This is a genomic window from Paenibacillus sp. J31R34 (genome assembly GCF_059383715.1).
The window spans coordinates 115,344-173,014 of record NZ_JBXENU010000011.1 but is presented as its reverse complement, the minus strand read 5'-3'; the positions used below and the strand labels follow the sequence as shown (position 1 = coordinate 173,014).

The window sequence follows — 57,671 nt, the reverse complement described above, 5'->3', positions numbered from 1 at the left end:
GGCTGGACGTTTGTAGGTGAGGAGGAAGCGATGGCTGGTGTTGAAAAAGGCACCTATTATGCAAGCCTGCTTATACCAGCCGACTTCTCTGCCAAAATAACCGGCATTATCGAAGGCAAAATCGAGCGGCCGGAAGTCATTTATACGGTCAATGAAAAGGTGAATGCCATTGCGCCGAAAATAACCGGCTCCGGCGTTTCCGCAATCACGAAGCAAATTAACGAAGGCTTCACAGAAGCTGTCAGCGAAGCAGTGCTGACGAAATTGAAAGAGGCGGGCGTAGAAATTGAAGCAGAGCTGCCGACCATTCGCAAAGTCGAGAACGGTATTTTCAGTCTGGAAAGCCATTTGCCTGAAATCGAAGCGGCTGGACAGAAGGTGCTGGATATCGAAAGCAAGCTGCCGGAAATTAACGAGAAGGCGCAAAAAATAATCGAGCTTCAGCAGAAGCTACCGGAAATCAATGAAGCCGCGCAATATGTGCTAAAGCTGCAGCAATATTGGCCGAAAATCAGCGATGCTGCTTCCGAGGTTCTTATCATTCAGGAGAAGCTGCCTGAAATTCAGAAGGCGGCGCAGCGCATTCAGGAGGTCGATGCCAATTTCGACCGCGTGAGCGAGGTGGTCGACACGGCGCTGGATAAAACGAATACAGCGCTTGGCATTGTGACGACGGCTGAGGAGCAGCTGCCGAAGCTTGAGGCGCTGGGGGGAGACGCGATCGCTTTCGCGGACGGGCTGAACGATTTTTTAGCGTCGAGCCAGGAGGCCTTTCAGACGATTAGCCCGACTTTGCAGCAAAATTTGCTGCTGGTCAAGCAAATCGCTGATGCTGCCGAACTGCTGACAGCAAGGCTGCAGGAAGCGGATCTTAGCAAGCTGCCGACTGCAGCGGAAGTGCAGGCGCTCTCGAATCGGCTCCGTACAGCGGCAGGCGTAATCGGCAGCATGACGAATGTGCTGCAGACGATTAACAGCCATTTGCCGGATGGGCAGCTAAGCGGGCCCATTCAGCGGCTGAGCGGTCTCGTCGAAAAGCTGAATACGCAAATTCAGCTGCTCGGCATCATTAAGGATGCGATGGACCGGGGAACCGCGCCCCCAGAGGAGATTGTAGCGCGTCTGCATGCGGTAACCGAGCAGGTGAGCAGCGATCTTGGCTATGTGCTGGAGCATTACGACAGCGATATTGTGCCTGCAATTACCGAAGGCTTGAGCAAATTGCAGCAGCTTGGAGCGGCATCGTCCGATGTGCTGCAAACGGCCAAGAGCAAGCTGCCGGATATCGCCGAGCTGCTCAAGGCCGCGCGTGAAGGGCTGACGTTTGGGCAGCAGGAGCTGACCCGCATTCAGGCTGAGCTGCCGGAAATCCGCACGAAGGTGCATGAAATAGCAACGACTTTGCAAAGCAAGACGGACGCCTTCGTGAACGCGATTAACACGGCAGCGCCGTTTATCCGCAATGACTTGCCAGCCATTGGCAAAAAAATCGACGCAGCCGCAGCTTTTGTCCAGAACGATTTGCCCGAGGCGGAAAAAGAGCTGGCAAAGCTGGCCGATTTCGTCAAATACCAGCTCCCGGAGCTTACGGACAGCGTGAAGCGCGTTGCCGGACTTGTTCGCGACGACTTGCCGCAGCTGGAGGAAGCGATTCGCAAAGCGGCAGATAAACTGCGCGAAGTGAAGGCTGATAACAGCTTTGCCGAACTTGCGAAGCTGCTGCGCGGTGATATTGAGAAGGAAAGCGAGTTTTTGGCGAGCCCCGTGCTTATTAAGGAAAATCAGCTGTATGCGATTCCTAACTATGGCTCGGCGATGTCGCCATTTTACGGGGTGCTGTCGCTTTGGGTTGGAGCCACGCTGCTCATCTCGATGCTGCGCTCGGAGGCAGATAATCCGAATGGAGGCTATCGCGGCTACCAGTTGTATTTGGGTCGCCTCGGCACCTTTTTAACGATTGGACTATTGCAGGCATTATGCGTAACGCTGGGAGACTTTTTTATTTTAGGCGCATACGTCGCAGATAAGCTGTGGTTTGTTTTATTCGCGATGCTCGTCAGCATCGTATTTGTCACCATTACGTACACGCTGCTGTCTGTGTTCGGCAATGCGGGCAAGGGAATTGCAATAATTTTCATGGTGTTTCAATTTTCCAGCTCAGGCGGTACCTTTCCGATCAGCATGACGTCGCCTTTTTTCCAGGCGCTGAATCCGTTTATGCCATTTACGTATGCGATTAGCTTGCTGCGCGAAGCGGTTGGCGGCATTTTATGGGAAACGGTGCTGAAGGATATGCTGTTTCTGCTCGGCTTTATTGCCATTAGCCTTTTCATTGCCCTCGTGCTCAAACGCCCGCTTAGCGGCATCATTAAGCGCTCGTCCGACAATGCGAAGAAGACCAAAATTATAGCATAGAGATTAAGGGGAAACGTATGAAAACGTATGAACAGTTCGTGGGAGAAATTATTGCGGCGGCGCAGGCTGCGGGGCTGCATATTTATCAAAATAAAAACCGGCTGGAAACAAGGTCGCTGGATCGCGAGTTTTCGTTTTTTTGTACGCCAAGGGCACACCAGCAGCCATATCAAACGAGTGCCTATATGTATTTTGAATGGAGCAGCGTGCTGACGGCGGAATCGCTGCGTGAGCGGGAGGAGGAGCCACTGTCTCCGGTGCTCAGCATATCTCGTAACGCTGATGAGGCCGCTGAGGATGAGCCTTGTACACAGCTGCATATTCAGTACGAGTTCGAGGTAGCGGAAAATTTTCAAACGATGACGGATGAAATCAATCAGCAGCTGTTGACGATTTTTCGCAAGTCTATGGGCCACACCAACGTTCCGGTTATAAAATGGGAGCTGATTATTCAAGCCAGCGGCGAAAATCATATTTCTAAAATATCGGCGCAGCAGCACTGGAGCATTCCCCTGCTGTCGGATTCGGGTATTGGCCCGATTATGACTGAGGTTAATGATGTTTTGATCGCGATAAGCGAGCTGCCGTTTATCAAAAAGGATACGCAGTAGCGTGGGGTGAATTTTTAAAAAAGCGGGCGGCAACGGTCACAGGCTTCATGTCTTTGCCTGCCCTAAAGCTCTCCATGGCCTTGAACCATCCAACCCTTTAGGGAGTGCTATTTTTCAAAAATGGTTCTCGGGTCAAGTTCAAAAAGGCTTCAATCGCTGGCGAAATCCACTTTTCTTCATGCCAAAACATTTGGATTGCAAACGATGTGGCGGTCAAATCCCAAGGTAATGGAACCAGTTCACCACGATTCACTTCTGCGATCACGGCCATTTCAGGCAATATGGCGATGCCCATTCCTATTTTTGCACATTGTTTAATGGCCTCAGCGCTGTTGAACTCCAATTCGGTAATTCCACCCATGCCCTTCTGTGAAAGACTTCGCTCAAAAAAAGTGCGATAGGAGCAGCTCTTCTCCGTCAACAAAAAGGTTTCGCCATGAAAATCTTCAATGGATAGTGCTGTATATGCAGCCAAAGGGTGATCAGGTGCTGCCAGTAAATAAAAGGGCTCGTCCAGCATTTTCTCTCCGCAAAACCCAGCCGATTCCTTGTTCTCATCCAGCATAAAAATAATGTCCGCGTCCCCTTCCCGCAAGCTCTGTTTGAGGTTCGAATTAGTCAGCGGTCTAAATATCAGCCGAATTCCTGGGTAATTTAAGCGAAACCGGCGCAGTATAGCCGGTAGCCAGTATGTACACAACGTTTCATCGGCACTTATGACCACCGTACCCGTCACCTCGCCCGATTGCTTAAGGGCATGCTGCGCTTCTTCAAGTGTACTCAATATGTTATCTACATAACGTAAAAAATTTCTCCCCGCATCGGTCAGAGTCACTCTTTTATTCAATCGATCGACGAGCTTGACCCCCAGTTCATCCTCCAAGGACTTGATCTGCATCGTAACCGTTGAAGGAACATAGTTTTGCACTTCTGCAGTCCGACTAAAGTTGAGCGTGGAAGCAAGCATATGAAAGGTTTTCAGTTGGCGCAATTCCATAGTTTCACCCCTTGATTCAAAAAAAATGAACGTTCTATTCGAAAACGTTTCTTTGACTTAACAATAGCATCGTCGTAGAGTGATGACAAGAAAGACAGTCGAGCTTGGCTAAGAAAAGGAGAGTTTTATATGAGAGATTATGAAGTGTATGAACTGGGGGATATTCTGCTGCAATCCGGTGACACTTTGCCAAATGCCATTCTTGCCTACAAAACCTACGGCACGCTAAATGCGGAGAAAAATAATGTAATTGTATATCCCACCTGGTTTGCAGGTCTACATACCGATAATGAATGGCTTATTGGACTTGGTAAGGCACTCGATCCAGAAAAGTATTTTATCATCGTCCCGAATATGTTGGGTAATGGACTATCCTCCTCGCCAAGCAATACGCCACCGCCTTACCATCAAGCTAATTTTCCGCTGATTTCGATTTATGATAATGTGCGACTGCAGCATCAGCTGGTTACTCAACATTTTGGCATTACAAAAATTGCTCTCGTTGTAGGCTGGTCACTAGGAGCTGTGCAGACGTTTCAGTGGGGAGCAAGCTATCCCGATATGGTGGAACGAATTGCTCCATTCGGAGGTACTGCCATGACCCGGCCGCATGCAAAGGTTGTATTTGAAGGAATGATTGCTGGACTTCAGGCTGATTCTGCTTGGAACAATGGCTTTTATACGCAGGAACCCACAAAGGGATTGGCAGCTATGGGTCGAATCTATGCAGCCTGGGGCTTCTCTCAGGCTTATTATCTAGAACAGCTCTATCAGCAAGAGGGCTATCACACACTGGAGGAATATCTTGTAGATTACTGGGATCAAGTGTTTTTGGCCTTTGACGCTAATGACCTGATCACCATGCTACGTACCGGAATCACCGGTGACATTAGTGCTAATCCGACGTATGACGGCGACTTTAAATTTGCATTAAGCGGAATTACAGCACGGGCACTGGTTATGCCGGGAAGTACGGATCTTTTTTTCCCTCCCCAGGATAACAAATATGAGGCACAGCATATGCCGAATGCGCTCTTCCTACCGATTGAATCGAAGTGGGGGCATTGTGCAGGCATTGGACAACATGAACCAGATTCCGAATTTATAGATAAAAATCTAAAACATTTTTTGCTTCAATAAAAAAAGATTCGCAGCTGACAGAAATACAAATTGCGATTATACATAAATAACTGGATGAGGAGCGGATTGAATTGAAAAATAAACGGATGATCTATGTTCTGGCCCTTGCTATTTTTCTAATAGGAACCATTGAATATATCATTACAGGAGTCATTGAAATGATGGCTATGGACTTGGGAGTGTCTACTTCCCAGGCTGGGTTATTGGTGACGGTATTTGCTCTCTCAGCGGCCATTGTCGCTCCGATTCTGATTGCATTAACGATAAATGTAGATCGCAGGAAGCTGTTGATGGCTGCCCTCAGTGTGTTTATTGCCAGCAACGGACTAATGGTTATAAACCTTTCTTATGATGCAATGCTAGGGGTGCGAATGATTCAAGGAGCTAGCGGAGGAATCGCTACCGTAGTAGCCATGGCTGTAGCGACACGACTCGTTGAACAGGAAAGAAGGGGGAATGCCATCGGTATCATTTTAATGGGGCTCAGCAGTTCGCTAGTGCTGGGTGTCCCAATCGGCACATTTTTTAGTGAGATGTTTGGATGGAGGGTTTTATTTATTTTGATCGGTTTATTAAGCGTTCTCCCATTGATCATCATCTATAAAAAGGTTCCGGTAATCAAAGAAGAAGAAAAGATTACGCTTTGGATGCAGCTTTCCATTTTAAGAAATTTAAAAGTTCTGACGGCCTTGGTTATTACTTTATTTTATATCGGGGGCTATGCTACACTGTTCACTTATATTGCGCCTTTCTTGCAGGCCACATCCTCACTCTCCATAACCGAAATAAGCGGTGTTCTATTCCTGGCGGGAATTTGCAGCTTCGTCGGATCAAAAGTGGGCGGACAATTGGCAGATGCAAAGGGAACGAAATTTACCATTTATATCGGACTCTTGTTACAAGGAGCAGCTCTTCTTTTATTTGCTCTAGCTGGTGTCAATCTCGTTGTACTAATCTTGGTATTGATGATTTTCATGTTAGCCACCTGGAGTATTTCCCCTGCACAGCAGCTATATCTGGTTACTCTAGCGCCTCGAAATCCGGACATTGCTCTAAGCGTAAATACGTCGTTCATCCAATTTGGTTTTGCACTGGGATCTGGATTAGGCGGGCTTGTCATCAGCCGTACATCCGTTCTATATTTAAATTGGCTGGGGCTTGCCGCTGTATGCATAGCTATACTTCTTGCGATCTTGTTATTTAAAAAAAGGAACGCTGGGGTTGGAAGCCCTATGGTTACGAAATAAAAAAGGCAGTGGACTGAAGCTCACAAATTAGCTCTTTGTCTTTTATGATTTCAATAGAACAAACGCCACCTTTACGAAGGTGGCGTTTGGCGTTATCTCTTCGCCTTATAAAACTCATGATACAGCTTCATCAGCGCCCGTTTCTCAATCCTCGACACATAACTGCGGCTAATTCCTAATTCCTTCGCAATTTCTCGCTGCGTCCGTTCTTCGCCGCCATGCTCCAAGCCGAACCGGCCCATAATGACTTCCTTTTCACGTTCATCAAGTATGACTAAATTTTTATAGATTTTACTTTTTTCCATTTTAAGCTGGACGGTTTCGACTATTTCATTCGGATCGCTACCAAGAATATCGACCAGCGTGATTTCGTTGCCTTCTTTGTCAGTACCGATCGGATCATGCAGCGATACGTCCTTGCGCGTTTTCTTTAGGGATCGCAAATGCATAAGTATTTCGTTTTCGATACAACGAGCAGCGAATGTCGCCAGCTTCGTGCCTTTGCCCGTTTGAAAGCTTTCGATGGCCTTGATCAAGCCGATCGTGCCGATGGAGATTAAATCCTCCAAATCTTCGCCGGTATTGTCGAATTTTTTGACGATATGTGCGACCAAGCGCAAATTATGCTCGATAAGTAGATTGCGGGAATGCGTATTGCCTTCCGCCATTAGCGCAAGATGCTTCGCTTCCTCTTCTTCACGCAGCGGCTGCGGAAAAGCGTTATTTTTTACGTACGACACGAGCAGCGTTAGCTGTTTAATAAACAAAGCAATTGCAGCAAATAATCCCATCGTCAGGACACCCCCATGAAGTATTGCCGGGCCTCTTAATCAGCCTCAGCGTGCACGAACATCAATTTTACATTGTATGTAGGCGGGGGCCTATACGTGCATGTACATTCGAAAAGACGTTAGTAGACGAAAATGAGTAAGTCTATCATATGCTTTAGCTTGTTAATGAATGAAGAAAGAAAATATCCCTATATTCGGTCGGCAATCTCCATTTTTAAAACATGCTCAAAAAAGTGCAATTGCAGGAAAAAAGAGATTAACCTATGGTGGAATTATCCCATTGAAAAGAGGCGATCTAATTGGAAGCTGTAAACATCTCTCATATCCTTCCGCTTCGCAAGCCGATCATTGAGGTCAATTCATACCACGCCTTTTCCCAAGCCATTGTGCTGACGAATGAAGCATTATCTCTGCCGTGGCTGTTTAGCCACTATATCCATCTGTTTGGCGTTCCCGAATTTGATAAGGGCAACTTTATTCATTTCGCGTCCTCATCTTTTTTTCATGAACTGCCCTATACCTTTGTGTCAAAGCTGCATACGGATCAATTGAGGTCGTGGTTTGATGACCCATTAACCTTCTTCATCGATTGCTTGCACAAAAATCAATATTTAGCTATCGCGCTAGACGAATATTATATTCCCGGCACTTCCTCTTACCAAACCAAGCAGCAGGTGCATCATTTGCTTATTCACGGCGTCGATGTTTCGCAGCAGCTGTTCTATGTTGCAGGCTACTTTTCGAATCCGCCGGTCTATGACTCGGGTAGACCGGTCAGCTTCGATCTGCTGCGAGAATCGCTTCGGCATGCTGGGCCCATCAGGCAGCGTATCAGCCAGACATTGGAGATTATCGAGTATCCATACCGGGATTTAAGTACGCAAGCTTTTGAGCTGGACATTCGTTTTATCGCAAGGTCATTGGAGGAGTATTTGCTGTCCAAGCCGTTGACTGAAAAAAATCCGCAAAGGATTCATTTCTGGTTTGGCCTGCGCGTGTATGATCTGCTCGAGCAATTCCTTGAAAGGGAGCTGGAATCAGACCAGCCACTCCTTCATATGAAAGCGCTCCAGACGCTCGTCAATCATAAGCAATGGATGATGAAAAGAGTCGAGTACTTACACGCTCACAAGCTGATATCCGACAATGGCCTGCTTGCGATGTTGCAGGATGTGCTTAAGCAAACCGTAATTGTTCATCAATGGTGTGTGAAGCAACGGGTCAGAAGGGACCCAAGCAACCTTGTAAATGCCATTCGCTGCACGCAGCAATTGAAACGTAGTGAAGCGTTGTTTTTGGAAAAATGCTTGAATCAATTGGCTATTCCTTAACCATTTCTAGAAAGTGCAAATGTTTTAAAAAAGTGCAATAGAAGGAAATGAGGATTTTTCAAATAAAAAAACCGCTCATCAAAAAAGTCTTATTGCACGGCGAACACCACTGTCTATAAAGTTGAATTAGGCCATTGACTCACAGGCTACATCACCCATGTTGTAGATGAGAGGAGTTGTTCACTCGCTTGGCAATGAAAACAATGCTAACAACCTCACCGATTCAGCATCAGGTCAGTCGACACACAAGTCCGTTTGGCGTTATGCTGCTGCGATTGATTTACCTCATGTATTACGTCTTGTTGTATCCGCCTTATTATTTCTGGAATAAACGCGATTTTAAAAAGCAAACGAAAAAAAATCCCTTCTACGTCAGTAAGCTCGTGCGTTTGGTAGAAAAGCATCCCCGGCTATATGAGCTGTCGATGTTTGTGCTTAACTTTCCAAAACCGACAGCGGTTTATCGTTTTTTGCCTGAATTACAAGGAAGCGTGCTGCAGGTTGGCTGTGGAACGGGGCTTCTGAACAAGCATGCGAAGCGTTGGAGGGATGTAGAGTTTCTCAATCTGGATATTAATGAAAAATACCTTCAATTCGGCATGAAGAAGGGCCGGCTGCACAATTGCCTCCATTCTGGTATTTATCAGGTGGAGAAGGCGGACGAAAGCTTTGACAAGATCGTCTTCGCCAGGTGCTTTCATCACATTCGGCATCATAAAAAAGCGTTTAAGGAATGTGCAAGGCTACTAAATAAAGGAGGGGAATTGTGGATTCTGGATCCTGTTATTTTGGAGGAGCAGGGCTCAGGCAAACAAATGAGCGCGGGTTATATGGCGAATTCGTCTATTGACGGCGTCATTTGGCGTTTTACGAAGCAAGCGTTCATCGAACATGTGCTAAATTCACTGCCTGGAGAATTGGAGCTCATTTCAATCACGGAAAATCGGCAGCCGCATTTAACCAATTATAATTTGAAATACCCGCAAACCGATATTTTGGCGGTTATTCGAAAACGAAATGAAGGGGAGAACAAGTAATGCTGCAGACGCAAATTATTACGATTATATCCGAAATCAAGAATGAGCCTGATCTGGCGGCTACGCTGACGGGAGCCTCCGATATGGTGAATGATGCGGGGCTGGACTCGCTGCAGCTGATTAATTTCATACTCCGAATCGAAGACGAATTCGAAATCGAAATCGATTTTGACCAATTTGATTTGGAGCATCTGCAGTCCATTGATATATTCTGCGACTTTATTCAAGCAAAAAGCGCATGAGACGGGCTGGGGGCGTAACGAAGATCCATTGCGGCGCCTTCGATGCGGAGACGCTGTGGCGGGATGAAACGCTGGCGAAGCTACCTTCCCTGCCTGATCCGCAGGCAAAGGCAATAGTTGGCGCCATGGACGAGCTGTTATTTTTATTTTGCGAAAGCTCGGATGTGCTGCTTACCCGAAATCCCGTGGCACCGGCGCAGCTTCGCTATTTGAGCAGCATTGGCTTGACGTTTAGGACGAGCGACGAGCCACTTGAGGCTAACAGCGGAGCGCGGGAGGAAAATCCCTTCCAGCAAATGCTGAATAAGGGGGAAGTGCACAAGTATAAGGAACTGCTTCCGCCGGGCGGCTTTGTAGAGCCGTTTGCCGTACTGGACGGCTTGCAGGAGCTATCTTCGCTTTATCGGCTAGGTGGGCGTTATCCGGATATGGATACAATTAGGCACGTGAATTCCAAGCTGTATTCGACAGAGCTCAGAGAAAGTCTGGGCTATGGCCCGCCAACGAGAATTGTGAGGAATCATATGGAGCTGAGGCGCACCGCCGAAGCGATGCTGGGTGCCGGTCCCGTGCTTATTAAGGATACGTTTGGCGTATCCGGTAAAGGGAATTTGCTGATCCAAAGCATGGCGATGCTGGAGCGTATAGCCGGTTATGTTGCGGCCCAGGAGCAGAGGGGGAAGTCAGCTTTATTTCTGCTCGAGCCACTGCTGGACAAGGAAACCGATTTTTCATGCCAATTCCATATTGATGCGGACGGCGGCTATGAGCTGATTTCCGTACAGCAGGTCATGAACGCCGAATTTGCCTATCAAGGCACGTTCAGTGCAAGCGAGGAGCTCATAGAAAAGCTGGAGCGTGAAGACTATTTTAAGCTCATGCAGAACACGGCCGATCTGCTTTATGAAAGCGGTTACTACGGCCACGTCTGTGTCGATTCGATGCTGCTGGCGGACGGTGGTCTCGTGCCGATCGTTGAAATTAACGCACGCAAGTCGATGAGCCTGATCAAAAAACGGCTGGACGATTATTTGGCCGAATTTTCGCTTCAGGGGAACCTTACCTATTTGTCCGTCATCTGCCATGGAATCGTGGAGTACGCAGATTTGCTTGCGGCTATGGAGCGCGAAGGGCTGCTCTTCCGGCCTGATCGGGGAGAGGGAATTCTACCGCTTAGTGCGGGTACGTTCACGATCAATCAGGCGGACGGATTAAAGCGCAAGGGAAGGCTTTATTTGTCCGCTGCAGCGGGGCAGATAGAACGCTGCAGCGAGCTGCTTGCCCGCATGCGCATCCTCCTGAAGACAAGCGGTATTGCCGTAACCAATTAAAGCCTATAGGGAAGGAGTAGAAAAATAAGATGGGCAATGGGGCTAATCGGGACAATCGCTTCACCACAATTCTTTGCTCAGGCTTCGGGCTCGGCTTCTATAACCCAGGTTTAATCGTGAACTATCAATTAAGACAGCGCGGCATACCGACCGAGGTGCTGGTATTCGAAGGGTTCATGCAAAAGGAAAAGCAAGCAAAAATCGTAGACAGCAGAAAGGCTTATCATGATCATTTTGCGCTTGCGAAAATCGCCACGAAGCTGCCCAAGGATATTCGGGACAGCTTCGATCCGGAACAAATCGTTGACCTGCTAAACAGCTGGGCGGCGGAGGGAAGAAGGAGGTTTATTTCCTTGTCTGGGCATTGGGTGTACATCCTGGAACTGTACAGAGAGAAGCTCGGTGCCGATGCCGCCGAGCTGGAGGTCGATCTGCTTTATGTGGATTCGGATTTGTCGCCCTCTTGGAAAAGCCTCAAAAAATATAGGCCCGATTACCCTGCTCGTTACCGTGAGGTTTGGCTGTATGCGTCGTCAACGTTGTCTATTCATCTTCAGATTCTTGTCGGCGACGGAGAACCGCTGCCTTTCGCAGACAGAGCGCCTCGGTATGTCATTCATGGCGGAGGCTGGGGGATGGGGACGTATCAAGGGAAAATACCGGAGCTTGCGCAGCTGGGCGTTGCCCTTGATGTCGTTGCTTATGAGCCAGCGGAGGCCGAGCGGCAGAAGCCGGGCAATCGTTATTACATGAACGATCCCGGGTGGATGGCATGGATTAAAGGGGAGTCTGGGGAGCATGAATTTCCAAGGTTCGGCGAGATTAGGCCGGATACTGCACCGTCATTTTCCAATCTGCCATCCCATCATGGTCTCTATGATGTCATTCGACAGGCTAAGGGCATCATTAGCAAGCCCGGGGCGGGGACGCTGATGGATTCGCTGGCCTCGGCCACACCGGTCATTATGCTTGAGCCGTTCGGCGAGCATGAGAGGAGAAACTTGGAAGTATGGCTGGAGCATGGACTTGGAATTACCTATGAGGATTGGGAGCGCGCGGGGTTTGCAGAGGAGGCGCTAGAGACGATTCATGAACGGTTGCTCGCGAAACGAGCAGCGACGAGATCGTATACGGACGACTATTTGGAACGAATGGGTTGAGTTGAAGGACTGTATCCTTAGGGAGGAGGGCGAGATGATGGCGATTAAAACGGAGTCCGCGCCTATCGCGGCGCAAGCGCTAGACCTGCACAGTCCCAAGTGGATTTTTCTGCAGCTGATCGAATCGTGCAATTTACGCTGCAAAATGTGCTTCGAGTGGGGAGATAATGGCTCTTACAAGGAGAAGCCAGAGCTAAAGAAGCTCGATATCGGCGTGGTGAAGCAAATTATTGAGGATTGCAAGGATACACGTCCCTATTATGAGCTTTATGGGGGAGAGCCGCTGCTTTACCCATGGATCGACGAAGTATTTGAGCTCATTCATACCACAGGGAGCAAAGCACATTTTCCCACTAACGGTACCTTGCTGGAGCGGCATGCGGAGATGATTATGGCTTTCCCGCCAGAGCGAATTTGGGTGTCGCTTGATGGTCCTGAGGAAATTAATGATGCACAGCGGGGAGCAGGCGTCTTCCGCAAGGCAATGAAAGGCATCCGCAAGCTTTATGAGCTTCGGGAAGCAATGGGCAGCGAATATCCGAAAATTGGCATCAGTACAACCGTCACGCCGACGAATTACAAACATTTGGAGCGGTTCTACTTTGAAAGCTTAGACCTTGCAATGCTGGATTGTATTAGCGTCGAGCTGCAGCAGTATGTCACCCGGGAGCGTTACGATCACTACGCAGGCGTACTGCGGGAGCATTTCGATATTGCCGCCGCGCCGATTGCGAGAGGCTTCATCGCTGATCCTGCGCAGTTCGCGGAAGTCGATGCAGCGGAGCTGTGCCGGCAGTTGAAGCGGATTGAGCGCCACTGTGCGGAGCACGGCATGTACTTTAATGCGTATCCGAAGGTAATCAGCGAGGAAAATATCCGCCATTATTTTAATGCGGAATGGTCCAAGGTTACCAATATGAAGAAGCGCTGCGTTTTTCCATGGATCAGCACGGAGGTGAGTGCTAGAGGCGAGGTAACCTCCTGCCACAATTTCTACGATCTATCACTCGGGAACGTCAATGAGCTTAGCTTAAAGGAGATTTGGAACGGCACGAAATACAAGCAGTACAGGGACTATTTGCGCAAGCAGCTGTTTTCCATTTGCCCGGGCTGCTGCTTGTATTATAACGAGAAGCCGCGCTGAGCGGCCTTGCCAAAGCCTGAGGCGGCAGAGCCTCGCGTCACTTAAGAATCTATGCTGAGCTTAAGGGGAGGGAAGTAAGCGTGCAGCCTAAAACAAATATCCGAATGGATGAGAAGTCGTTTGAGATTCTGAAGCGAACGATCCGAAACGCAGCGATCCCAATGAGGCAGAAGCGGGAAAACCCGAAGTACAAGACGGAGCTTCCCGAGGTGGTCGCCATTAAGCTGACCAACCGCTGCAATTTGCGCTGCAAGCATTGCTACCAATGGAACGAGGATGGCTACCATCATCAGATGGAGGTGGCTGAACAAAATTTGGATATCGACGTAGCCATTGTGAAACGCTTGTTCGAGGATACGAAGCAGGCGAAATCGCGCTTGTATTTGTGGGGCGGCGAGCCGATGTTCCACCGGCGATTCGGCGAGATTTTGACGATGCTGGAGGAGGATCCTCGTGAGGTCACGATTTGCTCCAACGGATTGCTCTTCGATCAATATATGGAGCAAATGCTGCGTATTTCTGAGCAGCTGGAGCTGCTTATCGCCGTGGAAGGGTTTGAGAAGGACCACGATCTCATCCGGGGAAAGGGCTCTTACAGCAAGGTGATGAAGGGCATCGACCAGCTGCTGGCGCTTCGATCAGAGGGGCGGTTTCATGGACGGATTTCGGTCCATTGCGTCATCAATAACGCAAACATCTATTATTTATACGATCTGATGGAGAGCTTCGAGCAGCGGGGAATTGATCTCGTGCTGCTGACGTTCCCTTGGTATATCGCTCAGGATACGTCGCTTGCGATGGACGATTATTTTCTCGAGCACTTCGACTGGCTTCGCCATATTGAGGAGGGAGAGAAGAGCAGCTGGCACGCCTTCAAGTACCGGATTGAGCCGCAGCATCTTCCCTCCCTGCTGGAGCAGCTTCGCAAAATGAACGAACGTGTCTGGGACACCCGTCTGCGCTACCAGCCGGGGCTCGAATTTGACGAAATCGAGCGTTTCGTCACAGGCGAGGTCATGACCAGTCGCTGTGCGACCGATTGTTTGGCGCTGGCTACGCGCATTGACGTAACGCCGACAGGAAACATTTCGGCCTGTAAATTTTTCTCCGAGTTCACGGTAGGCAATCTAAAAGAAAAAAGCCTCGAGGAAATATGGAATTCCGCGGAATACGATCGTCTTCGGGAGACCATCAATAACGGCTTGACCCCGGCATGCTCCAAGTGCAATGTGCTGTATCTGCATGGCGTCTCGGCGCTAAAGCACATATAGGAGCTGATGCTGACATGAGAACTTTAGCTCTAGGCATCATCGGCTGTGCGTCCATCGTTCGCAGGGCAGTATTTCAGCCGCTTCCGTTCGTCGAAGGCATTAGGGTGGTGGGCATTGCTAACCGTACAAGATCGCGGGCGGAGGCGCTGGCTGCGGAATTCGGTGTACCGCACGTATTTGAGCGGCTTGAGGATGTATTGGCAAGTCCGGATGTGGACGCCGTGTATATCGCGCTGAGTAATGACCTCCATGCGGAATGGGTGCTGCGCGCCGTCCGGGCGGGCAAGCATGTGTTGGTGGAGAAGCCGATTGCGATGAATGCGGTGGAGTGTGCGAAGCTTGCGGAGCGGCTTGCAGGCGAGCCAGTGGTCGTGCTGGAAGGGCTGATGATCCAGCATCACCCGTGGCAGAGCGCCTTGCGGGAGCTCATTCAAGAACAGCGTTATGGCAAGCTGCTGCAGATGCGGACGGAGCTGCATATATCGATGCGTGATCTGCCAATGACGAGCTACCGCTGCGATCCAGGCAGAGGAGGAGGCGTCTTCGCCGACCTTGGCTGTTACTGGCTGCAAATGCTGCAGCAGCTGCCGGGCATTGAGGCAAACAAGCCCTCGAAGCTGAAGGCGGAATCAGCGTTCGACGGTCCGAGGGGCTGCGACTGGACGTTCGACGCCTCGCTCGCCTATGCCAGCGGGTTCGTTGCGGAACTGTCGGCTTCCTTCGAACGCCCTTATCGCACGCGGCATGTATTGAGGCTGGAGCATGCCACCCTGGTAGTAAACGATTTTTTTCGCGCCAACGTTGGGAGATATAAAATCACGATCAAGATCGAGGAGCCGGGAACCGGCCGCCCGCTTGGCAGCAAAAGCTTTGAGCCGATGCATTATTACGAAAATCAGCTGGCGTATTTCCGCGACAGCGTCTTGACTGGCAATGGCAATGGTCAAGGAAGCCGCGAGCTTCTTCATGAATCGCTGGAGCGGGTCAGGCTCCAAGAGCGGATTCTTGCGGACGCTGTATACCACAAGCGCCATGTCGATGAACGTATGAAGTAAAGGAGACAACAGGCATGATCATTGAGGTTGACGGCTTATCCAAATCCTTCACTTACCATAAGAAAGAGCTGGGACTTAAAAGTTCGATCCAAAATTTGTTCCGCCGCGAGCAGCAAACCAAACATGCGGTTTCGGATATTTCCTTCAGCATCGAGGAGGGAGAGGTCGTCGGATTCCTCGGGCCGAATGGTGCTGGCAAGACGACGACGCTCAAGATGCTGTCGGGCATTTTGCATCCGACGAGCGGCAGCGCCAAAGTGTTCGGCTACACGCCATGGGAGCGGAAAAACGAATTTAAACGGCAATTTTCCATCGTCATGGGACAGAAAAATCAGCTGTGGTGGGACTTGCCTGCGAATGAGTCGCTATACCTGAACAAATGCATCTACGAAGTGGACGATGCGGAGTATGCGCGGACGCTGGGAGAGCTGACCGAGCTGCTGGACGTGAAGGAGCTGCTTAAGGTGCAGGTGCGCAGATTGTCGCTAGGCGAACGGATGAAGATGGAGCTGATTGCCGCTCTCATTCATAAGCCGAGAATCCTCCTCCTTGATGAGCCGACCATCGGTCTCGATATTATTTCGCAGCGCAAAATAAGGGAGTTTTTCAAATATTACAATCGCGACAAAAAAACGACAATCGTCCTGACCAGCCATTACATGAACGATATTGAGGAGCTGTGCGATCGGTCTATTATCATCAACCACGGAAGGATCGTATTTGACGGTGGGCTGAGTGAGGTCAATGAAAGGCTCGGGCATAAAAAGGTGATGAAGCTTGTGCTTTCCGAGCCCGTTGAAGAATGGGTGCTGCATCAGGTCGGAGAAGTCAAGGAATTCAAGGATACGCATGTGAAGTTCGTGTTCGAGCAGTCGGAAATTAAAAAAATGTCGCGCTGGGTGCTTGATCACTTGCCCGTAATCGATTTCACCATCGAGGATATTCCGATTGAGGAGGGCATCGCCCTGCTGTACCAAAGTGGCGGTGAGAAGCATGAGACTGCATAGCATGTACTTGAAAACCTTCTCACTCGGCGTGCAAAATTCGCTGGAATACCGGACGAACTTCTTTCTGAACCTATTTGGCGCGGTATTTCCGATTTTAATTCAGTACTTCTACTGGAGAGCGGTGTTTACCAGCTCGGGCCAACAAATGGTGTTCGGATTTTCGTATAACCAGATGATCGCCTATTCCATTCTGGCCGTCTTGATGTCCAAGCTGATCGGCACCACGTTTCAATACGAAATTGCCCGGGACATCAAGGACGGCGGATTGAATAAGTACCTTGTCAAGCCGATCGGGTATTTATCATACCGGATTTTCTGCTTTCTTGGGGAAAAAGGCGTGCAAATGCTCGTTGTGCTCGCCCTTTCAGTGATTGTCATGCTGCTGCTGGACGCGTGGCTCGATTTTCCGGTCAACCTGCCCTATATTTTGCTGTTTCTATGCGTTGTGCCCAGCGCTTTAATGCTGAACTTCTTCATCTATTACAGCTTAAGTGCTGTCGCCTTCTGGTTCACGGAAGCGAATGGCGCATTTCGGACGTTTGTGCTGCTTGCCAATATTGCGGGCGGAGGGTTGTTTCCGCTGGATATTTACGGCCCGGTTACCAAGGCTATTCTATTGGCGCTTCCATTCAATTACGTGATTTATTTCCCTATCCGTCTGCTCGGCGGCATGCTGACCGGCCCGGAAATTGCTACTGGGGCAATGATGCAGCTGATCTGGATCGGAGTGTTCGCCGCGCTCTCAACCTTGCTGTGGAGGCAGGGTCTCACGAAATATATTGCGGTGGGAGGGTAGCTGCCTTGTTAAAGACATTAAAAAGATATGCGTTGATCTACAAGGTTATCGTCAAAAACTGCTTCATCGCCCAGATGGAATACCGGATCAATTTTTTGTTCGCTAACACGATTGAAATCGCTTATTTATTCATCAAGCTGCTTTATGTAATGGTTGCGTTCCGCGTCGGGGTCGTCATTAACGGCTATACACCGGATATGATGATGATGTTTGTCGGGTCCTTTACAATGATGACGGGCTTTTATTGTCTTTTCTTTTATTCGAACTTCATGAATTTGAGCAATCACGTTCGAAACGGAACGCTTGATTTGCTCATCACTAAGCCGGTTTCGTTGCAGTTTATTGCGACGCTGCGCAATGTGGACTTCGGTTTTTCGTTTACAAACATAGTGGCTGGAGCAGGGATGATTATTATTGCCTGGGCTCGCATGGGCATTCCGGTCACACCTTCGCGGGTATTGGTGTTCATGCTGTTCATCTTCCTTGGCATCGTGCTCAAATATGCGATTTTCCTGATGCCATCCTTGATCTCGTTTTGGACGGTGCAGACGGCGGCGGTCAATCAAATGTCTACCGCGATATGGGATATGAACCATGTGCCAATGCATATATACGGCCGCTCGGTTAGGCATGTAGGCACGTTTTTGTTCCCGGTGCTTGTCATTACTAATTTTCCGCCGCTGTTCGTGCTCGATCGACTGACCTGGACGCATATGGTCTGGTTCCTGATCGCCCCGCTGCTGTTCTTATTCCTCTCGCGGAAGCTGTGGAATGTGGCCATCCGCAATTATTCCAGCGCAAGCAGCTAGGGGGCGATTCGGAGCTTAGTCGAGACTAGTCTAGTTCAGCCGGGGATGCCCATTTACGGGCTGCGCATGATCGAAAAGCACCATAGTGCGGACGCCAAGCACATGACGATTGAAAATAGAAGTTCTTAGCAGAGGAGCGTCGGGGATGGGGAAAACAAAGGTTGTCTTATTGTCCGGCGGCTTCGGTACCCGTCTGGGTGAAGAAACGATGCTGCGGCCGAAGCCGATGGTAGAGATCGGAGGCATGCCGATTTTATGCCATATTATGAATATTTACGATGCTTGCGGCTTTAATGAGTTTATTATCGCTCTAGGTTACAAGAAGGAAATGATCAAGCAATATTTTCTCAATTATATGTATTTACAAAACGATTTCTGCATCCAGATGAGCCAAGCCACCGTCGATATTGTCAGGCACAGGCAGCCGGATTGGACGGTGCATTTGCTCGATACGGGATTGAGCACCATGACGGGCGGGCGACTGCACAGGCTTCGGGATCAGCTCTGCGGCGATACATTCATGACGACCTATGGGGATGGAGTGGGGGACATCGACGTCAAGAGCTTGCTCGATTATCACAAATCCCATGGCAAATTGGCCACGGTCACGCTCGTCAAGCCTCGTGCCCGCTTCGGCACGGTGGACCTAATGGGCGATCAGGTCGTCTGCTTCAAGGAAAAGGCTGATACCGGAGGCTGGATTAACGGCGGTTTTTTTGTCTTTGAGCCAGGCGTGCTTGATTATATCGCTCACGATACGGATGTGCTTGAGAGCGATGTCCTTCCTCGGCTGGCTGAGGAGGGACAGCTGATGGCTTACAGACACGATGGGTTCTGGGACTGCATGGATACGATGCGCGATAAGCAGTATCTTGAAAGCCTTTGGGCTTCCGGGGAAGCCCCCTGGAAGCGCTGGCGCGAGGATTAAGGGAGGTGCTGAAATACCTATGGATGTGATGAATAATCCGATCGTACAGGAAGATATGGCATATATCCAAGAAAAAATGGCCAACCCCGCCTGCTTCGTCGGGATGAACATTTTGATTACCGGCTGCGGCGGCTTTATCGGGTTTTATCTGACTCACTTGTTCGTTCATCTGAAGCGGCAGGGCTATGCCTATAACAAGCTGCTGCTGCTCGATACCTTCCGTTCCGGTATCCCGGAGTGGCTTTCCCGCCTAACCCATGAACATCAGGATATCGAGGCGCACACGTTCGATATTGCCAGAGACAGCCTTGAGCTTGTGCAGGGCGCCGAGTCTGCTGATTACGTCTTTCATATGGCTTCCATCGCCTCGCCCACATTTTATCGGCAGTTCCCAGTCGAAACGATCGAAGCGAATGTTATGGGGCTGCAGCGGCTGCTCGACTTTTATAAGCATCGCCCGCTGAAGGGGCTTCTGTTCTTTTCCAGCAGCGAAATATACGGCGATCCGGACCCGGATTTCATACCGACCCCTGAGTCGTACTGGGGACATGTGGCGAGCATCGGCCCGCGCGCATGCTACGATGAGTCGAAACGAATGGGCGAGACGCTGTGCTACGTCTATCATCAGACATTCGGCATGCCAGTCCGTGTTGTGCGGCCGTTCAACAATTTCGGTCCCGGTATGTCGCTCACGGATCGAAGGCTGCCCGCCGACTTCGCGCTAGCCGTGCTCCGGAATGAACCGATTGTCATTCACTCGGACGGCAAGCCGACTCGGACGTATTGCTACATTGCCGACGCGATTGACGGCTACCTCCGCGTCCTTCTGCATGACGAATTCGACTTTTTTAATATCGGCATGGACGGCGGCGAGCTGTCCGTTGAACAGTTAGCTGGCATATATCGTGAGGCTGCCGCTGAGCTGCAAGGCTACACGGGCGACATCCACTACACTGCATCCTCGGAAAAGGATTACTTGCTGCATAACCCGTCTAGGCGCTGTCCGGACCTTTCAAAAGCCCGAGGTGTGCTCGATTACCGGCCCGAGATTGAAGTGTCCGAAGGAGTCAGACGTTATTTAACGTTTCTGCAGAAGGAGTTGATCTCCGTATGATCGCGGTAATCGGACTAGGCTTCGTCGGTCTGACGACCGGGCTTGGACTTGCCCATCGTCTCGGCTGTACCGTATTTGCATACGATTGCGATCCGGAAAAAAGGGAGCTGTACCAAAACGGAAGGATACCATTTCACGAGCCAGAGCTGCAAGAGCAGCTTGGGCGCTATCTGGGCAGCAGATTCGTGGTTTGTGATACGCTCGAAGAAGCCTTGCGTAGTGCGGAATATATCTTTTACTGCGTAGGCACTCCCGCTCTTGCCGATGGCAGCGCAGATTTGAACGCCCTGCTGGATGGGGTGAAGGAAAGCAGCGAGGTGTTGCTCGACGGCCGATTCCGCGTGCTGGTCATAAAGTCCACCGTACCGCCGGGTACGACTTCGCGCGTAATTGCTCCTCTGCTCGAACAGCTGGGATTACGTCTTGGAGAGCATGTCGGCCTGGCAGCAAACCCGGAGTTTCTAAGGGAAGGCTCGGCGTGGCGCGATGTGATGGAGCCGGATCGAATCGTCATTGGGGAGGCTGAGCCTGTCGGCGGACGGATGCTTGCCGAGCTGTATGCCTTGGGCTTTGATGCTCCCGTCCACCGCGTATCGGCCACAACCGCCGAATTTGTAAAATATATGTCCAATTCGCTGCTCGCCACGCTAATCAGCTTCGCGAATGAGATGGCACTGATTGCGGAGCAGACTGGCGACATTGAGATTCCTCAGGCGTTTCGCTTGCTTCACGAGGACAAGCGCTGGCACGGCACGCCAGCCAAGATGACCGATTACGTATATCCAGGCTGCGGTTTCGGCGGATATTGCTTGCCTAAGGACATCGCGTCTATGATTCATCACGCTTCTGTCATTGGCGAGCATGCCGACCTACTGCAGGCTGCGGCCCTCGTGAACCAAAAGGCGCAGCTGCGAATGGCGGAGCGGATTGCCGCTGCTGCCGGAGACCAGAAGAGCCGTAAGATTGGCATTCTTGGGCTTTCATTTAAGCCGGGCAGCGACGATGTACGCGGCGCCGTTTCCTTTGAAATCATTCGTCAATTGCTCGGGATGGGCTATCTAAGCATTGCTGCCTATGACCCGCTAGCGATGAAAGCGTTCGATCTAGCTTACGGAATGCCTATTTCATACGTACAAACGATGGAGGAGCTGGCTTCGGGGAGCGAAGTTATCGCGCAGATTACCAGCTGGGAGGAATTTGCAGAGAAAAGGCATTTGCTCTCAGGCAAGCTCGTCATCGACGGCAGGTATACGGAAGCGCAAAGCGGGGTGATTGTTCATGCTGGAAAATAAGGAAAGCATCGTGAATATATTGGGGAAGCTGTTGAACCTAGAGCCGGAGCTGCTTGTGGGGCTTGGAGAGGATGCGGATTTAACGGAGCAGTATTTAAGCTCCGTTCTTGTGGTGGAGCTTGTAGTTGAGCTGGAGCAATATTTTGGCCTGATGATCGATGATGAAGATTTATTGACGGAAAATGTCTCCACGATGCGGAAAATCGGGGAGCTGATCTCGAAATATAAGGAGATGCAGCCATCGAAGGAGTGAGCGAAATGGATTTTTGCTGGATGCTTCCGCAGGGCGATCTTCAGCAGATAATGGAGCAGACTATAGCCGCCGAAGGGTACGGCTTCCATTCTGTGCTGTTGATCAATGCGAATGATTACATGGACCCGTGGCTTGCTGCCTCATATTTGGCCGAGCGAACCGAGAAGCTGCGATTTCTGATCGCGCAAAATACGAGCTATATTCTGCCAACGGCAGCGGCGAAAGCGCTAAGCACATTAAACCTGCTGACTAACGGCCGAGCAGATATAAATATAGTAACTGGCAGCTCGGCCATTGAGATGGGGCGCATGACGAAAGCGGTTGGCCACGAGCAGCGCTACGAGCGGACGAAGGAATTTGTAGAACTGTTTCACCGCCTGCAAGAAGGCGGGAGCGTTCACTTTAGAGGCTCCTGGTTCGAGGTGAATCAAGGAGAGTTGTATCCGAAGCCGTCTTCCTATAGCAGCGTGTTTATATCCGGCAGCTCCCCCGAGGCGATGCAAATCGCGGCTGCTGGCGCGCACCATTATTTAACGTATGGGCATGATTACCCGGTTGTCAGCCAGCGGCTTAAAACGTTTCGTGGATATATCCCGAAGACAAGTCTGGATCGTGCCAAGTGCGGCATTATGATCGATATTATCGCCAGAGAGACGACTGAGGCGGCTTGGGCCGCAGCGGAGCGTTTTCTTGGCGAAGCGAGCGCTATAGAGAAGCGCACGAACCGGCTGTTCCGCAATAATTGCGATGCTGCTGGTATTCAGAGCTACAAGGCGCATTATGCAGACCCGATGGCAAAAGTATCCGAGCACTTATGGGCAGGACTCGTGCAGCTGAATACATCAAACGGCTTTTCCATCGTCGGCTCGTACGAGGAGGTACGGCAGTCGATCCGGAAGTTCCAGCAGCTAGGCGTAGACTATTTTATTCTGAGCGGGCTCGCGGGGCGCGATGAACAGCTGCGCATCGGTGAGTACATTCTCCCCTATGTAAGAGGAAATAAGGAATCCGAAGGATTTTCGTCGGCGGTAAAGGAGACCTCATCCCATGGAAATGGACATTATGCCTAAGAAACCTTTTGCCATACGCGCAGGCCTGCACTGCTTGTTCTCCGGTTTGTACCACATCCTTGAGCAAGAGCGGCCGGAGGCGGCAGCGGAGAGCGATGAAGCGGATATATATTTCGAGACGAACGGACTGAATTTGGAGTACTACGGAGATCTGAACAGGGTTTGGCTTGCGTCTCAGGAGGACATTGTAGAACGATTCGCCCGAACTTACGGACTCCAGCTGCATGCCTCATTCGAGGTGGAGCTTGATCCGGGTTCCGCGCTGTTGCGATTGCGGGAGGCTGTGCTTCAAGGCCGTATGCCGCTGGTGTTTATACGTACGACATCGCTCGACTATCATGAAGTATTCAGAGATGGAGAAGAACGAAATCACCTTGTGCTTCTGCTTGGCTGGGACGATGGCGACGATTCGCTTCTGATCGGTGACAGCTCTTTTCTCGATCAGGCGGGGCACGTCACTACCTATGAAGGAGTGCTAACGGTTGATGCGCTGCGAAGGGGATTATGGGGCTACGCGTGGTTCAAGGCAGATGCGGAGCAGAAGCCGTCTACAGCAATAGGACGATTTAATGCGGTTCTCCAAAACATCCGCACATTTAATCAAGGCTTAGAGCTGCCTGAGCAAAGGTACCAAGGCAGTTTTGCCTACCGTATGTATGTGAGGGATTACAATAAGCTGCTTGCGTTAGACGCTCCGGCTTTCTCGGCTGTGTGCCGGAATGTATATTATTGCTTCCGGGTCGGGGGAATGCTTCATCAGCTTGAATACCTTGCTGCATATATAGGGCGCTATAAAGGGCGGTGGCCGCAAGAAGGTCAAGAGCTTCTACACTGCGTGGAAGGATTGCGGGAGCAATGGCGCAAAGCGCTGATGCAGTTGTACAAGGTCGGTCTATCCGTCCAGCGCGGTAAGATCAGCCTTGTGCAGGACCGATTCACTCTGCTGCTTGATGAGCACGACAAATTGCTGCGTACGCTGCTGAGTGCGGTGGACGAGGAACAAGGAACCGCCAGCCGATGAAAGCTAACCTACATGTACAAGACGACAATGGACTCGTTCAAGAAGCCATCGGACGCTTCGCTCTAGAACGAGTAGCATTCGTTCCGCTGGAGAGCTTTGAGAGTGGAGTGTACGCATGGGAAATGGAAGGGCGCAAATTTATTCTAAAACTGACCCGGAAGAGTCGTCGGACCCGGGAACAGCTGCTGGGAGAAATCGATTTTGTTCAATTTGTCTCTTCTAATGGCGTTTCCGTGGCTAGGCCCATCGCTTCAAGGAGCGGTCAATACGTAGAAAATATCGTCGGCAGCATGGATGGTATGGAGGGCATGGTGGACGGCGAGGGGAGTGGAGGCAGCGCGGGCTACTGGGCGTATGCTTTCGAGTGGGCGGAGGGCGAGCGAGCCGGCCCCGCCCACTATGGGCCCCAACTTTACAAAGTATGGGGGACCGCCATGGGACGGCTGCATAGCCTTTCCGAGCGGTATGCTCCGAAGCTGCCCGAATGGATTCGTCCTAGATGGGAGGAATCTGAGCTGCTGCCAACGTTAGACGTATGTGCCCGCAGCTCGTTTCCAGAGCTTCGGTCTGCGGCTGACACCTGGATGACCAAAGTAAGGCGAATTCCTGAGCATACGGGGGAATTTGGTTTAATCCACAACGATATGCATCCTCGCAATTTTCATTGGACCGGGGAAGGCATTGTCATGTTCGATTTCGACGGATTGACTCATCATCATTATGCGAGCGACATTGCGGTCGCATTGTATTACGGTTTGGCGGAACATAGCCGGGCAAGTGAGAGCAGTTGGTCTCCTGAGCAATTCCTGCATTGTTTTTTGGAAGGATATTCGGTTTGCCGAACCGTCTCAGCAGAGCTGCAGCGCCATATTCCCGATTGGATGATGTTTCGTCATATCCAGCTTTATATGTTGTATTTCCGGTCTTGGGGGGAGCGGCCCGCTGGTGTCACGGAGAGATGGATCTTGAGCCGTTACAGGAAAGATATTATAGGAGGAATGCTGTTCGGCAGGAAACCTGAGGATTTGGCATGAACAAGCTAATCACATTCTAAGCCTGGAAAGGAGCTCCATCATGAATCGTACGGAATGGACCAAGGAACATATCGCGGGTTATGTGCTGTCGCTGATCAAGGAACAGCTTCAACTGGAGGAGGATGTCGCGCCAGATGATGAGCTGGCAAGCTATGGTATGGACTCATTTGCTTCAATGAGTCTTGTTGTAGCGTTCGAAACGAACTTCAATATCGTCTTTGAAGACGAGGAGCTGCTTTTCGAAAATTTTGCCACCTTGCAGGATATGGTCGAAGCCATTTACGGAAAGCTGCAGCCATGAATCTGGAGTGGGTTGATTGCTCGATCGACAAGCTGCTAACCCTCTTCCCAGGCATTCATCCTTATGCGGCAATGATAGACCGCTGGGCGTTCAAGCCGGTATGGGACGAGGAAGGCGAGGAGGTGGATTTGAGCCGGGTACTGGCTACGGAGGAACAGCTTCTTACACACTATGGCATTGAGCGGAGTTATGAAAACGACTGGATCGATGAGACACTGCGAAGTGGGCATCTGGTACTGCTCCCTTGCGATCTGTTCTACATGCCGCATGCCAAGGTGTTTTACGGTAAAGAGCATGCAGGGCATTTCATTATTGTGCGTGAGCTTCTGCGAGATGGGAGTTATTTGATCTTCGACGATCATCCCGCGTTTTGCGGGGTGATGGATCGGAGAGGACTAAAGACGGCCCATGATGCGCTCAGCTTGCCGTATCAGAGGTTTTTTCCAGGCATGCTTCAGGTGACGGACGCTTGCGCAATTGGCTATGTGTCCCGCATGCTCAAGGCGGATTCCTTTTACTTAAGCGACTTTGCACGGCGATTGCTGGTCTCGGAGGAGACGATGCTGCGCAAATGTCAGATCCTGATGGGAACGCGCCATTTTTATCATCGGTTGTATGGCTTCATCCGAATGATAGACGCTGCGCCGCTACCTTCAGGAGAAGGAGCGGCCGTGTCGGAGCTGCGAAGAAGCATTATTCAGTATGTGGACAGCTGGAGAGTTACGGTTAATCTGGCCACGAGGGTGCTGCTTCAGCCGGAGCAGCCGATGTGGGATCGAGTTCAGAAGCGGCTTGAGCACCATCTGGAAAGTGAGGCGCTGCTTCCAAATGCAGCCGCTCGTTTTCTTGAGCTGCTGCATTCGGAAGCTCAGCAACGAAGTAGATTAAGCTGATAAAACCTTCTATAAGGGAGGGGCAAATGTCGATGACGCTCACTACTAGGTATGATCGTGTACGATTAACGAGTTTACGGCTGGCTTGGGGGCTCTTGCTGACGAAATACCATGAGCCCGGGCAGCTTCAGCTGCACATGAATGAGCAAGGTAATCCGCCAGTGTGGAGCTGCAAGCGAACTGGCGAGGCTCCCGGCTCCGGCAAATGGACTAATTTGAATCTAGGCTGCTCTGTGGAGGAAACCATTGAAAGCTGGCTGCAGCGGCTTCAGACGGTGCTTGCCATTCCTTCAATGAACGAGGTTATCGGAGCTTCTCCTCAGCAATGTTCCTCGGAATGGCGGGATGAGCTTGAGCAAATCGTGTATGACGATGTTAGATGGAATGGGCATTTGCACAAAAATATTTCTATAGAACGCTTCAAATTCCATCTGGCCAGCTTGGAGGAGGCGCTGCTTCACAAGCGGAATCAGCTGCTTAGGGATGTGCCCATGCTGCTAGCCGATGAATATACTCAGCTCGTAAGGGACTTCAACCAGACAACACTTGCGTTTCCACGGGAGAAGACGATACACGGACTATTCTCGGAGCGCGCGGCGTCGCATTCGGGACGTATAGCGATCGTTTCGAACTCTGGCAATTTGTCCTACGGGGAGCTGGAGAGAGAATCCAGCAGACTGGCTGCCTCGCTGCGCAAGAGAGGGGTAGGCAAGGGACAAATGGTTGCCATTACGGCTGACCGCACGCCGGAAATGCTGATCGGTTTATTGGCGATTTTGAAAGCGGGCGCCGCATACATCCCCATCGATCACCGCTCCCCGGAGGCGCATAACCGTATCATTTTGGAGGACTGCGGAGCTCGAATCGCGATTTCCCGCACGCGGATGCCGGGACTTCAGACGCTTAATCCCTATGAGGCCTCGTCTTACTCGGAGCAGTCCGAGTTTGAGAAGAGCGCTCTCATGTCGAACGATTCAGAACTGCTGGCGTATGTCATCTATACATCGGGAACGACGGGAGCCCCTAAGGGAGTTATGATTCGGCATCGGAGCGTCATCAATTATGCAGCTTGGTTTAACGCTCAATACGGAACCGAGGAGCCGCTTCGTGTGCTTCTATCCGCCAATTTGACGTTTGACGCATCGGTAGAGTCGATCTTTTGCACCTTGCTGGGGGGTGGCAGCGTCGTCATGATTCAAACCGAGCTGTTGACGCATCAGCGTGCATTTCGTCAATTCATTGACAAGCATCAGGTACAGGTCATTCATCTCGTCCCTACGCTGCTGAATCGTCTGCTGTCAGAAGGAGAGCAGCTTGCTAGCGTGCAAATTGTGATTTCTGGAGGAGAAGCCCTTGAGCACGGGCTGAAGGAACGGCTTCTGCACAAGGGATATCGGGTTTTTAATCACTATGGTCCGACGGAGGCGACGGTTGTGTCCGTAACCGCCGAGCTGAAAGAAGGCTTGCCCGTAACGATTGGCAAACCGATTGGAAATTCAAGCCTTTACATCGTTAATTCACACATGCAGCCATGCCCGATTGGTGTGATTGGGGAAATCTGCATCGCCGGAGAAGGCTTGGCTATGGGGTATCTGCAACGCGAGGAGCTGTCGAAGCAAAGGTTTGTTCCAAACCCATTCGAACCAGGAGCTTTGCTATACCGCACTGGCGACTTTGGAAAATGGCTGCCGGAGGGGCTTGTCGAGTATGTGGGCAGAGTCGACGATCAATTGAAAATAAATGGCATACTTGTTCATCCTGAAACGATTCGTAAAGCGGTTGAGGCTCATCCAGCGATTCAAGCTGCCGTTGTCATTTTTTCACCGGACGCTGAAGGAGGTAAGCTGATTGTTTATTATCGCCTGGAGCAGACGGGTGCGATAACGGTCTCGGTATCGGTAACGGAACTGCGAAGTTTTTTGCTTCAGCTGCTGCCGCCCTCGATCATCCCTAAGCAGCTCGTGGAGATGCAGGAATTTCCGCTTAATTTAAATGGGAAGGTGGATAAAAAACGACTGCTTGCTGAGCAGGAGAGCGTATAAGCACAATAATGGGATGTGTCGAGAATTGAGCTAAGGGCTCTAATTGAGCTTTATCATGGTGTCTGGAAGCAAATCGCCCCCGCATCCCTTTTCGGAAGCGGGTAGGGCGGCATAGCTTCCCCAGGCAAACCCCGTCCTAACATTCGTCTACATTCTTGACTATTCGAATATATTCGTAGAGAGAACGCGGATGTAGATTGAAGGAGGAATTAGGCAAATGGAGGATTTTTCAACCGCTACCACTAGTCATAAAGACAGCACACTGAGCATTCAAAAGGTAGATGGCTTTATCGATTTTATCCGTGAAATAAATGAATTTCTTCAAAAAGAAGAAGATCTTTCTCCAGCTAATCGACGGGTGACGAATAGGATTGGACGCCTTTCACAGCAATTACGTGCCTACTACTCGCCTGAGGAAGTCAAGGCCGTTCTAAGCCATGAATATATGGTATTGAACCAGCGAATGCTGCAGGATAAGTTGTCACAAGCTGAATTTTTAGCAGAGCTGGCTGATTCTCAGCATATTGTTAGAGCGGAGGATTCCGCTTTGGATATCGTCACACGGTTGCCTTACTGGACGATATACATAGCCTTGGTTAGCGAGGAGCTGTCCACGCTTCGCCAGTTTATTCGACAAGACGATCAGATGGAAAATTCGCCGATTGTGTTTGTTGGCAGCGGGCCGATACCGCTAAGTCCAATTATTCTTCATTTATTTTCTAACGTGGAGGTCATCTGCCTTGATATCGACCCGGCGGCCTATGAGGCATCCTGCTCTGTCCTCGAAAAAATGGGATTAAGGACTAAAGTGAGTGTCATTATGAAAAACGGAGCGGAGTTCGATTACAGCCCGTACAACCGGATTTTTGTGGCTAGCCTCGTTCAAAATAAGCTGGCGGTGCTTGGACAAATAAGTCGTACATCCCAGAATCCTCTTGTAGCTGTTCGGACGGCTGAGGGCATGAGGCAAATCATGTATGAAGCGATTGATGAATCGCAGCTGAACATGCAGGGCTGGCGGGTTGCCGCGCGAACTTGGCCTGACGCTAATCTGGTCATCAACTCCACTTTGTTTTTGGAGCGTGTGGACAATTTTGCCGCAAAGGATTGATATCCTAGGTACGGAAGCCTCATTATGAGCTTTAAAAAGGGAAGCGGCAGCTTCAGTAAACAAGCTGATATGCGGGCAATAGCCTGAATTCAGCTTGTTTTTGTGAGGATTGCCGACGCTCTACAGGGTGGGCATTAAAATGAGAAAAGCATAGGTGGCGTCAACCTGCAAAAGCAGATTAATGCCGCCCATGCTTCTTATTCATCCGAGTATGCAATGTTAATCATATAACCGTTGGAGACTACTTCTCCATTATGCTGAATGCCGTTCAGTTCATAGGTGTATAGGGCTGTGATAATCCCGCTCAGAACAGGATTCATGACCAGAGGGCTTACCTGAACCTGATAGGAAATTTGGACAGTGCTTCCAGGCGATACATTACCTATAAAAAGGGAGCTAGAGGCATCCGGAGCTGCTGCGGGTACCCCATTTATGCGGATGGACCCGCGTACTAAAGAGGTTTGCGTAATCGTGAGGCGGCTCAGTGTAACATCAGCAGCCCAGTTCCCGTTATTGGTCAGCAGGCAAGTATAATCAACAACATCTTCTGGCTCTACGATGGGAGGGGTCGCGCTGACCCCAAGCTCAAACAGTGGATAGCAGACCTCCGTTGCAGCAGTGCCCGACACCGAAGGCTCTAGTCCTATAATGGTACCGTCGGCGTTTCTGTAAGTGCCTTCCGTGCTGGCTTCGTTGATTAAAAGCTGTCCCGGTGACACAATATTGCTGCCTGTAATCATCACCTCAAAGGTTACGAAAGACTGCTTTCTGGGTTCAATCATTCCTAGCGCGATTCCTGTAGTCAAAAATTCCCCGCTTTGCATAACGCCGTTTAAGGTGATGCTGTTGCGTACGAAGAGCGTGCCGCTAGGGATGGCTGATAGCAGAAGCACATCCGCGGCGACGTCCCCCATGTTGGCTATGCGTGCAGTGTAGCGAAGGATTTCCCCCGGACTGGCGCGATTTTTGTTTACCGTAAAGGAAATCATGATATCCGGCTTGCCGATACGAATAACTGGAAGGGAGACGGTGTTGGAAAAAACGTGCTCCTCAATCAGTCGTCCACTGTCCGTCTGGAACGTATAATCTGCCCGCACTTGGTTGCTGAGTTGTTTGCTGGCAATCTGCATGGCGGTTACAAGCTGAAAGGTCAATCGCACGGTCTGATGCAGGCCGAGCCTGCCAAGGTGCAGACCAGACACGGGATTGGCACCTGGAAGAGGGACGCCATCCCGGTGTACGCTGTTAGGGACAAATTCTGTTCCTTCTTGCAGCAAGTCATAGATGGTGATATCGGCGTCCCGGTTGCCCGAATTGGTAATGGATATAGCGAAAATGACCGGGAGGCCGGGAAATGCCTGAGATGATTCCGAGCTTTTGATCAGGGTGATAACAGGACCAACGATGGGTGTGTTCACCGTATTGGAATAGGTAACGAACTCATTTCCACCTGCGCTAAAGAGGATGCGGGATTGGTTCAGCAGGTTTTCTTTCTTGGCCGTGCCGGGCGTCATGATACAGTCACCTGAAAGGTAACGGTAGACGTGACACCTGCTGCTATTGAACCGACGGCTATGCCGACAGAAGGATTTGCCGCCGGCAACGATATGTTGTCCACGGTGACGCTGCCTGCAACAAAGGTACTGCCGACGGGAATCGGGTCAATAACGACGACATTGTTGACGGTAGAAATGCCGTTGTTCGTCACAAGAATGATATAAATGATGGTATCTCCAGAAACGGCATCAATGGCAGCCGTACTCTTAACCACACTGACATCTGGAGAGGAAACTGGAATGATCACCGTATTGGATGGAGCTGAGCCGGTACCGGTCCTTCCGTCGGGAAGCAAGAAGGAGAAGTTCGCTACGGCGGAGTTGACCAGTTGTTGCGGCGATGGCAGCGATCCAATAGTCACTTGCAGGGTTACCGTAACGGTAATCGTACCTCCTGGCGGAACGGTTCCGACCACGATGCCCTGATCAGGATCAACTCCGGGCTGGGGCGTCCCATTGATAATGACACTGTTGGGGACAAATTCGGCGCCTGCGGGCACCGGGTCTGTGAGTGTAACCGTTGCAGTCGTATTTCCCGTGTTGGTGATGTTCAAATAGTAGATAACGGTATCGCCTACCGTAGCGACAGTCACATTGGAACCTTTTAGAACGCCAATAATCGCCTGAGCTACAGGCAGTGTGACCATATTGGACAAGGATGTGCCTGAGAACGCACCGGAGGTGAAGCTGATGGTAGCCTGATTGCTGAAGGAGCCAGACGATGGCAAGGCTGTGACGGTGACACTGAATGTAACCACAACACTGCCGGCAGGAGCTATCGTTCCAAGCTGGATCCCGGATGCCGGATTGCTGCTAGGGCGAGGAACGCCGTCGACGCTAACACTGCCCGGTACAAAGGAGGTATTGGCAGGAATGGAGTCGACCAGAATGGCGTCCGTAACATTTTGAATCCCGGCGTTGGTTACCGTAATCGTAAAAGGTACAATGTCGCCAATTGTCGTGGCGGTAAAGGTTGTGCTTTTCACTGCAGTCACATTAGGTGAGGACACCATTGAGGTGACTGTGTTTGACAGGGCAGATCCTGAGAAGCTGCGACCATCTGGCAAGGTGTAGCTGAAAGCTGAAGTAGATTGGTTCACCAGCTGCTGGGTTGGTGGCAGTGAAGTGATTACAACCGAGAAAGTTAATGTTGCAGGGCTGCCAGGGTCAATCACGCCCAGCGGAATGCCGACAGAAGGGTCAGCGCCTGCCAAGCCAGAACCGTTGAGCAATACGCTATTCGGTACCAGAGTCGTTCCTGCCGGAATCGGGTCAGTCAGAATCGTTGTTGCGCCGATATTTCCAGAGTTCGTAATCGTGGACGTATACACGATGGTATCTCCAACCGTAGCGGTCGTGCTGCTGACGGTTTTGACTACGGACAAAGCAGGCTGAAACACAGGCGTGGCTACATTGTCTGAGAAGGCCGTAGCCGAGAGAGAGCCGGAAGTAAAGCTTACAAAAGACTGATTGTTGACGAAAGCTGGATTCGGTATCGAAACAACCGACACGCTGAAGGTGACCGGTACTGATGCTCCCGGGGCAATATCGCCAAGCGGTATGCCGGCAGCCGGAATTGCTGCAGGCTGCGTTACTCCGTTTACAGTCACACTTCCCGGAACCAAAGCCGTACCTACAGGAATCGGGTCGGTCAGCAGCGTATTGCTGATAGCTGCAATTCCGTTATTCGTCACATTGATGCTGTACGTAATCGTATCCCCAATTGTGGAAGCGGTAGTAGTCGTGGTTTTGACTATAGCAACGTTAGGAGCCGTTACGCTTACTAAAACCGTGTTGGAGGCTACCGATCCACTGAACGGACGCCCATCAGGAAGCGTAAAGCTGAAGCTGGCTGTGGCTTGATTTAGAAGCTGCTGCGGCGTTGGAAGGAAATCGATCAGGACAGAGAAAGTGACCTGAACGGTAGCTCCCGGTGCAACGACGCCGATAGGGATTCCCGTTATGGGCGAAGCGGCAGCTTGAGGCACGCCGCCCACGATAACGCTGTTCGAAATGAAGGAGACTCCCGTCGGAATGGTGTCAGTGACGGTTGCCGAAGCGCTATAGTTTCCGGAATTTGTAACGGCTATCGTGTAATTCAGCGTATCGCCTACTGTTGCCGCGACAACACCTGCCGATTTCACGGCTGTCAGAATGGGCTGGTTCACTGGTGTGACTGATACGTTGGAGAAGGTCGATCCCGAAAAGACGCCAGAAGTAAAGGTTGCAGACGATTGGTTGATGAGCGAGCCGGCTGGTGGGAGTGTTTCCACCAGGACGTTAAAGGTTATGGTAATCGTTGCTCCTGGCGCGATCGGCCCGAGCGGAATGCCTCCGGCTGGTGTGGCGGCAGGGCTGGGCACGCCGTTAATCGTAACCGACCCTGGAACAAAGGATGAGCCAGTGGGGGTAGGATCCGAAAATATGGTGTTGGTTACTGACGCAATGCCTGTATTGGTCACACTAACGGAATAGGGAACCGTGTCGCCGATTGTTGTATTGGTCGTCGTGGAGCTTTTGATAATCGAAATATTGGGGGCGGACACTGAAATAGTCAATGTATTGGACTGAGCGCTGCCTGTCAGTGTACGTCCATCCGGCGGTACAAAGGTGTAGGCAGCGGCAGCCTGATTCGCAAGCTGCTGGGGACTCGGCAGGGAAGTCACCAGCGTACTAAAGGTGACCAGAACGGTTGAGCCGGCAGCTACTGACCCTACTGGAATGCCTGTAGCGGGATCAGCTCCAGCGACAGGCAAGCCTCCAACCACCACGCTGTTTGGAATAAAGGTTGTACCGGTAGGCAGAATGTCGGTCAAGGTAACCTGAGCAGCCAGATTGCCTGTGTTGGAAACAGCAACGGAATATGTAACCGAGCCTCCAACAGAAGCGTTGGTCGTATCCGAAGTCTTTACCAGAGTGATGACGGGCTGCGTAACAGGCACATTTACATTGTTGGATTGGGACGTTGATGAGAAGGCGCCTGAGGTAAAGCTGACCGTGGATTGATTTGAAATTACGGATGGAGCTGGCATGTTGACCATCACCTCGAAGGTTACGGTAGCAGTAGCGCTAGGGGCTAATGTACCGATTGGAATGCCGATAGCCGGATTTGCAAGCGGTACGGATGCACCATTTACAAACACGCTCCCGGTAATAAAGCTGGTGCCCTGAGGCATCATGTCGCTTATGACCGCATTGTTGATTGGAGCTGCACCATTGTTTGCGACCAGAACGGTATAGGTCACCGTGTCGCCGCTGGCTACCGATGAGCTGCTGCTGCTTTTGAGCATGGAGACATTGGGTGTAGATACAGAGATTACAACCGTGTTGGATATGGAATTGTTCGCGAACATTCTGCCGTCAGGCAAGGTATAGGTGTACAATGCACCTGACTGATTGACAAGCTGTTGTGGATTCGGCAAGGAAACGACGACAACCGAGAAGCTGACGACATTAATTTCGCCTGCGGATACCGTGTCCAGAGCGATGCCTGTAAGCGGGTCTACCCCCGGATTTGGGAATCCGTTAATGACAACGCTATTGGGCACAAACACAGCCTCAGGAGGCAATATATCCTCTAATTGAACTTCAGCCGGATAATTGCCGGAATTGCTGACGGTTAATGTATACGTAAATGTGTCTCCTACCGTTAATGTACTGACGCTGCTGCTTTTCACCACGTTGATGATGGGTAAGTAAGCGGCCGTTGTGACCAGCGCTGAGGAGGAGGAACCGGTAAAACTCCCTGAAGTAAAGCTCACATTAGCCCGATTGCTGAGCAGCGCCGGAATCGTTGACGCAACGGCTGCCACACGAACGTTGAAGCTGATCGGCACGGTACTTCCTGCGTTAATGGCTCCAAGCAGAATGCCGCCGCTGGGGTCTGCATTAGGCAAGGGTGTGCCGTTCACGACGATACTGCCCGCTACAAAAACCGTTCCGGCTGGAAGGTTATCTGAAAATACAGCATTAGTTACCGCTTCTACACCGTTGTTCGTGACGGCTATCGTATACGTCAGAATATCGCCTATTGTGGCAATCGTGCTGCTAACCGCTTTGGTCACAGTCACACTAGGTGAGGTGGCGGGGATATCGACTACATTGGACGGAGCTGTAAAGCCTGTAAATGAGCGTCCGCTTGGCAATTGATACGAATACGTTGCTGTTGCCTGATTCACGAGCCGTGGCGGTGAGGGCAGCGTGCTCAGAAGGAATTGAAACGTAATAGGAACGGAGCTGCCGGGCGCAATCAAGCCGAGAGAAATACCCGCTAGCGGAGAAGCCCCCGGGACGGAAACAGTGTTAACCGTGACACTTCCAGGTACAAAGGAGGTGCCTGCCGGAAGCGTATCCGTTAAGGTCGCTTGTGCAGCCAAATTGCCGGTATTTGAGACAAAAATCGTATAAGTTAAAGTATCTCCAACGGTGGCAACATTCCGATTCACCGATTTCACTGTACGTATAATCGGCTGGTATACCGGAATGGTTACGGTATTGGACAGCGATACGCCGCTGAACGCTCCGGAGCTGTACGCTACTGAAGCTCTGTTGACAAATTGAGCCGGAGAAGGCAGTGATGAAGATGTTACTTGAAAGGTGACAGTTGCAGAGCTGCCCGCAGTCAGGGTGCTTATAGCAATGCCGCTTGCAGGATTGGCCGACGGCTGAGTCGTTCCATTCAGTGTCACGCTGCCGGCTACAAAAACAGAACCGCTCGGCATGGCATCCGTCAGCGTTACATTCGTGACGGGATCGGTGCCATTGTTGGCTATTACTGCGGTATAAGTATATGCTTCTCCAACAGAGGCGTCAGGTACGCTGGCGCTTTTGACGACTGTTACATTTGGCAGGGCAACAGGCAGCGTTACGGTATTCGACCTCGCTGAGCCTGACGATGTTCGGCCGTCGGGAACCGTGAACGTATATGTGGCCGCAGCCTGGTTCACCAGTTGGGGAGGAGAAGGCAGATTTTGAACCAATACCCGAAAGGTGACGGTGGCCGAGCCGCCTGCCGAAATGGAGCCAACCGAAACCCCGGCAGCGATATTAGCTCCCGGAATGGTTACGCCTCCAACGGTCACGCTGTTTGGCACAAACGAAGTGCCCGCAGGTATCGGGTCCGTTACCGTTGTTGTGCCAGCGATATTGCCTGAGTTGGTCACCACAATTGTGTAAATGACGGTGCTTCCCACAGTTGCATTAGCTGTGCTTGCCGTTTTGTTCATCGCTAGAATCGGCGAATAGACCGGAACGGTAACACCGTTGGATGGAATAACGGCAGGAGTGATTGGACCCCCTGCAATGCTTTGGAAGTTGAAGGAAGCATTGGCAGTATTGACGAGCAGCTGCGTGCCGGGCATGGACGTTACCCGCGTGCTGTAGGCAACCGCAATGGAGGCGCCCGGCGCCAGTGTGCCTACCGGTACGCCGGCCGTAATATCGTTGGTCGGCCTTGCAGCACCGGCAACGGTGACGCTGCCCGCAACGAAGGTTAATCCGGCCGGAAGGTTGTCTGTCACAATCATATCGGTGGCATTGGCTGTTCCGGTATTGGTAACGGTAACGGTATAACGGATCGTATCGCCGGTCAAGGAGCCGGATACATTAGCCGATTTGGTTACACTGACTCTCGGTGCATTAATATCGATTTGCAGAGCGTTGGCGTTCAGGACATAGGCATCACCCGAGGTCGTTAATTGAAGTACAGCCGAGGTCTGATTATTGACCAATCTGGCCGATACATCCACGCTTGTAATGTCCCAGCCCTGTCTTCCCCCCACAATATTGCTGCCAGGCGCACCGTTGGTCTGGTTGCGGCTTCCGAAGGTGCCCGTTGTATCCAACGCGCCGGCATTGTTATTGATCTGGGAGGCAAAAAAGTTGTTGGCGAAATTGTTCGTACCCGACAAAGCAACCAAGGTTGCGGTTGTAGGGCCGAACAGCGCCTGATCACCGTTTCGGTTGGCATCTCCCTCTTGAGCGCTGAATAAGGCTCTGCCTCCAAGAGCCCCAGATACAGGCGTAGAGAATCCAGTAAGTGTGGTATTAACAGCTGATGAGGTGCTTTGAACGAGAATGGCCCCGGCCCGCAGAGACATATTGCGAAAGGGAAGGGTGGCATTTTGATAAATGACGCCGAGCGTCCAGCCAGCATTGTTGGCAGTCGGATCACTGCTGATCGTCAGGGTGCCTACAACCCGTCCTGTTGTATAGGTTCCTGCACCGCCCTGCTGAACCAGGGTAGTCACATTTGCCGTTCTCACGTAGCCAAGCGCCCCTCCGCCTAGGTCAAAGGTGTTGCTGGTAGCCGTGTCAGGTAATACATCGGAGGTCCCCGAAGGGGTTGCGAAGGACACCGAATTATTAATCGCTGCTGTCAGATTGGTAGTGCCGTTGACATAAGTGCCGCCCCAGATAAGCTCTGCATAAAGCACGGAGCTGCCAGCGGGAAGATTCAGGACGGCTGATGAGCTGTTGAGCAGGTAATTATCCGTGGTGCCAAAAGGATAGGTGCCATATCGCAGGGCGGTATTAGTTGTAACGAATGCGCCGATGCTGTCGGCAGTTCCAGGAATACCGGACACCTCTGAACGACTGAGGCCCAGCGTATTTCCCGTAAAGGTAATGGCGCCAGTTGCATTCACAGTTGCCCGCACGATAAGTGGAATGTTGATTCACCTCCATTTGGAAGACAACTCCATAAAAGTTTCTATCAACTCATGAGTATGAGCCTAGACTCTTGAATTTGTCTGTCCACATTCGGGCAAGGCAAATAAATTATCGAGAATATCGGAAATATCGGGACCGTCTCTTTAGCCTGCTTGAGATTCGCAGCTTTTTTTTATGGCGGTGTTTACGCAGCAAGGAACGTTTGGGAGGGATGGGCGGAACGATTTCGGTTTTTTCTGAAGAGAGAGGCTCTGTGTTTTCCACCGAATCCGGAGCATTTCCGATTTTGCGCAGTGCTTGTACGCATAAGGGCTCCATTTGGGATTGCCGTGACATTTGGTCAAGCTCGGATGCTGAAATGCTCTCTTTTACGACGACGAAATGATACATGATTTCATCCACGACATTGGCTTGAAGCTGTTGAAGTTCTTCCAGTTCTTCCGATTCATACATAGGCGAGCGAAAAGTCTCGTTGTAAAAGTACTCCATCCGCAGCAAGCGGAAATCGAAGGGAAGCTCCTCCGAGTCGTTATAATGTGTAATTGCCGGAGATTTAGGCCCGTGTGGCGGCTGATAAAAATGCTTCGTGAAATAACGCGGGGTATGCTCGTCGAAGCGATGTCGAAGCAGAGGGTTGCTCACGTTTCTAAAGCTGTGGGCATAAGGAGCCAGTATGCATACGACGGATTTATGAATAGAAATGCGATAGATTTCCGACAAAACCGCAAATAAATCCTGGACATAAGGTAGACTGCGGCAGGCCATAACCCATTCTACCGAATGATCGGGCAGAGGAATGCCGTTGTTTACATCGTATACCATATCCACGCCATCCAGCGGACGGCGGTCAATTCCGTAAAAATCAGGGTGCTTGCTAGTGCCGCAGCCCAAGTCCAATTTCATCTATGATTCCTCCTAGGTACGAGTGTATGCAACGGTTCCCATCCTACAAGGTATCCCCGGGGTGGGCAAGATGTGACTGAAAGGCTAGCATAAGTCTGCTTTGCAAAAATAATGCCGAAGAATGCTCCTGTGTGGCAGGAAATTCTTCGGCATTTACTATTTATAGACCCTCATGAGCAATATGTTCACGATCCATATTTTACAAGATAGTAACTCTCGCGTGGATTACTGATTTTGAAAAGGAGGACTTTGAACATTATCGTTAGGTTGCGAATGCAGATCCGCAGGTTCGTTCCAAGATTGGTAAATGCGCCGCACCTCGCGGAAGGCTTGTTTGGGCTTGCGATATTCGTTCAGTAAGCCTTTATTGTTAAAGCTGCGCGCCCGATCTCGAAAATGCTTGCCGTCGCTCTTCAGATCGCCCCGAATATCGGCGAATTGCCAAATATAGGTGCCGCCGATTTTAGGGTCGCTACGGAATATTGCTAGCGCTTCGGATACGATTTGCGCCTGATAGTCCTCGCTGAACAATCTTGGCTCCCAGCCGACGTCTCCGAAGATGCCCGCTCCTCCGAACTCGGTCATGAGCACTGGACGGTCACCCGCACCAAGCGCTTCCGCCCGCTCGTGGAACCTCTGAAGCATTTGCCGAAAGCCGCTTATATCGCCTTCGTACCAGCCATAATATTTGTTAATGCCAATTACATCAAAAAGCGGAAGCAGAATATCCTCCAGCGGGTGCATGGTAGCATAAGTAACAAGTCTGGACGTATCCATTTGCTTCACTAAGGAAACAAGCCGCTTGGTCATCTCATAGGCATCCTGTGTACGGGAGTCGATTTCATTATGAACCGACCAGAATACGACTGATGGATGATGGTAGTGCAGGCTAATCATCTCTGAAATCATAGTGAGCGCACGATCCTGGAACAAGGGCTCGCAGACCGTTTCATTTGGCAGAAAGGCTCCCCACATCGGGATTTCACTCCAGAAAAGGATGCCATGCTCGTCCAGCAGGTCAAGCCAATAAGGGCTTTGGGGGTAATGGGAGCCACGAACCGTATTGCAGCCAAGCTCACGGATGATATCGAGATCCTTTTGCATCAGCTTTGGCGGAAAAGCAAAGCCCCACTCCGGGTGCTCCTCATGGCGGTTCACGCCCTTCAAGTAGACCATAGATCCATTAATGAGAATCCGGTGGTCCTTCGTTTCGATTCGGCGGAAGCCGATTCGGTCGATTTTGTCGTCAAAATCGGTCCGAGCTTCTATTTTATACAATTCCGGCTTGCCAACATTCCACAAACGAACGTCGCTCCAATGCAGCTTCACGCTGCAGTCTACAGACCTGCCAGCCTCGATCTGTACTTGCTCGGAGTGAAATTCGCAACCACCCTCAGAAAGCTTCAATGCCGTAGTGACAGCTTGCTGTGAGAGGGAGCTAAGCCGTACCTGAATGTGGATGTCCGCATCTGCTCCTTCCAGCAGGTAATCGATTTTGAGCTGCTCAATATACAGATCAGGCAACTGCTGCAGCTCAACGGAACGGATGATGCCGCCATAGTGGAACCAGTCAACGTGCTCCGTCGGAATCGTAAGGCGATCCAGCGTGCTGTCTGTTCGTACAACAAGCTCATGCTCTCCCGCATTTAGTGAAGGAATGACAAAATCAAAAGGAGTGTAGCCGCCGTAGTGATAACCGAGATGACGTCCGTCCAAATAAACATCGCAATGCCCTAATACGGCATGAAAAATCAATCTGCTATGCTGCGTATTCTCAAGCTGAATTTTTTTTCTATACCAGCTAGCGCCCTCGTATTGGAACAAAGACAGCTCATTATTCCAGCAGGATGGGACGTATAGCGATTTTGAATCATGTGGAAATCGCTCAAACCATTTTTCCTGTAGTCCTTCATTCCTTGGATCTGTAACAAAGTCCCATGGCCCGTCCAATAATTCCGTGTTGCGTATATGATGCTCGCGAAAAGTCCTTAACAACTGTATTCCTCCTTTAGCGCTCCTAAAGTATTAGTCAGCTTGGCTATCGTTTGATAATATGGATAATAGCATGCAGCGTTTTAATTCGGAATGGAATAAACCTGCAAACGTATGTAAAAATCGCTCCTCCTTAAAGAGGGTATGAGAGGGGATACAGATATGGAGCCAATGACCTATCATACAAATAACCTAGTGCTGCATATTCATTTCGTCCTTGATAAAATAACGTATCCAGGCTGGGAGGATGTTCGCAATCTTGTGAATGTGCACAGCTTGTACTGGATTCATGCGGGAGAGGGGACCTTTCTAACCAACACGGAGCATAAGGTGCAGGCGGGGATGCTTGCTTATTTAAAGCCCGGTCTTGAGATGTCCATGCGTTCGGAGCCGCATGCTCCGCTCCGCATGACGATGGTTCTCTTCGATTGCGCGGAGCTCATCTATGATGTGATGTGGAGGGAGGTTAAACCAATAAACAAGCTTACGCTCCCCTTTTTAAGTCAATATCAGCAAAAGCAAGCGGAGGAGCTAGGTTTGTTGTTTCGTGAAACAAATGAGGAATGGGTCGCAGGAATTGCCGCTGGCGCCAGCATTGCCCAATCTAAATTGCAGGTTTTGCTGCATAGACTTCATCGGATTGAGCAGCCGGACTGGAATTTAGCTGAATCGGGGGCCTTCGCTGCTTTTGAACAAATTAAAAAGCATGTGGAGGGCAGCTATAGGGAAAATTTGCGAATTGAGCAGCTGGCTAAGGAATACAGCATTTCCGCTTCATACCTGCGAAAGCTTTTTCTCAAGTATACGGGCATGGGACCGAAAGAATATTTGAACCACCTGCGCAACCAGCAGGCGTGCGGTTATTTGCGATTTACAGATTTTTCGATTAAAGAGGTCGGCAGGCTTTGCGGCTATTTCGAGGAGTTTCACTTCAGCAAAATGTTTAAGCTGCTAAACGGCGTCTCTCCCAGTGCCTACCGAGCTATGCAAAGGAAGGGAGAGCAGCCTTTGGAACAGAAAGATTAACGGATTAACGTTTGTAATCGTATTGCTCTGACGAATGTAACGTGTTAATATGTTAACGATAACACATGTGAATCTGGAGACTAAAGATGAATATAAGGATGTCGGATGTGGCTAAGGCAGCGGGCGTTTCGCTTGCGACCGTGGGCAGAGTGTTGCATAACAACGGTTATGTGTCTGAGGATAAGCGCCGGGAAATCGAGCGGATTATTAAAGAGATGGGTTATATTCCGAATCGCATTGCTCAAGGCTTGAAAAGCAGTCGCAGCAACATTATTGGACATTTGACGCTGTTTAACACTAATATGCAGTTTAAGGAAATCAGCTCCGCAGTTAACGCAGCAGCGGCAAGCAGCGGTTATCATGTGCTTACGCTGACGAGCCATATAGGCCTCGGCGAGGAAGAGCAGCAAATTAACGACCTGATTGGTCATCGGGTGGATGGGGTCATTTTAACCTCCTATCATTCTATTTCGAAAGACCTAATCGGCCGTTTACTTGAGAATCACATTCCTGTTGTGATGATCGAGCGTACCTTTGACATGCCGATGGTAGACCGAATTGTCGTTAATGATCGTGCAAGTTCATTAGGCGCCGTTCAGCATATGCTGCAAAAAGGGCATCGGCGAATTGGCTTTATCGGCTCCAAGCTGACGCATCAGGTGGAAGAGGATCGTTATGCGGGTTATTTGGATGCGCTAAGCGAGGCGAGAATCACTCCTCATGAGGAGTGGGTGCAGGTGATGTCCGAATATTCGATAGAGGCAGGCCGAATGGCAATCGACCAGCTGTTAAGGGCTGGGCAGCCGCCTACAGCCATTTTTATGACCTCTGATATTTACGCCTGCGGCGTTTTGCAGGTGTTGTATGAACGCGGTCTTCGCGTACCTGATGATCTGTCGCTGGTCGGATACGACAATACGCTGTCGGCTTTGCTGTCACCGCCGATTACATCCGTTGGCCTGCCATTTAAGGAAATTGGCGATCACGCTTTGCAGCTGCTGTTGCAGCGAATGAATGACCAAGCGGCCATCTCCAGCACAATCGGGATAGACCCGTTTCTGATGGATCGCCATACGGTACGAGAATGGACGGGCGATTAAGGAAAGGCAGCCTGACAAGGGCACGTCGCCGTGCCCACTGCCTTTCCTTTACCCTAGTTTTATAACCAATGTGTTAACGTTAACCTATCATTGTAAGCGATGTGTTAACGTTAACACATTGTACGAACACTACCTAGTGCCTTGTTTTTTCATCGTTATTCATCTTCATGATCTTAAAACCAATCGAAGGAGCGGAAAAAAAATGACTCTATCGTCACCTGTCATTACCCAGATCTGCCTTGTTGTACATGATGCGGAGCAGGCCAGCGCCAATTGGTCTAAGGTGCTCGGCGTGCAGCAGGCGCCTGTAGAGATATTCCCGACGGAAGGCCTGCTTCACTATACGTATGAGAAAGCTGCTGAATACAGCGGCTGCAGGGTCGCCAAATATGAGCTGGGGCATTTCATACTAGAGCTCATGCAGCCGGCGGAAACGCCGAGTCCGTGGAGAACCTTTTTGGACGATCATGGACAAGGCGTATTCCATTTCTGCCTATTCGTAGATGACCGGAAGGCGATGTATGACACGCTGGAGGGCTTAGGAGCAAAGCAGCCATATCATGTTGGCTATTTCGGCCAAGGCTCTTACAGCTATGTGAATACGAAAGCGCAGCTTGGTTTAGAGCTCAGCATTAACAACCTCGCTGACACGAGCAAGCTAATGGAGCTTCTTGTTCAAGGGCTCGCAAAGCCTTTAGACGAAGTGAAATAAGCTGATTAATCGCATTAGATTAGGAAAGCACAAGCCATTTTAAACTTCAGAGGGGGATTGGAAAATGGATATTCATACGCTTAGAGCGTTAATGAAGGAACGGGATAGCTACAGTATATTGGAAACGCTCGATATCGTTACGGGAGAACGGACGGTTTTACGAGAATTTGACTTCGTCATCGAAGCTCCCAATTGGACGCAGGACGGAAGATTTCTAGTTTATAACGGCAACGGCTGCATGTATACCTACGAATGGGATACCCAAACGGTCAAGCAAATTGAAACTGGCTTTGCAATCGATTGCAACAATGATCATGTGCTTTCTCCCGACGGCACAAGGCTTGCGGTCAGCCATTTTACGGCAGGAGATGCAAGCTCCCGAATTTATGTGCTGCCACTCGAAGGAGGGACGCCGGAGCTGGTAACGCCGAATGCTCCAAGCTATTTGCACGGTTGGTCACCAGATGGCACGACGCTTGCTTATTGTGCGGAGAGGAATGGTCAATACGATATTTATACGATTGCTGTGAGCGGCGGCGAGGAAACGCAGTTGACCGATATTCCAGGAAGCTTGGATGATGGGCCTGAGTTTTCCCCATGTGGTCAATGGATTTGGTTTAATTCGACGCGAAGCGGCCTGATGCAAATTTGGCGCATGGACGCTAACGGAGAAAATCAGCAGCAAATGACTTTTGACGAAGCCAACAGCTGGTTTCCTCATGTGTCTCCCGATGGCAAATGGGTGTCATATGTGACCTATCGCAAGGAAGATGTTGCTCCTGGCGAGCACCCGCCGAACAAGCAAGTGGAGCTTCGCCTAATGCCTGCCGAGGGCGGAGCGCCGCGGACGATTGCCCAGCTCTTCGGCGGTCAAGGCACAATCAATGTCAATTCATGGGCGCCGGACAGCCGCAGGCTTGCCTTTGTTTCATATCGCTTGAAAGCCTAATGTCCGAATACCGGATTAGGGATTGACGATTCTCGCGAGTGGCGTGAGCTGTACCATAATATTTAGGAGGGGTTGGGTAACATGACAGCATTAAAACCTGTAAAAGTAGCTACTATTGGATGTGGAGCAATTAGCGACGCCTATCTAAGCACGATGATTAACCAATTTAGTATATTGGAGGTTGTTGGCTGCTACGACCGCAATCTAGACAAGACCGAGCGCACCGCTGAAAAATACAACATTCAAGCGCTCTCCATGGAACAAATTATTTCAGATGATTCCATTGAGCTCGTCGTTAATTTGACGGCTTCGACCGCACATTATAGTGTCGTCAAGCAGCTGCTGGAAGCTGGCAAGCATGTTTATACCGAAAAGGTGCTGGCGCTGGAGCTGGAGGAAGCGGCCGAGCTCGTGCGAATCGCGGATGAAAAAAATCTGTACCTGGGCGTCGCCCCGGATACATTCCTCGGAGCCAGCATTCAGACCGCCAGATATGTGGTCGAAAGCGGGATGATCGGAACGATAACATCCGCTCACTGCGCCTTGAGCAGGGATGTTTCCCTCTTCGCGGAGCTGTCCCCGAATGCGATTAAGCCAGGCGCAGGTATTGGTTTTGACGTGGGCATTTATTATATTACAGCTTTGCTTAGCATTTTGGGACCTGTTTCAGAGGTTTCTGGAACTACGAAGACGCTGAACAAGGAACGGCAGCATTATTATATGGAAAAGCTCGGTGAGTCTTACGAAATTCAGTGTGAAAATCTGATGGCTGGCACGCTGCAATTTGAGAGCGGGGCGGTCGGCAGCCTGCTGTTTGACTCCAATTCGATACTGATTGTCCCAGAGAAGCCTACGCTTGTGCTGTACGGCACGGATGGCATTATGTATATGTCAGATCCTAACCTTTTTGGAGGGGAAGTTAAGGTTGTATTAAAGGGGAATACGGAGCCGATGGTGATGCAGCAATCCCATAGCTTCACGGGGGAGAGCAGAGGACTTGGCGTCGCGGAGATGGCATGGTCCATGCGCAAGGGCAGAGCAAACCGTGCCAGCAAGGAGCTGGGCTATCATGCACTGGAGATTTTACACGGCATCGTAAAAAGCGGCGAGACGAAGCAGCACATCGCTCTGCAATCGACCTTTACGAATACGCCGGCTTTGCCGAGAGGTTATGTGACTAATTCTTATTTTAAATTTCAGGAAGAGTCGGGACTTGCTTATTAAAGCAGCCGGGCAGCAGGAAATAATAAAAGATTATAATGGAAAAGGGGCGCTCTTTGTTGAGTGCCTCTATTTATATGTGGAAAGGAGATGTAGACTGAAAAAATAAAGTTATAGACTAACGATGCGTCATTAAGCTAACGGGCAGTATAGTTTAATCATTTTCGCGATTAACTTCAATTAATGGGTTCATAAATATATCCGTATCTCGGCACAAATTTGAAGGAGGAACAAATAAGCCGTATAAGCCTTATGGCTTCTTCTTTTTAAATAACTTGTTGGGTCAAATGAAGTAAACGATACATTTTTATTGTAAAACGATAAATGAAGTGATAAAATAAAAAAGAGGTGAAATAAATGAACAAAGAGACGCTCTTTTTAAAAGTTGTTTTGGTTGTTATGGCGATTCCTGCATTAGTGATGTGTTTTTATGGACTCCCAGCGATGGCGTATAGTATGATGCCGGATTTCCCGGATATTAAAGTTTATCTTTCCGCGTTGGCTGCGTATGTGGCGTCTATTGCGTATTTATTTACGCTACTTCAGGCATTTAAGCTTCTCAGGTACATTGATACAAATACCGCTTTTTCGCAAACCTCTGTTTTAGCGCTTAAGAAAATAAAGCAAGCGGCGGTTGTCGTATCACTCATGTTTGCATGTAATCTCCCGCTTTTCTACTTTGTAGCTGACGGCGCAGATGCACCAGGCGTCATGGTCATCGGGCTAATTATAACCTGTGCGCCAATCGTAATCGCAGTATTTGCCGCAGTTCTTGAGAAGCTGCTCAAAAACGCGATCGAGCTCAAAGAAGAACAGGAGTTGACCGTATGATAGTGGTTAACATTGACGTCATGCTTGCAAAGCGGAAAATGAGCGTTACTGAGCTATCGGAGAAAGTCGGCATTACAATGGCGAACCTGTCGATACTTAAAAACGGAAAAGCAAAAGCCATTCGAATCTCAACACTCGAAGCGATCTGCAAAGCACTCGATTGCCAGCCTGGAGATATTCTCGAGTATCGGCAGGATTGAATGAAACAAAAAAATCGCCGTACGTCGCAGATGTAAGTAATGATGAAGAGTTCGAGAGCTATATCAATCCTAACGACTACATAGCCTTCGCCTTTGAGGCTACCGGCAATATGACACTATACCATAAGAATAACTCATCAATAATAATGCTTGCTCATGAGCATTGTTTAATGTCGGGTGACTATCCATTGATAGTGGTTGGGGTGAAAAGTTTATTGAGATAGCTATTCGGTTCGACGAAATTATCGACTCTAATGATTCAACTAACGGAGAACGATAGTTGAATAGCCAACCAAAACAAAGCTGCCGTTGAACGATCGGCAGCTTTGTTTACATTAACGAACAGTTTACGACAATAAGCCCTATTGACTCAACTATCGTCCTTCTTTAGTCCAATTAGTCGTTTTGAGTAGCAATGTCTATTCTTGCCTCCGTACATTGGTCGCGTAAACTGAAGAGTAAAACCCGCAGCTTCTAGATTTTTAATACTTGCACGGTTCTGAGGATGAACAGTTGAATATAGGTACAGACATTCTTTTTCCTTAGCACGTTTTTCTCTCAGCTCATGAAAAAATCTTTGTAGACCAAGCCCGCGAACGGATTCATGGACTACAGTTGAATCCAATACTGCAACAAAGGGCAATTCTTTTTCTGGCACTCCGAACTCAGTTCCTAGGTTAATCTCACTTACACCGGGAAATGCCAAAACGGAATAAGCAACTAATTTCCCGTTATTAAAAGCACCGTATATCTCACCCTTTCCATCAATAAGCTCGAGGAAATAATCTTCGTCATTCATTGCAAAAAGATCCTGAAAAGGCAACCGCGAAATTACCTCCAGCATAAGCGCTCGTATTTCCTGCAGTTCCAGATGATATAAACGTCGTAGCTCTAATTGGTAACCCTCTTTTGTACGCATTGTTAGAGTCCCCCTGACAGATTTTTGTTTTACTCGGTTGAAATTTCAATTTCTTCGTCTATCCGGTTTAATCGCTCAAAAAGGATTGCACCCTGTTAACTAATACGCTACAATTATAGGATAATTATTACAAATAAGGATGCAAGAAGGGTGTTCTGCTGCGATTTTATCATCATCATGCGTCAGCCTCATCTAGAGTTTCTCAGGAAATAATTGTGACAAGCACTCAATTATAATGAGAAAGGAAGGATCGTTTGACAAAAAAGATGCTGCCTGTAACGATACCAATAGTTGTGGGGTACAAAAGATATTCTCATTTTTTGGCTGTGATGAGTAATGATGAGAAGTCTCATGCCTGGATATTGAACCACTTTATACAACTGTATACGGATAAACCCTTTGATAAGGACATTCATTGGCTGAGCTTTTATTTAGGAGAGCCCCTCATGTGGAGGCACAACAATAACCCATGGATCTATACCCAAGAAATAGAATGGAGTCTAATTAATCAATGGACGGAATTAGATAAGTTTATTATAAGCTGCATCGACAAAAATCAATATGTTTATATAAATTGTGATTACTTTTATGTGCCTTATTCGAATTTTTATGGGAAGGTTAATAGAAGAAGCCAATTGCTCATTACGGGCTATGATTTGGAGAAAAATGAATTTACGTTGATGGATTTTTTCAACGCGCAGTACAGGGCTGTCACAATCTCTATTCCGGCGCTTGTTCATGCTGCGAAGCAAGCGATTTGTGGACAGGCGCTGAATCGCTCCAAAATCGTTCTCATTGAATTAAATCAAGTCGAGCATTATGAATTTAACGTATCGCTTGCGAGTAAGCTGCTGAAGGACTATTTGTACGCTGAAAATTCATATGAGCGAATGCCGTTATTTACGAAGCCTAGGGAGCAGGCTGCATTCGGCATGGCTATTTATGCGGATTTGCAGCAGTTTCTTGATCGAATCCAGCAACAGAGCACCGTACACTCGAGCCTACCTTTTCATATTTTGTATGAGCACAAGAAATGTATGCGCTTACTTTATGACTGTTTGATTATGACGGGAAGCATAGAGCCTTCAGCTGCTTTAGCGGATGAATTTTCACTATTAATCGAGAAGACGCTTGTATTGCGCAATCTATATTTCAAATTAGAAATTAGCGAGGATCTGCTCCTCATTGGCAAAATGAAGCAAAGTGTGGAAACGATTAAAGCTTTGGAAATTTCAGCGCTTGAGAAGCTGATTGGGCTTATTGATGGAAAGGGCAGCAATGATTTGCAGCAGGAGGCGCTGGATGAAGCACCATCGGTGCATAGCTAAGGATCTAGACCGGCCCAATAGATTCGGAATAAACCTGCATTTTGTTGGTGTGAGTAACGATAGGCTGACGATGGACATCATGCCATCGCCAGTCTTTTGCTTTCTATAAGAATAGAGTGGCTGTCCTGCTGCCGCAGAATGCCCGCTTATTGCGCCTTATTTTCAACCTTGTTCATAAATAAGGGTCCGCCCATCCTCGGAAATGCGCACTTCCGCCTTTTCGGCTGACTCCTTGTCCAGTGCTGCTGCCGGCACTGCTTCAACCTGTTTTTTCACTTTATGAATGACATCATAGCTGTAGTAGCTGATATTTGTTTCTTCTATGTCGTCATTCGTCGTGTTTTTTTGAGCATAGGTATAGGCTTTGATGAGAGCGACGTTGGAATCGAGCCACTGAACGACTTCTATCGCTGTATGATCGCCAGCCGCGGCTTTCAACGAAGCAATAGGCAGTCCATCACGGTCATAAAAATAAATTTGTTCAGGAGCCAGTTTTAAGTAATCAATGTCGATGCCTGTGATGCGATGCTGCTGCTCTGGAGCAGTGTCCATCCAAGCCACGGTGCCTGCGGGATTCCACTTCATTAATTCGGATGGGACATAGCGTTTTTCCGGCAGTTTAACGCTTGTTAGCGGTTGTCCGTCAGCTGTGAAAAAAGTAACCTCCCCGCTTTCATCGTTGTGGACGAAACGCTCAAAGTCAGGTGACAGGAACAAGGAAGGCGCCCCGGTCGTCGAATGAGGGATAACGCGGAACGTATTTTCCGGCAGCCGATCCTGCTTGTCCTCGCCCTGCAGGTCGAAAAACCACACATTTCCCAGATAGCTCTGCATAAACAGCTGCTGCTTCTCTTCGTTCCATTGATATTGATAGATATAATCGTAGTCGTCAGTCAACGGCCAAAAATCCTCTCGAATCCGTGTCATTTCGCCTGTTTTTGCATTTAAAACGGACAGGTGGTAGCGGCCTCCGTCATCAATCATTTCCGGCTCAAGAAAAACGAGCTGCTCCTCGCTGAGTTTTAACAGCTGCCGCTCCTTCCCCGAATGAAAAGAATTGTACCAGCGATTGTTGGAGTCGGTAATCGTCTCGCTCCATTCCACCTTCACCTCATCCTGTCCCAGGCGATGCGAAAGAAGCGCATTTGTAACGATATCGTCGCCGCGGTACAGATTGACCATGTGATATACGGCTCCTTGAAGCTCAACAGGAGAGCTGCTGCCCATTGAATAATGGCCGAAAGAATCGGATAATGCTGCGTTTAGGCTGCCGTCGGCGTTGCGGCTCGATGTGAAGCTAAGGCTGGTTAGCTTCACATCGGAAGCGGAAGCTTCAGCCGCAGGCTGAGCAGTTGAAATGGGCTTCTCGGTTGCTGCTGCTGTCCCTGTTTGGCTATCGTTAGAACATCCTGCTATTAAGAGGGCGAATAAAATACAGCCTTGAACGGTTATATGTTTTGCTTTCATGTTTGCACTCCTCTTAGTGAAATAAACGATTAATTATTTTCCTGCATTTTCATTTCAGACGAATATACGCAGAAATTGTTGCATGCTGGGTCACGTTTAGCACACCATAGCCTCCTTCAAAAAAAGATTGCGATCAGGCCCTTCAAATTATATGATGAGGGAAGGTTAATTCATATGCTCTTTAATTAATGATTTTATTAATTCATTCGCGGATACGATTAAATTAACGCAAAGGGGCGTTTATTGTGAGCAAAAAACAGCTGGGAGATATTCATTTTCGCGATCCGTATATACTAGTGGATCAAGGCCGCAAAAAATATTATTTGTACGGCTCCATCGGGCAAAATGTATGGAGCGGAAAAGCGATTGGCTTTGACGTTTATGAGAGCGAGGATCTCGCTGAGTGGAACGGCCCTATTACCTGCTTCCGTCCTGAGCCGGACTTCTGGTCGGATCATCATTACTGGGCACCGGAGGTGTACGAGTGGGAAGGCCGCTTCTATATGTTCGCCAGCTTCAAAGCGGACGGCATTCCGAGGGTGACGGGCGTTCTGGCGGCAGACGAGCCGCAAGGGCCGTTCGAGCTGTGGAGCAGGTCGCTGACTCCGCCGGATTGGGAATGCCTGGATGGCACGCTGTTCGTCGACAACGATGGCGAGCCATGGATGGTGTTCTGTAAGGAGTGGGTGCAGGTGCAGGACGGCGAAATGTATGCGGTTCGGATTACGCGTGATTTTAAGGAAGCGGTCGGGGAGCCGACTTTATTGTTCAAAGCCTCGGATGCTGTATGGTCGGTTGGCGGCGGCGATAATCAGCAAAACTATGTCACAGACGGCCCTTTCCTGCATCGGATGGCAAATGGCGAGCTGGTCATGATGTGGTCGACGTCTGGTCAGGAAGGTTATACGATGGGCATTGCCCGCTCAGCTTCCGGGCAGATCGTGGGGCCTTGGATTCAGGATGCCGAGCCATTGTTCGCCAAGGACGGAGGACATGGCATGCTGTTCAGAACGTTCGAAGGCCAGCTTTGCCTGACGATTCATGCGCCTAATAAGCATCCGCAGGAGCGGCCGATAATTTTCCGCTTGGAAGAAGCGGATGGCCAATTTATTTTGCTTGATCAAATGGAATAAGCGGTATTACCACAGTCAAGACCTAAGCCGGGCAGGGAATCTTCTCTTTTACCCGCCAGCTTAGGTCTTTTTTCAATGGCTCATGGCACGGTGGGTAAGAACAGGGCTGAAGGTTGTACAATCGTAGAAGAAATACTAGAATAAGAAGGGGTTTAAAGCTGGCTCTGATTAGGTCAGTTTTAGGCTGCTATTTTACAGCTTGCGAATGCGTCATGAGATGGAAGGAGCTTTATAAAACAGTCATGCTGAACACAAAAAATATATCAAGCGGGCTCGCGACAGCGATTATGGCCTGTACAGGCGGCGCGGTGCTGATTATACAAGCAGCGGATGCGCTTGGGCTGAGCCGGGCGGAGGCCTTATCCTGGCTGTTCGCGGTTTATGTGATTGGCGGGGCGCTGAATTTGTGGCTCATTCTCCGCTACAAAATACCGTTTGCTGGCGCCCATTCGCTTACGGCTGTCGCTTTTCTCAGCGCATCGGCGCTGCATTATCCGATAAAGGAGCTGGCAGGCAGCTTTATTATGGCGGGTGCGCTTATTGCCGTGCTTGGCGCGACCGGCTTATTCGGCAAGCTTCTGGGACTTATACCAAAGCCGATGCTGGACGCGATGCTGGCGGGAATTGTGCTGCATTACGTCGTGGCGATTATTCCGGCTATTAAAGAGCTACCAATTATCGGAATCCTATCTTTTCTGGGCTTCCTTATCGTTCCTAAGCTGAATAAAGCGATTCCTCCTTTGCTCGGCATGCTGGCATTTGGCGTCATCGCACTGCTCATTTGGCATGACTTTCCTGCGGCTGAGGCAGCTGAATTTAGTATGCCGCACTGGATTAGTCCGTCTTTTACGACGGGCAGCTTCATCTCGATCTCGATTCCAATTGCAATATTGATTTTGAGCAATGATATCGCAGTATCGCTGGCTGCCTTAAAGAAAAACGGCTATAATCCGCCTGTTAACAAGACGGTTGTCTTCTCGGGTCTCGGTACGCTGCTCGTTGGCTTCTTCGGCGGACATGCCGTCAACGTCGGGGGCATGATGACTGCCTTATGCAGCAGCGACGAAGCTGGGGAAAGAAAAAGCCGTATTTGGGCGGGAATCGTATGCAGCGTGCTTGTCATTGTTTTCGGCCTGTTTGCCGGAGCGATGCTTGTGCTGATTAATAGGCTGCCTTCAGCGTTTATTGTGCTGCTGTCAGGCTTTTCGCTGGCTGGGGTGCTGATTGGCAATCTGCAAGCTGTATTTTCCGAAACGACGTACCGGTTTTCGACCTTGTTTGCTTTCATTATTGCCATTGCCAATGTATCTTTTTTCGGCATTTCATCCCCGGTCTGGTCTTTGCTGATTGGCTGTCTTATCGCCAAAGTGCTCAAGGAAGGCAAGCCGAAACCAGTGGAAGCGTCGAGCGTTTAGAAGGAATGACCGTGCCGAGCGTGGCTGCAACTGGATATGGCTGCAAACGGATGGGCAGAGAGAGCAGCAGATGCTCCCTGCCCATCCGTTTTTTTCTGCTGCTGTGCTGCTCGTCATAGGTTTCCACCGCAACATTGTGGTATATATAAGATTAATAGTACTTTAATCATTTGGCAGAGAGGGATGGTTATACATGGATATCCTACAAACGATTGCTGGATCACTGGAAGCGGTGCGCCGCAATAAGCCGCTCGTTCATCATATTACGAACTACGTGACGGTCAATGACTGCGCCAATATTGCGCTCGCTGTAGGCGCTTCGCCGATTATGGCGGATGAGCTGGAGGAGATGAACGATATTGTCTCCATCGCTTCGGCACTGGTTATTAACATTGGCACACTGAATCGCCGCACAATCGAGTCGATGGTCGCCGCCGGGAAGCGGGCCAATGAGCGGGGCATTCCCGTCGTGCTTGATCCGGTGGGAGCGGGAGCCTCGGCCTTGCGAAATGGTGCGGTGGAGCGGCTGCTGAGCGAGGTGGAAATCAGCGTGCTGCGCGGCAATTTATCGGAAATCCGCTTTGCAGCAGGACTGGAATCGCTGACGAAGGGCGTCGATGCTTCAGAAGCCGACCTCGCAAGAAACGAAGAGACCGCGCAGGAGGTGGCAGAGCAAGCAGCGACCAAGCTCGGCTGCATCGTGGCACTCACGGGAGCGACCGATGTCATTAGCGATGGCGAGCGGACGCTGCTTATCCGCAACGGCGTACCGCAGCTGTCCGGTGTAACGGGCACCGGCTGTATGTGCTCTACGCTGATTGGCGCTTTCTGCGGCGCGAAGCAGGAGGGGGATTTGCTGCTCGCGGCGGCGGCAGGCGTAGCTGCAATGGGCATTGCCGGCGAGCTTGCCGCAGAAGCAGCAGAGGGAAAGGGCAGCGGCTCGTTCCATATCGCGATTATTGATGCGGTTAGCCGAATGGATGGTGAGCTGCTTGCTGGCCGAGCCGTAATAGAAGCTGCTGCTCCATAAAAGCAGTACGTTAACCGGCTCCAATCAAGTTAAACGGGTGATGGATGCAGTCAAGGCGTCGAAGGATGCTAGACGGTCCATCTTTTTTTTGTGAAAAGGGGCTGTTTTTTCATCTTGAAAAAATACGCTGTTGTTAATGGGTAATCGTTGCATTCTCTAAGAGTAGGGATTGTGGAGAAATGAAGAGCAGAAATTTTCAATGTAGATGGATTTACATAATATGGGGTTTATGCTATGTTTGCTATGAAAGCGCATCCAAGAGTTGATATATTGAACTTGTATTTACCATTCTTAACATGGGAGGAAAGACAAGGATGAAAAATTTACTCAAGAAGGCAAGCGCAATGATGCTGGCATTTGCTCTACTGCTTGGATTAATGACAGCACCGCCCGTTCATGCAGACAACGCACTTTTCACAATTGAAAGCGAAAACGCTCAGCTCACCTCCGATCTTCAAGTGACGACCCAAATTTACGGACAGCAGAAGCCCGGATACTCCGGAAGTGGATTTGTCTGGATGCAGAATTCCGGTACCATTACCTTTACGGTAACTGTCCCTGAAACCGGAATGTATACGATCTCCACCCGCTATATGCAGGAGCTTAGTCCTGACGGCAGGCAGCAATCTTTAACCGTTAATGGCGTTACGAAGGGCTCGTATATGCTGCCCTATACGACCAATTGGTCGGATTTCGATTTTGGCTATCATAAGCTGAACCAAGGCAGCAACACCATTCAGTTGAAGGCTGGTTGGGGCTTCGCTTATTTTGATACCTTCACTGTGGATTATGCTGCTCTTGATCCTTTAAATGTGCAGCCTGTCCTCGCCGACTCTGAGGCCACACCGGAAACGCAGCTTCTGATGAATTATTTAACGGAGGTTTACGGCAATCATATGCTTTCCGGCCAGCAGGAGATATACGGAGGCGGAAATGACGGCAATTCCGAGCTGGAGTTTGATTGGATTCACAATTTAACCGGAAAGTATCCGGCCATTCGCGGGTTCGACTTTTTGAACTATAATCCGCTTTACGGCTGGGAGGATGGCACAACCGCCCGGATGATCGATTGGGTGAACAACCGGGGCGGGATCGCAACAAGCAGCTGGCATATTACTGTACCCCGAAATTTCACGGCCTATCAGCTCGGAGAGTTTGTGGATTGGAAGGAAGCCACCTACAAACCGACGGAAACCAATTTCAATACAGCGAGTGCCGTCATTCCCGGCACGAAAGAATATCAATACGTGATGATGGCCATTGAGGATTTGGCAGAGCAACTGGAGATTCTGCAAAATAACGATGTGCCGGTGATCTTCCGACCCTACCATGAGGCGGAGGGCAACGGTGGATTGAATGGGGAGGGTGCATGGTTCTGGTGGGCCTCGGCAGGCGCAGAGGTGTATAAGCAGCTATGGGATATGATCTATACCGAGCTTACAGAGACATACGACCTGCACAACTTGATCTGGACCTATAACAGTTATGTGTATAGCACTTCTCCCGCATGGTATCCCGGCGGCGATCAGGTGGATATTATCGGATACGATAAATACAATACCATTTACAACCGCTATGACGGCTTGTCCGGTGTCCCCAATGAGGATGCGATTACCTCCATTTTTTATCAGCTTGTTGATTTGACGGGCGGCACGAAAATGGTGGCCATGACGGAGAACGACACCATCCCAAGCGTAATAAATCTGACAGAGGAGAAAGCAGGATGGCTCTACTTCTTGCCTTGGTATGGGGAACATCTCATGAGCTCTGCTTTCAATTACCCAGCGACCTTAACAACACTGTACCAAAGCGACTATGTCATTACGCTCGATGAGCTGCCCGATTTAAAGGTTGAAAATCCAACTCCAAACGCGTCCATCACACCAGCAACCGTCGAATTTGACAAGTATGCACCCAATCAAACCGACCCAGCCATAACCGTGAATTCAAAGGGCAATACATTAATCGCTCTCCGGGTAGGCGCTAATGCTTTGTCAGCGACTCAGGATTATACGTTGAGCGGAAATACACTGCTGCTGAAAAAAGCATTTCTGTCGACACTGCCGATTGGCGAGCATTCGATTGTTTTTGATTTTAATCAAGGACAAGATCCCGTATTAAAAGTCAAAATTGTGGATACAACACCGAGCGCATCCATTACACCGGTAAGTGCGGCATTTGATAAAGCGGCAACGCTAGCGCAGAATATTATCGTAGCCGTTACCTTAAACGGACACCAGCTTGTAAGTATCTCAAATGGAAATGCTACACTTCTATCGGGCCAGGATTATACGGGATCAAGCGCTGGTGTCGTTCTGAGCAAAGCTTATCTTTCCACGCTGCCGCTGGGCCAGAATGTCATAACCTTTCATTTCAGCGGAGGAAATAAAGCTGTATTAACGCTTAATATTGTGGACAGCGGTGTTCCCACACCTACGGGAGACCTGACGGTCCAAGCCTTTAACGGCAATACGAGTGCCTCCACCAACGGAATTTCACCCAAATTCAAAGTAGTTAACACCGGTGATGCAGCCATTCAGCTCAGTGACGTGTCGCTCCGGTATTATTACACGATTGACGGGGAGAGAGATCAGAGTTTCTGGATCGACTGGGCCAGTATCGGAAATGCGAATGTAACCGGCAAATTCGTCAAACTGGCGACTTCGGTTGAGGGTGCCGATTATGTTTTGGAAATGGGCTTCACGACTTCGGCTGGAACGCTGAATCCCGGCCAGAGCGCAGAAATTCAAGCACGCTTCTCCAAAGCCGACTGGTCCAATTACAACCAAGTGGGCGATTACTCATTCAAGGCATCCAGCAATCAGTTCGTAAACAATGAACAGGTTACCGGCTATATGAATGGTCAGCTTGTATGGGGGATTGAGCCGTAAGTAGGTGACAAGAGGGTTGGATCGGGGGTATCCCTGATCCAACCCTTTTTGTTGTGTTAGGGAAGGTACTGCGCGCTACCACCAATCAATTTCTACACACGAATCGGTCAGGGGTCATTGTTTGGTTTTAGTCCGCCGTTTCACCTTGTGAAAAATGGGCTTTTCTTTATTTTGAACAGCTAATGTTTAATTTATCTGCTTATGGAAAGGGCTTTCATCGGTTATGGTTACATTGTAAATCGAATCGTGTGAGGAGAGATGGAACGATGCCAGTAACAAGAGGAAAAAAAGCAGCTTTCCGTAAATGGACAGCCGTTGCTTTAACCGCTTCTATGCTCATCACCATGATGCCGCTTGCTGCGTATGCCGGCGACACATGGCCATTCAAGGGGGAAAGCGCACACGGCAGCAATCAGCCAAGCGTCCACGGCTACACGAGTGGCCAAATTGCGAATTGGAGCCCGGCAACAGACCCGGATGCGGAGAAGCTGCGGTCGAAGGTGCCGCTGCAAAACCGGATTTTGCCGTTTGCCAGCACACAGGCAAAGCCCACGCTGAATGCCAATGTAAAGATGATGAACGTTGCAGGCGATTATGGCAATGCTTTTATCGAAAATGCGCCCTATACTAACAAGTTTGCCCAGTATCATTTCAACTTCTGGCAATACATCGATTATTATTCTTATTGGCACGGAACTGCAAGCGCTTACACGCCGCCCGAATATTATGATGATTTGGCCCAATCGAACTGGCAGCAAAAATGGTTTGAATTCGGCATGCTGAACATTCCTAATCCAACGTATACCGATGCCGCGCACAAAAACGGCGTCCTCTCCCTCGCTGGCGTTTTTTTCTCCAACAATGACCGCGGCCAGCAAACCTACAA

47 protein-coding genes (2 of these 47 cut by a window edge) are annotated in these 57,671 nt (G+C 49.8%); 39 read left to right on the top strand and 8 right to left on the bottom strand.

What is annotated here, in order from left to right:
- Both AC50YG_RS26470 and AC50YG_RS26465 read left to right on the top strand, forming a co-directional pair.
- On the top strand, window positions 1-2,415 hold the 3' portion of the coding sequence (locus tag AC50YG_RS26470; RefSeq protein WP_494831235.1) for a YhgE/Pip domain-containing protein. 261 nt of this gene lie to the left of the window's left edge; the window shows 2,415 of its 2,676 coding nt (coding positions 262-2,676); its start codon lies beyond the left edge, outside the window; it ends in the stop codon at window positions 2,413-2,415.
- A 17-nt stretch (window positions 2,416-2,432) separates the two neighbouring features.
- Window positions 2,433-3,026 carry a hypothetical protein gene (locus tag AC50YG_RS26465; RefSeq protein ID WP_473755056.1) on the top strand — a complete coding sequence of 198 codons (594 nt, stop codon included), beginning with the start codon at window positions 2,433-2,435 and terminating at the stop codon, window positions 3,024-3,026.
- 97 nt (window positions 3,027-3,123) lie between these two features.
- Here the strand turns inward: AC50YG_RS26465 and AC50YG_RS26460 are convergent, their stop codons facing one another.
- Window positions 3,124-4,023 (bottom strand): LysR family transcriptional regulator, encoded by a 900-nt coding sequence (locus AC50YG_RS26460; RefSeq protein WP_494831233.1) that lies wholly within the window; start codon window positions 4,021-4,023, stop codon window positions 3,124-3,126.
- Between the two features lie 129 nt (window positions 4,024-4,152).
- On the opposite strand from AC50YG_RS26460, the gene AC50YG_RS26455 reads away from it, so the two are divergent.
- Window positions 4,153-5,163 carry an alpha/beta fold hydrolase gene (locus AC50YG_RS26455; RefSeq protein ID WP_494831232.1) on the top strand — a complete coding sequence of 337 codons (1,011 nt, stop codon included), beginning with the start codon at window positions 4,153-4,155 and terminating at the stop codon, window positions 5,161-5,163.
- 71 nt (window positions 5,164-5,234) lie between these two features.
- Window positions 5,235-6,410 carry an MFS transporter gene (locus tag AC50YG_RS26450; RefSeq protein WP_494831231.1) on the top strand — a complete coding sequence of 392 codons (1,176 nt, stop codon included), beginning with the start codon at window positions 5,235-5,237 and terminating at the stop codon, window positions 6,408-6,410.
- A gap of 92 nt (window positions 6,411-6,502) precedes the next feature.
- Here AC50YG_RS26450 and sigK read toward each other — a convergent pair whose 3' ends face one another.
- Window positions 6,503-7,201: an RNA polymerase sporulation sigma factor SigK gene (gene sigK / locus AC50YG_RS26445; RefSeq protein ID WP_046234276.1), complete on the bottom strand. Its 699-nt coding sequence runs from the start codon at window positions 7,199-7,201 to the stop codon at window positions 6,503-6,505.
- Window positions 7,202-7,500: 299 nt separating this feature from the next.
- Here sigK and AC50YG_RS26440 point away from each other — a divergent pair, with 299 nt between their 5' ends.
- The 22 genes from AC50YG_RS26440 to AC50YG_RS26335 all read left to right on the top strand — a co-directional run bounded on the left by AC50YG_RS26440 (window position 7,501) and on the right by AC50YG_RS26335 (window position 29,443).
- Window positions 7,501-8,532, top strand: a complete 1,032-nt coding sequence (locus AC50YG_RS26440) for a hypothetical protein (RefSeq protein ID WP_494831230.1) — start codon at window positions 7,501-7,503, stop codon at window positions 8,530-8,532.
- A gap of 194 nt (window positions 8,533-8,726) precedes the next feature.
- Complete coding sequence (locus AC50YG_RS26435) at window positions 8,727-9,569, top strand: class I SAM-dependent methyltransferase (RefSeq protein WP_494831324.1); 843 nt, start codon at window positions 8,727-8,729, stop codon at window positions 9,567-9,569.
- 2 nt (window positions 9,570-9,571) lie between these two features.
- Entirely contained in the window at window positions 9,572-9,811 is a 240-nt protein-coding gene (locus tag AC50YG_RS26430; RefSeq protein WP_494831322.1) for an acyl carrier protein, read from the top strand.
- Window positions 9,808-11,142, top strand: a complete 1,335-nt coding sequence (locus AC50YG_RS26425) for a hypothetical protein (RefSeq protein ID WP_494831229.1) — start codon at window positions 9,808-9,810, stop codon at window positions 11,140-11,142. Before AC50YG_RS26430 ends, AC50YG_RS26425 begins: the two co-directional genes overlap by 4 nt.
- Before the next feature lie 29 nt (window positions 11,143-11,171).
- A complete protein-coding gene (locus tag AC50YG_RS26420; protein ID WP_494831228.1) occupies window positions 11,172-12,302 on the top strand; it encodes a UDP-glucuronosyltransferase in 1,131 nt (376 codons plus the stop codon).
- 34 nt (window positions 12,303-12,336) lie between these two features.
- Window positions 12,337-13,446 (top strand): SPASM domain-containing protein, encoded by a 1,110-nt coding sequence (locus AC50YG_RS26415; protein ID WP_494831227.1) that lies wholly within the window; start codon window positions 12,337-12,339, stop codon window positions 13,444-13,446.
- 80 nt (window positions 13,447-13,526) lie between these two features.
- Entirely contained in the window at window positions 13,527-14,717 is a 1,191-nt protein-coding gene (locus tag AC50YG_RS26410) for a radical SAM protein (RefSeq protein ID WP_494831226.1), read from the top strand.
- Between the two features lie 14 nt (window positions 14,718-14,731).
- Window positions 14,732-15,772 (top strand): Gfo/Idh/MocA family protein, encoded by a 1,041-nt coding sequence (locus AC50YG_RS26405; RefSeq protein ID WP_494831225.1) that lies wholly within the window; start codon window positions 14,732-14,734, stop codon window positions 15,770-15,772.
- A 14-nt stretch (window positions 15,773-15,786) separates the two neighbouring features.
- The gene (locus AC50YG_RS26400; protein WP_494831224.1) at window positions 15,787-16,779 is read left to right on the top strand and encodes an ABC transporter ATP-binding protein; all 993 of its coding nucleotides are present in this window, start codon (window positions 15,787-15,789) and stop codon (window positions 16,777-16,779) included.
- Complete coding sequence (locus AC50YG_RS26395) at window positions 16,766-17,575, top strand: ABC transporter permease (protein WP_494831222.1); 810 nt, start codon at window positions 16,766-16,768, stop codon at window positions 17,573-17,575. Before AC50YG_RS26400 ends, AC50YG_RS26395 begins: the two co-directional genes overlap by 14 nt.
- Window positions 17,576-17,580: 5 nt before the next feature.
- A complete protein-coding gene (locus AC50YG_RS26390; RefSeq protein WP_494831220.1) occupies window positions 17,581-18,384 on the top strand; it encodes an ABC transporter permease in 804 nt (267 codons plus the stop codon).
- A gap of 145 nt (window positions 18,385-18,529) precedes the next feature.
- On the top strand, window positions 18,530-19,312 hold the full coding sequence (rfbF, locus tag AC50YG_RS26385) for a glucose-1-phosphate cytidylyltransferase (RefSeq protein WP_494831218.1): 783 nt from the start codon (window positions 18,530-18,532) through the stop codon (window positions 19,310-19,312).
- Window positions 19,313-19,331: 19 nt separating this feature from the next.
- Window positions 19,332-20,426 (top strand): NAD-dependent epimerase/dehydratase family protein, encoded by a 1,095-nt coding sequence (locus AC50YG_RS26380; protein WP_494831216.1) that lies wholly within the window; start codon window positions 19,332-19,334, stop codon window positions 20,424-20,426.
- Window positions 20,423-21,718, top strand: a complete 1,296-nt coding sequence (locus tag AC50YG_RS26375) for a UDP-glucose dehydrogenase family protein (RefSeq protein WP_494831214.1) — start codon at window positions 20,423-20,425, stop codon at window positions 21,716-21,718. The genes AC50YG_RS26380 and AC50YG_RS26375 overlap by 4 nt, the downstream gene beginning before the upstream one ends.
- A complete protein-coding gene (locus AC50YG_RS26370; RefSeq protein WP_494831212.1) occupies window positions 21,705-21,971 on the top strand; it encodes a phosphopantetheine-binding protein in 267 nt (88 codons plus the stop codon). Before AC50YG_RS26375 ends, AC50YG_RS26370 begins: the two co-directional genes overlap by 14 nt.
- A gap of 5 nt (window positions 21,972-21,976) precedes the next feature.
- The gene (locus tag AC50YG_RS26365; protein WP_494831210.1) at window positions 21,977-23,041 is read left to right on the top strand and encodes an LLM class flavin-dependent oxidoreductase; all 1,065 of its coding nucleotides are present in this window, start codon (window positions 21,977-21,979) and stop codon (window positions 23,039-23,041) included.
- The gene (locus tag AC50YG_RS26360) at window positions 23,019-24,062 is read left to right on the top strand and encodes a hypothetical protein (RefSeq protein WP_494831208.1); all 1,044 of its coding nucleotides are present in this window, start codon (window positions 23,019-23,021) and stop codon (window positions 24,060-24,062) included. The genes AC50YG_RS26365 and AC50YG_RS26360 overlap by 23 nt, the downstream gene beginning before the upstream one ends.
- Window positions 24,059-25,096: a phosphotransferase enzyme family protein gene (locus AC50YG_RS26355; RefSeq protein ID WP_494831206.1), complete on the top strand. Its 1,038-nt coding sequence runs from the start codon at window positions 24,059-24,061 to the stop codon at window positions 25,094-25,096. The genes AC50YG_RS26360 and AC50YG_RS26355 overlap by 4 nt, the downstream gene beginning before the upstream one ends.
- A gap of 40 nt (window positions 25,097-25,136) precedes the next feature.
- Entirely contained in the window at window positions 25,137-25,397 is a 261-nt protein-coding gene (locus tag AC50YG_RS26350; protein ID WP_494831204.1) for an acyl carrier protein, read from the top strand.
- Window positions 25,394-26,290 carry a cysteine peptidase family C39 domain-containing protein gene (locus tag AC50YG_RS26345; protein ID WP_494831202.1) on the top strand — a complete coding sequence of 299 codons (897 nt, stop codon included), beginning with the start codon at window positions 25,394-25,396 and terminating at the stop codon, window positions 26,288-26,290. Before AC50YG_RS26350 ends, AC50YG_RS26345 begins: the two co-directional genes overlap by 4 nt.
- 26 nt (window positions 26,291-26,316) lie before the next feature.
- Window positions 26,317-28,332: a non-ribosomal peptide synthetase gene (locus AC50YG_RS26340; protein ID WP_494831200.1), complete on the top strand. Its 2,016-nt coding sequence runs from the start codon at window positions 26,317-26,319 to the stop codon at window positions 28,330-28,332.
- 217 nt (window positions 28,333-28,549) lie between these two features.
- Window positions 28,550-29,443 (top strand): nicotianamine synthase family protein, encoded by an 894-nt coding sequence (locus AC50YG_RS26335; RefSeq protein WP_494831198.1) that lies wholly within the window; start codon window positions 28,550-28,552, stop codon window positions 29,441-29,443.
- A 197-nt stretch (window positions 29,444-29,640) separates the two neighbouring features.
- On the opposite strand, the gene AC50YG_RS26330 is transcribed toward AC50YG_RS26335, so the two are convergent.
- The 4 genes from AC50YG_RS26330 to AC50YG_RS26315 all read right to left on the bottom strand — a co-directional run bounded on the left by AC50YG_RS26330 (window position 29,641) and on the right by AC50YG_RS26315 (window position 40,566).
- Complete coding sequence (locus tag AC50YG_RS26330) at window positions 29,641-30,957, bottom strand: COG1361 family protein (RefSeq protein WP_494831196.1); 1,317 nt, start codon at window positions 30,955-30,957, stop codon at window positions 29,641-29,643.
- Window positions 30,954-37,643 carry a DUF7507 domain-containing protein gene (locus tag AC50YG_RS26325; RefSeq protein ID WP_494831194.1) on the bottom strand — a complete coding sequence of 2,230 codons (6,690 nt, stop codon included), beginning with the start codon at window positions 37,641-37,643 and terminating at the stop codon, window positions 30,954-30,956. Before AC50YG_RS26325 ends, AC50YG_RS26330 begins: the two co-directional genes overlap by 4 nt.
- A 133-nt stretch (window positions 37,644-37,776) precedes the next feature.
- Window positions 37,777-38,571 (bottom strand): class I SAM-dependent methyltransferase, encoded by a 795-nt coding sequence (locus AC50YG_RS26320; RefSeq protein ID WP_494831192.1) that lies wholly within the window; start codon window positions 38,569-38,571, stop codon window positions 37,777-37,779.
- Between the two features lie 225 nt (window positions 38,572-38,796).
- A complete protein-coding gene (locus AC50YG_RS26315; protein WP_494831189.1) occupies window positions 38,797-40,566 on the bottom strand; it encodes a glycoside hydrolase family 2 protein in 1,770 nt (589 codons plus the stop codon).
- Window positions 40,567-40,725: 159 nt separating this feature from the next.
- Here AC50YG_RS26315 and AC50YG_RS26310 point away from each other — a divergent pair, with 159 nt between their 5' ends.
- The 7 genes from AC50YG_RS26310 to AC50YG_RS26280 all read left to right on the top strand — a co-directional run bounded on the left by AC50YG_RS26310 (window position 40,726) and on the right by AC50YG_RS26280 (window position 46,602).
- The gene (locus AC50YG_RS26310) at window positions 40,726-41,589 is read left to right on the top strand and encodes a helix-turn-helix transcriptional regulator (RefSeq protein ID WP_494831183.1); all 864 of its coding nucleotides are present in this window, start codon (window positions 40,726-40,728) and stop codon (window positions 41,587-41,589) included.
- A gap of 86 nt (window positions 41,590-41,675) precedes the next feature.
- The gene (locus tag AC50YG_RS26305) at window positions 41,676-42,689 is read left to right on the top strand and encodes a LacI family DNA-binding transcriptional regulator (RefSeq protein ID WP_494831181.1); all 1,014 of its coding nucleotides are present in this window, start codon (window positions 41,676-41,678) and stop codon (window positions 42,687-42,689) included.
- Window positions 42,690-42,891: 202 nt separating this feature from the next.
- A complete protein-coding gene (locus AC50YG_RS26300; RefSeq protein WP_494831179.1) occupies window positions 42,892-43,401 on the top strand; it encodes a VOC family protein in 510 nt (169 codons plus the stop codon).
- 64 nt (window positions 43,402-43,465) lie between these two features.
- Window positions 43,466-44,350: a TolB family protein gene (locus AC50YG_RS26295; protein WP_494831177.1), complete on the top strand. Its 885-nt coding sequence runs from the start codon at window positions 43,466-43,468 to the stop codon at window positions 44,348-44,350.
- Between the two features lie 81 nt (window positions 44,351-44,431).
- Window positions 44,432-45,574 carry a Gfo/Idh/MocA family protein gene (locus AC50YG_RS26290; RefSeq protein WP_494831175.1) on the top strand — a complete coding sequence of 381 codons (1,143 nt, stop codon included), beginning with the start codon at window positions 44,432-44,434 and terminating at the stop codon, window positions 45,572-45,574.
- Between the two features lie 354 nt (window positions 45,575-45,928).
- Window positions 45,929-46,402: a DUF2975 domain-containing protein gene (locus tag AC50YG_RS26285; protein ID WP_494831173.1), complete on the top strand. Its 474-nt coding sequence runs from the start codon at window positions 45,929-45,931 to the stop codon at window positions 46,400-46,402.
- Window positions 46,399-46,602: a helix-turn-helix domain-containing protein gene (locus AC50YG_RS26280; protein ID WP_113035934.1), complete on the top strand. Its 204-nt coding sequence runs from the start codon at window positions 46,399-46,401 to the stop codon at window positions 46,600-46,602. Before AC50YG_RS26285 ends, AC50YG_RS26280 begins: the two co-directional genes overlap by 4 nt.
- Window positions 46,603-46,972: 370 nt before the next feature.
- Here AC50YG_RS26280 and AC50YG_RS26275 read toward each other — a convergent pair whose 3' ends face one another.
- A complete protein-coding gene (locus AC50YG_RS26275; RefSeq protein WP_494831171.1) occupies window positions 46,973-47,521 on the bottom strand; it encodes a GNAT family N-acetyltransferase in 549 nt (182 codons plus the stop codon).
- A 446-nt stretch (window positions 47,522-47,967) separates the two neighbouring features.
- Here AC50YG_RS26275 and AC50YG_RS26270 point away from each other — a divergent pair, with 446 nt between their 5' ends.
- Window positions 47,968-48,849, top strand: a complete 882-nt coding sequence (locus tag AC50YG_RS26270) for a hypothetical protein (protein WP_494831169.1) — start codon at window positions 47,968-47,970, stop codon at window positions 48,847-48,849.
- 162 nt (window positions 48,850-49,011) lie between these two features.
- On the opposite strand, the gene AC50YG_RS26265 is transcribed toward AC50YG_RS26270, so the two are convergent.
- Window positions 49,012-50,316: a hypothetical protein gene (locus AC50YG_RS26265; RefSeq protein ID WP_494831167.1), complete on the bottom strand. Its 1,305-nt coding sequence runs from the start codon at window positions 50,314-50,316 to the stop codon at window positions 49,012-49,014.
- A 245-nt stretch (window positions 50,317-50,561) separates the two neighbouring features.
- Here AC50YG_RS26265 and AC50YG_RS26260 point away from each other — a divergent pair, with 245 nt between their 5' ends.
- The 5 genes from AC50YG_RS26260 to AC50YG_RS26240 form a co-directional block, all read left to right on the top strand.
- Entirely contained in the window at window positions 50,562-51,449 is an 888-nt protein-coding gene (locus tag AC50YG_RS26260) for a glycoside hydrolase family 43 protein (RefSeq protein ID WP_494831165.1), read from the top strand.
- A 242-nt stretch (window positions 51,450-51,691) separates the two neighbouring features.
- Complete coding sequence (locus AC50YG_RS26255) at window positions 51,692-52,864, top strand: benzoate/H(+) symporter BenE family transporter (protein WP_494831163.1); 1,173 nt, start codon at window positions 51,692-51,694, stop codon at window positions 52,862-52,864.
- A 193-nt stretch (window positions 52,865-53,057) separates the two neighbouring features.
- Complete coding sequence (gene thiM / locus AC50YG_RS26250; RefSeq protein ID WP_494831159.1) at window positions 53,058-53,894, top strand: hydroxyethylthiazole kinase; 837 nt, start codon at window positions 53,058-53,060, stop codon at window positions 53,892-53,894.
- Between the two features lie 314 nt (window positions 53,895-54,208).
- On the top strand, window positions 54,209-56,785 hold the full coding sequence (locus tag AC50YG_RS26245; protein ID WP_494831156.1) for a glycosyl hydrolase: 2,577 nt from the start codon (window positions 54,209-54,211) through the stop codon (window positions 56,783-56,785).
- Window positions 56,786-57,051: 266 nt separating this feature from the next.
- Window positions 57,052-57,671, top strand: partial view of an endo-beta-N-acetylglucosaminidase gene (locus AC50YG_RS26240; RefSeq protein ID WP_494831153.1) — the start only. It continues 2,179 nt past the right edge of the window; the window shows 620 of its 2,799 coding nt (coding positions 1-620); it begins with the start codon at window positions 57,052-57,054; its stop codon lies off the right edge, out of view.

Excerpts from the sequence above, each read along its gene's own strand:
- AC50YG_RS26465 (WP_473755056.1), top strand. The coding sequence starts at position 2,433 with ATGAAAACGTATGAACAGTTCGTGGGAGAAATTATTGCGGCGGCGCAG.
- AC50YG_RS26460 (WP_494831233.1), bottom strand. The coding sequence starts at position 4,023 with ATGGAATTGCGCCAACTGAAAACCTTTCATATGCTTGCTTCCACGCTC.
- AC50YG_RS26455 (WP_494831232.1), top strand. The coding sequence starts at position 4,153 with ATGAGAGATTATGAAGTGTATGAACTGGGGGATATTCTGCTGCAATCC.
- sigK (WP_046234276.1), bottom strand. The coding sequence starts at position 7,201 with ATGGGATTATTTGCTGCAATTGCTTTGTTTATTAAACAGCTAACGCTG.
- AC50YG_RS26435 (WP_494831324.1), top strand. The coding sequence starts at position 8,727 with ATGAAAACAATGCTAACAACCTCACCGATTCAGCATCAGGTCAGTCGA.
- AC50YG_RS26425 (WP_494831229.1), top strand. The coding sequence starts at position 9,808 with ATGAGACGGGCTGGGGGCGTAACGAAGATCCATTGCGGCGCCTTCGAT.
- AC50YG_RS26420 (WP_494831228.1), top strand. The coding sequence starts at position 11,172 with ATGGGCAATGGGGCTAATCGGGACAATCGCTTCACCACAATTCTTTGC.
- AC50YG_RS26415 (WP_494831227.1), top strand. The coding sequence starts at position 12,337 with ATGATGGCGATTAAAACGGAGTCCGCGCCTATCGCGGCGCAAGCGCTA.
- AC50YG_RS26405 (WP_494831225.1), top strand. The coding sequence starts at position 14,732 with ATGAGAACTTTAGCTCTAGGCATCATCGGCTGTGCGTCCATCGTTCGC.
- AC50YG_RS26400 (WP_494831224.1), top strand. The coding sequence starts at position 15,787 with ATGATCATTGAGGTTGACGGCTTATCCAAATCCTTCACTTACCATAAG.
- AC50YG_RS26395 (WP_494831222.1), top strand. The coding sequence starts at position 16,766 with ATGAGACTGCATAGCATGTACTTGAAAACCTTCTCACTCGGCGTGCAA.
- rfbF (WP_494831218.1), top strand. The coding sequence starts at position 18,530 with ATGGGGAAAACAAAGGTTGTCTTATTGTCCGGCGGCTTCGGTACCCGT.
- AC50YG_RS26380 (WP_494831216.1), top strand. The coding sequence starts at position 19,332 with ATGGATGTGATGAATAATCCGATCGTACAGGAAGATATGGCATATATC.
- AC50YG_RS26375 (WP_494831214.1), top strand. The coding sequence starts at position 20,423 with ATGATCGCGGTAATCGGACTAGGCTTCGTCGGTCTGACGACCGGGCTT.
- AC50YG_RS26370 (WP_494831212.1), top strand. The coding sequence starts at position 21,705 with ATGCTGGAAAATAAGGAAAGCATCGTGAATATATTGGGGAAGCTGTTG.
- AC50YG_RS26365 (WP_494831210.1), top strand. The coding sequence starts at position 21,977 with ATGGATTTTTGCTGGATGCTTCCGCAGGGCGATCTTCAGCAGATAATG.
- AC50YG_RS26360 (WP_494831208.1), top strand. The coding sequence starts at position 23,019 with ATGGAAATGGACATTATGCCTAAGAAACCTTTTGCCATACGCGCAGGC.
- AC50YG_RS26355 (WP_494831206.1), top strand. The coding sequence starts at position 24,059 with ATGAAAGCTAACCTACATGTACAAGACGACAATGGACTCGTTCAAGAA.
- AC50YG_RS26350 (WP_494831204.1), top strand. The coding sequence starts at position 25,137 with ATGAATCGTACGGAATGGACCAAGGAACATATCGCGGGTTATGTGCTG.
- AC50YG_RS26345 (WP_494831202.1), top strand. The coding sequence starts at position 25,394 with ATGAATCTGGAGTGGGTTGATTGCTCGATCGACAAGCTGCTAACCCTC.
- AC50YG_RS26340 (WP_494831200.1), top strand. The coding sequence starts at position 26,317 with ATGTCGATGACGCTCACTACTAGGTATGATCGTGTACGATTAACGAGT.
- AC50YG_RS26335 (WP_494831198.1), top strand. The coding sequence starts at position 28,550 with ATGGAGGATTTTTCAACCGCTACCACTAGTCATAAAGACAGCACACTG.
- AC50YG_RS26330 (WP_494831196.1), bottom strand. The coding sequence starts at position 30,957 with ATGACGCCCGGCACGGCCAAGAAAGAAAACCTGCTGAACCAATCCCGC.
- AC50YG_RS26320 (WP_494831192.1), bottom strand. The coding sequence starts at position 38,571 with ATGAAATTGGACTTGGGCTGCGGCACTAGCAAGCACCCTGATTTTTAC.
- AC50YG_RS26310 (WP_494831183.1), top strand. The coding sequence starts at position 40,726 with ATGGAGCCAATGACCTATCATACAAATAACCTAGTGCTGCATATTCAT.
- AC50YG_RS26305 (WP_494831181.1), top strand. The coding sequence starts at position 41,676 with ATGAATATAAGGATGTCGGATGTGGCTAAGGCAGCGGGCGTTTCGCTT.
- AC50YG_RS26300 (WP_494831179.1), top strand. The coding sequence starts at position 42,892 with ATGACTCTATCGTCACCTGTCATTACCCAGATCTGCCTTGTTGTACAT.
- AC50YG_RS26295 (WP_494831177.1), top strand. The coding sequence starts at position 43,466 with ATGGATATTCATACGCTTAGAGCGTTAATGAAGGAACGGGATAGCTAC.
- AC50YG_RS26290 (WP_494831175.1), top strand. The coding sequence starts at position 44,432 with ATGACAGCATTAAAACCTGTAAAAGTAGCTACTATTGGATGTGGAGCA.
- AC50YG_RS26285 (WP_494831173.1), top strand. The coding sequence starts at position 45,929 with ATGAACAAAGAGACGCTCTTTTTAAAAGTTGTTTTGGTTGTTATGGCG.
- AC50YG_RS26280 (WP_113035934.1), top strand. The coding sequence starts at position 46,399 with ATGATAGTGGTTAACATTGACGTCATGCTTGCAAAGCGGAAAATGAGC.
- AC50YG_RS26275 (WP_494831171.1), bottom strand. The coding sequence starts at position 47,521 with ATGCGTACAAAAGAGGGTTACCAATTAGAGCTACGACGTTTATATCAT.
- AC50YG_RS26270 (WP_494831169.1), top strand. The coding sequence starts at position 47,968 with ATGTGGAGGCACAACAATAACCCATGGATCTATACCCAAGAAATAGAA.
- AC50YG_RS26265 (WP_494831167.1), bottom strand. The coding sequence starts at position 50,316 with ATGAAAGCAAAACATATAACCGTTCAAGGCTGTATTTTATTCGCCCTC.
- AC50YG_RS26255 (WP_494831163.1), top strand. The coding sequence starts at position 51,692 with ATGCTGAACACAAAAAATATATCAAGCGGGCTCGCGACAGCGATTATG.
- thiM (WP_494831159.1), top strand. The coding sequence starts at position 53,058 with ATGGATATCCTACAAACGATTGCTGGATCACTGGAAGCGGTGCGCCGC.
- AC50YG_RS26245 (WP_494831156.1), top strand. The coding sequence starts at position 54,209 with ATGAAAAATTTACTCAAGAAGGCAAGCGCAATGATGCTGGCATTTGCT.